52 protein-coding genes and 1 tRNA gene (2 of these 53 running past the window's edge) are annotated in these 57,247 nt (G+C 71.5%); 30 read left to right on the forward strand and 23 right to left on the reverse strand.

Annotated features, from left to right (window positions below; all coding sequences use genetic code 11):
* Nucleotides 1-2,573: the 5' portion of a S41 family peptidase gene (locus ACIQNG_RS16035; RefSeq protein WP_401485459.1), read on the reverse strand. Its footprint begins 694 nt before the window's first position; the window shows 2,573 of its 3,267 coding nt (coding positions 1-2,573); it begins with the start codon at nt 2,571-2,573; its stop codon lies off the left edge, out of view.
* Nucleotides 2,574-2,910: 337 nt separating this feature from the next.
* On the opposite strand from ACIQNG_RS16035, the gene ACIQNG_RS16040 reads away from it, so the two are divergent.
* Both ACIQNG_RS16040 and ACIQNG_RS16045 read left to right on the forward strand, forming a co-directional pair.
* Nucleotides 2,911-3,510: a TetR/AcrR family transcriptional regulator gene (locus ACIQNG_RS16040; RefSeq protein ID WP_401485461.1), complete on the forward strand. Its 600-nt coding sequence runs from the start codon at nt 2,911-2,913 to the stop codon at nt 3,508-3,510.
* A gap of 186 nt (nt 3,511-3,696) precedes the next feature.
* Complete coding sequence (locus ACIQNG_RS16045; RefSeq protein WP_401485463.1) at nt 3,697-5,934, forward strand: MMPL family transporter; 2,238 nt, start codon at nt 3,697-3,699, stop codon at nt 5,932-5,934.
* Nucleotides 5,935-6,114: 180 nt separating this feature from the next.
* On the opposite strand, the gene ACIQNG_RS16050 is transcribed toward ACIQNG_RS16045, so the two are convergent.
* On the reverse strand, nt 6,115-6,549 hold the full coding sequence (locus ACIQNG_RS16050) for an ATP-binding protein (protein WP_401485465.1): 435 nt from the start codon (nt 6,547-6,549) through the stop codon (nt 6,115-6,117).
* A 129-nt stretch (nt 6,550-6,678) separates the two neighbouring features.
* Here ACIQNG_RS16050 and ACIQNG_RS16055 point away from each other — a divergent pair, with 129 nt between their 5' ends.
* From ACIQNG_RS16055 to ACIQNG_RS16070, 4 genes are all read left to right on the forward strand, one after another.
* Complete coding sequence (locus ACIQNG_RS16055) at nt 6,679-7,512, forward strand: Scr1 family TA system antitoxin-like transcriptional regulator (protein ID WP_401485708.1); 834 nt, start codon at nt 6,679-6,681, stop codon at nt 7,510-7,512.
* Entirely contained in the window at nt 7,509-7,685 is a 177-nt protein-coding gene (locus tag ACIQNG_RS16060) for a DUF397 domain-containing protein (protein ID WP_401485467.1), read from the forward strand. Before ACIQNG_RS16055 ends, ACIQNG_RS16060 begins: the two co-directional genes overlap by 4 nt.
* Nucleotides 7,686-7,692: 7 nt before the next feature.
* The gene (locus tag ACIQNG_RS16065; RefSeq protein ID WP_401485469.1) at nt 7,693-7,884 is read left to right on the forward strand and encodes a DUF397 domain-containing protein; all 192 of its coding nucleotides are present in this window, start codon (nt 7,693-7,695) and stop codon (nt 7,882-7,884) included.
* A gap of 235 nt (nt 7,885-8,119) precedes the next feature.
* Nucleotides 8,120-8,311, forward strand: a complete 192-nt coding sequence (locus ACIQNG_RS16070; protein WP_401485471.1) for a hypothetical protein — start codon at nt 8,120-8,122, stop codon at nt 8,309-8,311.
* Between the two features lie 250 nt (nt 8,312-8,561).
* Here the strand turns inward: ACIQNG_RS16070 and ACIQNG_RS16075 are convergent, their stop codons facing one another.
* Nucleotides 8,562-8,870: an ArsR/SmtB family transcription factor gene (locus ACIQNG_RS16075; protein ID WP_401434148.1), complete on the reverse strand. Its 309-nt coding sequence runs from the start codon at nt 8,868-8,870 to the stop codon at nt 8,562-8,564.
* 61 nt (nt 8,871-8,931) lie between these two features.
* On the opposite strand from ACIQNG_RS16075, the gene ACIQNG_RS16080 reads away from it, so the two are divergent.
* A complete protein-coding gene (locus ACIQNG_RS16080) occupies nt 8,932-9,918 on the forward strand; it encodes a zinc-binding dehydrogenase (RefSeq protein ID WP_401485473.1) in 987 nt (328 codons plus the stop codon).
* Nucleotides 9,919-10,206: 288 nt separating this feature from the next.
* Here the strand turns inward: ACIQNG_RS16080 and ACIQNG_RS16085 are convergent, their stop codons facing one another.
* Entirely contained in the window at nt 10,207-10,710 is a 504-nt protein-coding gene (locus tag ACIQNG_RS16085) for a hypothetical protein (protein ID WP_401434158.1), read from the reverse strand.
* A 94-nt stretch (nt 10,711-10,804) separates the two neighbouring features.
* On the opposite strand from ACIQNG_RS16085, the gene ACIQNG_RS16090 reads away from it, so the two are divergent.
* From ACIQNG_RS16090 to ACIQNG_RS16105, 4 genes are all read left to right on the forward strand, one after another.
* Complete coding sequence (locus ACIQNG_RS16090) at nt 10,805-11,302, forward strand: YbaK/EbsC family protein (RefSeq protein WP_401485475.1); 498 nt, start codon at nt 10,805-10,807, stop codon at nt 11,300-11,302.
* Nucleotides 11,299-12,144, forward strand: coding sequence for an EamA family transporter (locus ACIQNG_RS16095; protein WP_401485477.1), 846 nt, complete (start codon nt 11,299-11,301; stop codon nt 12,142-12,144). Before ACIQNG_RS16090 ends, ACIQNG_RS16095 begins: the two co-directional genes overlap by 4 nt.
* A 179-nt stretch (nt 12,145-12,323) precedes the next feature.
* Nucleotides 12,324-13,013, forward strand: a complete 690-nt coding sequence (locus ACIQNG_RS16100; protein WP_401434165.1) for an alpha/beta hydrolase — start codon at nt 12,324-12,326, stop codon at nt 13,011-13,013.
* 79 nt (nt 13,014-13,092) lie between these two features.
* Nucleotides 13,093-13,368: a DUF1876 domain-containing protein gene (locus ACIQNG_RS16105; RefSeq protein ID WP_401434168.1), complete on the forward strand. Its 276-nt coding sequence runs from the start codon at nt 13,093-13,095 to the stop codon at nt 13,366-13,368.
* Between the two features lie 521 nt (nt 13,369-13,889).
* On the opposite strand, the gene ACIQNG_RS16110 is transcribed toward ACIQNG_RS16105, so the two are convergent.
* The 4 genes from ACIQNG_RS16110 to ACIQNG_RS16125 all read right to left on the reverse strand — a co-directional run bounded on the left by ACIQNG_RS16110 (nt 13,890) and on the right by ACIQNG_RS16125 (nt 17,765).
* On the reverse strand, nt 13,890-15,077 hold the full coding sequence (locus ACIQNG_RS16110) for a serine hydrolase domain-containing protein (protein WP_401485480.1): 1,188 nt from the start codon (nt 15,075-15,077) through the stop codon (nt 13,890-13,892).
* Nucleotides 15,078-15,173: 96 nt separating this feature from the next.
* Nucleotides 15,174-15,965: an energy-coupling factor ABC transporter ATP-binding protein gene (locus ACIQNG_RS16115; protein WP_401485710.1), complete on the reverse strand. Its 792-nt coding sequence runs from the start codon at nt 15,963-15,965 to the stop codon at nt 15,174-15,176.
* Nucleotides 15,941-16,702, reverse strand: a complete 762-nt coding sequence (gene cbiQ, locus ACIQNG_RS16120) for a cobalt ECF transporter T component CbiQ (RefSeq protein ID WP_401485482.1) — start codon at nt 16,700-16,702, stop codon at nt 15,941-15,943. The genes ACIQNG_RS16115 and cbiQ overlap by 25 nt, the downstream gene beginning before the upstream one ends.
* Nucleotides 16,703-16,706: 4 nt before the next feature.
* Nucleotides 16,707-17,765 (reverse strand): energy-coupling factor ABC transporter permease, encoded by a 1,059-nt coding sequence (locus tag ACIQNG_RS16125; protein WP_401434173.1) that lies wholly within the window; start codon nt 17,763-17,765, stop codon nt 16,707-16,709.
* Nucleotides 17,766-17,944: 179 nt separating this feature from the next.
* Here ACIQNG_RS16125 and ACIQNG_RS16130 point away from each other — a divergent pair, with 179 nt between their 5' ends.
* Nucleotides 17,945-18,313: an SsgA family sporulation/cell division regulator gene (locus ACIQNG_RS16130; protein WP_401485484.1), complete on the forward strand. Its 369-nt coding sequence runs from the start codon at nt 17,945-17,947 to the stop codon at nt 18,311-18,313.
* A gap of 112 nt (nt 18,314-18,425) precedes the next feature.
* On the opposite strand, the gene ACIQNG_RS16135 is transcribed toward ACIQNG_RS16130, so the two are convergent.
* The 4 genes from ACIQNG_RS16135 to ACIQNG_RS16150 all read right to left on the reverse strand — a co-directional run bounded on the left by ACIQNG_RS16135 (nt 18,426) and on the right by ACIQNG_RS16150 (nt 24,289).
* The gene (locus tag ACIQNG_RS16135) at nt 18,426-20,096 is read right to left on the reverse strand and encodes a penicillin-binding transpeptidase domain-containing protein (protein ID WP_401434179.1); all 1,671 of its coding nucleotides are present in this window, start codon (nt 20,094-20,096) and stop codon (nt 18,426-18,428) included.
* Between the two features lie 161 nt (nt 20,097-20,257).
* Nucleotides 20,258-21,862 (reverse strand): penicillin-binding transpeptidase domain-containing protein, encoded by a 1,605-nt coding sequence (locus ACIQNG_RS16140; RefSeq protein ID WP_401434181.1) that lies wholly within the window; start codon nt 21,860-21,862, stop codon nt 20,258-20,260.
* 320 nt (nt 21,863-22,182) lie between these two features.
* Nucleotides 22,183-22,407, reverse strand: coding sequence for a hypothetical protein (locus ACIQNG_RS16145; RefSeq protein ID WP_401485487.1), 225 nt, complete (start codon nt 22,405-22,407; stop codon nt 22,183-22,185).
* Between the two features lie 139 nt (nt 22,408-22,546).
* Nucleotides 22,547-24,289, reverse strand: coding sequence for a dolichyl-phosphate-mannose--protein mannosyltransferase (locus tag ACIQNG_RS16150; RefSeq protein ID WP_401485489.1), 1,743 nt, complete (start codon nt 24,287-24,289; stop codon nt 22,547-22,549).
* A gap of 184 nt (nt 24,290-24,473) precedes the next feature.
* On the opposite strand from ACIQNG_RS16150, the gene rsmI reads away from it, so the two are divergent.
* The 14 genes from rsmI to galK all read left to right on the forward strand — a co-directional run bounded on the left by rsmI (nt 24,474) and on the right by galK (nt 42,002).
* Nucleotides 24,474-25,319: a 16S rRNA (cytidine(1402)-2'-O)-methyltransferase gene (rsmI, locus tag ACIQNG_RS16155; RefSeq protein ID WP_401434190.1), complete on the forward strand. Its 846-nt coding sequence runs from the start codon at nt 24,474-24,476 to the stop codon at nt 25,317-25,319.
* Between the two features lie 233 nt (nt 25,320-25,552).
* Complete coding sequence (locus ACIQNG_RS16160) at nt 25,553-25,996, forward strand: hypothetical protein (protein ID WP_401485492.1); 444 nt, start codon at nt 25,553-25,555, stop codon at nt 25,994-25,996.
* 50 nt (nt 25,997-26,046) lie between these two features.
* Nucleotides 26,047-26,991, forward strand: coding sequence for a TatD family hydrolase (locus tag ACIQNG_RS16165; RefSeq protein ID WP_401485494.1), 945 nt, complete (start codon nt 26,047-26,049; stop codon nt 26,989-26,991).
* A 110-nt stretch (nt 26,992-27,101) separates the two neighbouring features.
* The gene (locus ACIQNG_RS16170; RefSeq protein ID WP_401485497.1) at nt 27,102-28,592 is read left to right on the forward strand and encodes a ubiquitin-like domain-containing protein; all 1,491 of its coding nucleotides are present in this window, start codon (nt 27,102-27,104) and stop codon (nt 28,590-28,592) included.
* Nucleotides 28,593-28,610: 18 nt separating this feature from the next.
* A complete protein-coding gene (gene rsmA, locus ACIQNG_RS16175) occupies nt 28,611-29,504 on the forward strand; it encodes a 16S rRNA (adenine(1518)-N(6)/adenine(1519)-N(6))-dimethyltransferase RsmA (RefSeq protein WP_401485499.1) in 894 nt (297 codons plus the stop codon).
* Nucleotides 29,505-29,618: 114 nt separating this feature from the next.
* Nucleotides 29,619-30,506 (forward strand): 4-(cytidine 5'-diphospho)-2-C-methyl-D-erythritol kinase, encoded by an 888-nt coding sequence (locus ACIQNG_RS16180; protein WP_401434205.1) that lies wholly within the window; start codon nt 29,619-29,621, stop codon nt 30,504-30,506.
* A 149-nt stretch (nt 30,507-30,655) separates the two neighbouring features.
* On the forward strand, nt 30,656-32,470 hold the full coding sequence (locus ACIQNG_RS16185; RefSeq protein WP_401485501.1) for an ABC-F family ATP-binding cassette domain-containing protein: 1,815 nt from the start codon (nt 30,656-30,658) through the stop codon (nt 32,468-32,470).
* A 256-nt stretch (nt 32,471-32,726) separates the two neighbouring features.
* The gene (locus ACIQNG_RS16190) at nt 32,727-34,661 is read left to right on the forward strand and encodes a PQQ-binding-like beta-propeller repeat protein (RefSeq protein ID WP_401485503.1); all 1,935 of its coding nucleotides are present in this window, start codon (nt 32,727-32,729) and stop codon (nt 34,659-34,661) included.
* A 79-nt stretch (nt 34,662-34,740) separates the two neighbouring features.
* Nucleotides 34,741-36,603, forward strand: a complete 1,863-nt coding sequence (locus ACIQNG_RS16195) for a PQQ-binding-like beta-propeller repeat protein (RefSeq protein ID WP_401485505.1) — start codon at nt 34,741-34,743, stop codon at nt 36,601-36,603.
* A gap of 339 nt (nt 36,604-36,942) precedes the next feature.
* Nucleotides 36,943-37,632 (forward strand): LuxR C-terminal-related transcriptional regulator, encoded by a 690-nt coding sequence (locus ACIQNG_RS16200; protein WP_401434215.1) that lies wholly within the window; start codon nt 36,943-36,945, stop codon nt 37,630-37,632.
* 58 nt (nt 37,633-37,690) lie between these two features.
* On the forward strand, nt 37,691-38,530 hold the full coding sequence (locus tag ACIQNG_RS16205) for a hypothetical protein (protein WP_401485507.1): 840 nt from the start codon (nt 37,691-37,693) through the stop codon (nt 38,528-38,530).
* Between the two features lie 212 nt (nt 38,531-38,742).
* Nucleotides 38,743-39,804 (forward strand): galactose-1-phosphate uridylyltransferase, encoded by a 1,062-nt coding sequence (gene galT / locus ACIQNG_RS16210; protein WP_401485509.1) that lies wholly within the window; start codon nt 38,743-38,745, stop codon nt 39,802-39,804.
* Nucleotides 39,801-40,829, forward strand: coding sequence for a UDP-glucose 4-epimerase GalE (gene galE, locus ACIQNG_RS16215; RefSeq protein WP_401485511.1), 1,029 nt, complete (start codon nt 39,801-39,803; stop codon nt 40,827-40,829). The genes galT and galE overlap by 4 nt, the downstream gene beginning before the upstream one ends.
* Nucleotides 40,830-42,002 (forward strand): galactokinase, encoded by a 1,173-nt coding sequence (gene galK, locus ACIQNG_RS16220; RefSeq protein WP_401485513.1) that lies wholly within the window; start codon nt 40,830-40,832, stop codon nt 42,000-42,002.
* A gap of 90 nt (nt 42,003-42,092) precedes the next feature.
* Here galK and ACIQNG_RS16225 read toward each other — a convergent pair whose 3' ends face one another.
* Nucleotides 42,093-42,548 (reverse strand): GNAT family N-acetyltransferase, encoded by a 456-nt coding sequence (locus ACIQNG_RS16225; RefSeq protein WP_401485515.1) that lies wholly within the window; start codon nt 42,546-42,548, stop codon nt 42,093-42,095.
* A gap of 257 nt (nt 42,549-42,805) precedes the next feature.
* On the opposite strand from ACIQNG_RS16225, the gene ACIQNG_RS16230 reads away from it, so the two are divergent.
* A complete protein-coding gene (locus tag ACIQNG_RS16230) occupies nt 42,806-43,573 on the forward strand; it encodes a LuxR C-terminal-related transcriptional regulator (protein WP_401434230.1) in 768 nt (255 codons plus the stop codon).
* On the opposite strand, the gene tamR is transcribed toward ACIQNG_RS16230, so the two are convergent.
* On the reverse strand, nt 43,532-44,029 hold the full coding sequence (tamR, locus tag ACIQNG_RS16235; protein WP_019753616.1) for a MarR family transcriptional regulator TamR: 498 nt from the start codon (nt 44,027-44,029) through the stop codon (nt 43,532-43,534). The two genes, ACIQNG_RS16230 and tamR, sit on opposite strands and share 42 nt — an antisense overlap.
* A gap of 125 nt (nt 44,030-44,154) precedes the next feature.
* On the opposite strand from tamR, the gene ACIQNG_RS16240 reads away from it, so the two are divergent.
* The gene (locus ACIQNG_RS16240; protein WP_401434232.1) at nt 44,155-44,955 is read left to right on the forward strand and encodes a trans-aconitate 2-methyltransferase; all 801 of its coding nucleotides are present in this window, start codon (nt 44,155-44,157) and stop codon (nt 44,953-44,955) included.
* A gap of 203 nt (nt 44,956-45,158) precedes the next feature.
* Here the strand turns inward: ACIQNG_RS16240 and ACIQNG_RS16245 are convergent, their stop codons facing one another.
* Nucleotides 45,159-45,833, reverse strand: coding sequence for a TetR family transcriptional regulator (locus ACIQNG_RS16245; RefSeq protein WP_401434235.1), 675 nt, complete (start codon nt 45,831-45,833; stop codon nt 45,159-45,161).
* Nucleotides 45,830-46,849, reverse strand: a complete 1,020-nt coding sequence (locus ACIQNG_RS16250; protein WP_401434237.1) for an acyl-CoA desaturase — start codon at nt 46,847-46,849, stop codon at nt 45,830-45,832. Before ACIQNG_RS16250 ends, ACIQNG_RS16245 begins: the two co-directional genes overlap by 4 nt.
* A 529-nt stretch (nt 46,850-47,378) precedes the next feature.
* Here ACIQNG_RS16250 and ppc point away from each other — a divergent pair.
* Nucleotides 47,379-50,111, forward strand: coding sequence for a phosphoenolpyruvate carboxylase (ppc, locus tag ACIQNG_RS16255; protein WP_401485518.1), 2,733 nt, complete (start codon nt 47,379-47,381; stop codon nt 50,109-50,111).
* Between the two features lie 27 nt (nt 50,112-50,138).
* Here the strand turns inward: ppc and ACIQNG_RS16260 are convergent, their stop codons facing one another.
* From ACIQNG_RS16260 to ACIQNG_RS16290, 7 genes are all read right to left on the reverse strand, one after another.
* Nucleotides 50,139-50,627 carry a hypothetical protein gene (locus tag ACIQNG_RS16260; protein ID WP_401434241.1) on the reverse strand — a complete coding sequence of 163 codons (489 nt, stop codon included), beginning with the start codon at nt 50,625-50,627 and terminating at the stop codon, nt 50,139-50,141.
* Between the two features lie 64 nt (nt 50,628-50,691).
* Nucleotides 50,692-51,294 (reverse strand): aminoacyl-tRNA hydrolase, encoded by a 603-nt coding sequence (gene pth / locus ACIQNG_RS16265; protein WP_401485520.1) that lies wholly within the window; start codon nt 51,292-51,294, stop codon nt 50,692-50,694.
* Nucleotides 51,295-51,427: 133 nt separating this feature from the next.
* Nucleotides 51,428-52,027, reverse strand: coding sequence for a 50S ribosomal protein L25/general stress protein Ctc (locus ACIQNG_RS16270; protein WP_401485522.1), 600 nt, complete (start codon nt 52,025-52,027; stop codon nt 51,428-51,430).
* A 299-nt stretch (nt 52,028-52,326) separates the two neighbouring features.
* Nucleotides 52,327-53,301 (reverse strand): ribose-phosphate diphosphokinase, encoded by a 975-nt coding sequence (locus ACIQNG_RS16275; protein WP_401434248.1) that lies wholly within the window; start codon nt 53,299-53,301, stop codon nt 52,327-52,329.
* A gap of 134 nt (nt 53,302-53,435) precedes the next feature.
* Nucleotides 53,436-54,884 (reverse strand): bifunctional UDP-N-acetylglucosamine diphosphorylase/glucosamine-1-phosphate N-acetyltransferase GlmU, encoded by a 1,449-nt coding sequence (gene glmU, locus ACIQNG_RS16280; protein ID WP_401485524.1) that lies wholly within the window; start codon nt 54,882-54,884, stop codon nt 53,436-53,438.
* 120 nt (nt 54,885-55,004) lie between these two features.
* Nucleotides 55,005-55,075: transfer RNA gene (locus ACIQNG_RS16285), tRNA-Gln, on the reverse strand.
* Between the two features lie 18 nt (nt 55,076-55,093).
* Nucleotides 55,094-55,954 (reverse strand): hypothetical protein, encoded by an 861-nt coding sequence (locus ACIQNG_RS16290; protein ID WP_401434251.1) that lies wholly within the window; start codon nt 55,952-55,954, stop codon nt 55,094-55,096.
* Between the two features lie 167 nt (nt 55,955-56,121).
* On the opposite strand from ACIQNG_RS16290, the gene ACIQNG_RS16295 reads away from it, so the two are divergent.
* Nucleotides 56,122-57,247: the 5' portion of a sensor histidine kinase gene (locus tag ACIQNG_RS16295; protein ID WP_401434253.1), read on the forward strand. The gene runs 242 nt beyond the window's last position; only the first 1,126 of its 1,368 coding nucleotides appear in the window; its start codon is at nt 56,122-56,124; the stop codon falls past the right edge of the window.

The raw sequence follows: 57,247 nt of genomic DNA on the forward strand, positions 1-57,247 counted from the left end.
TCGTCCAGGAGCGGGACGACAGCGACCCGGCGGGCGCGGCCCGCCTCGCCCTCCGCCGGGGTGAACGTCAGCTCCACGGTGGTGCCGCCGGCGCCCGCGAGGAGCGGGTACGGGCCGGTCAGCGGGTCGACCTCGCGGCCGTCGACGTGGGTGAGGACGGCGCCCTCGCGGATGCCGGTGCCCGCGAGGGGGGAGCGGGCCTTGGAGTCGGAGGAGTCGCCGGGGAGGATGCGCCGGACCACCCAGGTGCCGTCCCGGCACACCAGGTTGGCGCCGAGCAGGCCCTGGCGGCGCTGGTAGTGGGCGGGGCCCTCGTTGCGGCGGGCGGCGGTGACGTAGGCGTGGGAGGTGCCGAGTTCGCCGAGGACCTCGCGCAGCAGGTCGGCGAACTCGTCGGGGGAGGCGACCCGGTCGACCAGCGGACGGTACTGGTCGAGGACGGCGTCCCAGTCGATGCCGCACATCCCCGGGTCCCAGAAGAGGGCGCGGGTCAGCCGGCCCGCCTCCTCGTACGCCTGCCGCCACTCCGCGCCGGGGTCGACCACGTGCAGGACGCGGCGCAGGTCGATCCAGGTCGTGGAGTCGGAGTCGCCGGACTCGGTGGACGGGACGGCCCGTAGCTCGTCCTCGTCCATGACCACCAGGCGGGACCCGTCGCCGCTGACCGCGAACCAGTCGAGGTGCTGGACGAGTTCGGACCGTTTGGCCTTGCTGATGTTGAAGAACTCCAGGGTGGGGCGGCCGGTGGTGTCGTCCGGGTTGGCGAAGGTCTCGCCGAGGGCGCCGGAGATGGGCCAGCGCAGCCAGACCAGGCCGCCGCCCGCGACCGGGCAGAGCGCGGAGTACTTGGAGGCGGCGACCGGGAACGGGGTCACCCGGGCCTCCAGGCCCTCCACCTCGACAGTCACCGAGGCGTTCGGCGGGGCGGTCGGTCCGCCCGCCTCACCGGCGAGGGCGGGCTCCTCGTCCTCCACCGGGTCCAGGCCCCCGGCCGCCGGGCGTCCGTCCGGGGAGAGGGCGAAGGGGGAGGGCGTGGCGGAGGAGAGGGGGACCAGGTAGGGGCGGCAGCCGAGGGGGAAGGAGAGGTCGCCGGTGTGGACGTCGTAGACCGGGTCGAAGCCGCGCCAGGAGAGGAAGGCGAGGTAGCGGCCGTCCCGGGTGAAGACCGGGTTCTCGTCCTCGAAGCGACCGTTGGTGACATCGGCGACGAGCCGGTCCTTGATGCGGGCCAGTTTGATCTGCCGCAGGCTGCGGCCGATGCCGGGGTGGGACCAGGTCAGCCAGGCGCCGTCGGGGGAGAACGCGAGGTCGCGGACGGGGCCGTTCATGGACCGGATCAGCTCGGTGGCCTCGCCGTTGGAGTCCTCGCTCGCGTCGATCAGCAGGAGCCGTCCGTCGTGCGCGGCCAGCGCGAGGCGTTCGCCCTGCGGGTCGGCGACCAGTTCCAGGACCCGGCCGAGGCCGCCGGAGGCCAGCCGCCTCGGTGGCCGGTCGCCGCTCGCGCGCGGGAGGTAGGCGATCTCGACGGCGTCCTCGCCCTCCGCGTCCGTCACGTAGGCCACCTGGCCGCCCGAGCCGAGCATCTCCGGGAGCCGGATCCGGACGCCGGGGGTGTCGCTGAGGGTGCGGGCGGGGCCGTCGCGGTGGGTGAGCCAGTAGAGGCTGCCGCGCACCACGACCGCGCTGGCGCGCCCGGTCTCGTCCACGGACAGCCCGTCCACGTGCTGGGCGGCCGGCACCTGGTAGGGGCGGCGGCCCGCGCGGGGCCCGCTGAGCCGTACGTCGAGGCGGCGCGGCCCGGCGCCGGGGGCGAGGTCGTCCACGAGCCAGAGGTCGCCGGCGCACTGGTAGACCACGCGGGTGCCGTCGCTCGCCGCGTTGCGGGCGTAGAAGGCGTCGTGATCGGTGTGGCGCCGCAGGTCGGAGCCGTCGTAGGCGCAGGAGTACAGATTGCCGACGCCCTCGTGGTCGGAGAGGAAGGCGATCCGGTCGCCGACGAACACGGGGTCGGCGAGGTGGCCGCCGATGTCTTCGAGGAGACGGCGGCCGTGCAGCCAGAGCCGGCCCATGGCGCCGCCCCGGTAGCGCTTCCAGGAGGCGGGCTCGTGCGGTGGGGTGCCGGTGAGGAGCAGGGTCCGGCGTTCGCCGTCGAGGTCGGCGACCTGGATGTCGCTGACCGGGCCCCAGGGGAGTTTGCGGCCGGGGTCGCCGTCGGGGCGGAGCTTGTAGGCCCAGGTGAAGTACGAGAAGGGCTCGCCGTGGGAGGCGACGGCGAGGAGTTCGCCGTCCGGGGTCCAGCCGCGGGCGCGGGTGTCGGCGCTGCCCCAGTACGTCAGCCGCCGGGCCGGTCCGCCGTCCACCGGCACCAGATGCAGCTCCGGTGCCAGGCTGCGCCAGCTCGTGTACGCGAGGTGGCGGCCGTCGGGGGAGAAGCGGGGGTGTCCGGCCTTGGTGCGGTCGACGGTGAGCCGCCAGGCGCGGCCCCCGCCGTCGAGCGGGGCCAGCCAGAGGTCGTCCTCGGCGACGAAGGTGAGCAGGTCGGCGTGGAGGTGGGGCATCCGCAGGTACGTCACCTCCCCATGCTTTTCCCGTGGATGGGCCGCGGCAACTCGTACAGAAGGGCGGTGATCAACCGTCCGTACCCGTTTTCGTGTCTCTCTTCCTGTCTGTTCCGACTATGTGTTCCGACCGCCTGTTCCGGCTGCGTGTTCCGACTGCCTGTTCCGACTGTCTGTTCCGATACCGACCCGAGCTGCTCATGTGCCGATCCGACATCTGCTCTTATGCCGATCCGACAGAGGTGGTCCACGTCACGTACGAAACGGTTTCGTTTCGCAGGGCGGCTGCGCTACATTCTTCGTGTACGAAGTCGTACGCGGAGTCGTACGCGGAGAGAGGGAGGCGAGGGACATGGCTGATGTCGCAACGGCGCGTCGCAGTCGGCTCACGCCCGAGCGTGAGGCCGAGTTGTACGAGGCCGTGCTCGAACTCCTCCGGGAGGTCGGCTACGACGCCCTCACCATGGACGCCGTCGCCGCCCGTACCCGCTCCAGCAAGGCCACGCTCTACCGCCAGTGGGGCGGAAAGGCCGAGCTGGTGGTGAAGGCTCTGCGGCACAACAAGCGGATCCGGGTCGAGGACATCGACACCGGGTCGCTGCGCGGGGACCTGTACACGCTGATGACCCAGGACGACGACTGCACCATGCAGGCGAGCGCCGATCTGATGCGGGGGATCGCCATGGCGATCCACAACAACCCGGATCTGCGCGAGACGTTCCGGGCCCAGCTCGTGGAGCCCGAGATGAAGGAGTTCCAGAAGGTCGTCGACCGGGCGGTGCAGCGCGGCGAGGTCCGTGCCGACTGTCCGGCCCTGGAGTTCACGCTCCACATGATGATCGGCGGATTCGCCACCCGGACTCTGCTGGACGACCAGCCGCCCACCCAGGCGTTCCTCACCTCGTACATCGACGCTGTGATCCTCCCCGCCCTAGGCGTCACCACCCACTGAGTCACCCGAGTCACCCGAGTCACCCCGGGACGGCACCGAGTCACCCCCTCGGTCCGCGGCCCGGTCCCCACCCCTCTCCACCTGACGTCACCGCTCTCGTCGTCGGGCCGATCTCCCCTGCGCCGACGCCGGGTTGATCAACCCTGCCCCGATCCATCCCCACGACCTGACCGGGAGAACGCCCTCGTGGCAACTTTCCTCTACAAACTCGGACGCCTCGCCTTCAAGCGACGGCACTTCGTCGTCATCCTCTGGGTCGCCCTGCTGGCGGCCGTGGGTGTCGGCGCGGCCAGCGCCCCGCCCGCGGGGTCCAGCAACTTCTCCATCCCCGGCACCGAGGCCCAGCGCGCCTTCGACCTGCTGGAGGAGCGGTTCCCCGGCACCAGCGCCGACGGCGCCACCGCCCGGGTGGTCTTCAAGGCCCCCGACGGCGAGAAGGTGACCGCGGGCGACAACAAGGCGACCGTCGAGAAGGCGGTCAAGGACCTGTCCGGCGGCTCCGAGGTCGCCTCCGTCTCCGACCCGTTCACCGGAGGAGGCGTCAGCCAGGACGGCTCGATCGCCTACTCCTCCGTCAGCTACAAGGTCTCCAGCATGGAGCTGGAGGACGCCACCAAGGACGCCCTCGAAGGCACCGCCGAGAAGGCGCAGGACGCCGGGCTGACCGTCGAGATAGGCGGTGACGCGCTCACCGCGATGCCGCACACCGGCACCGCCGAGATCATCGGTATCGCCATCGCCGCGGTCGTCCTCGTCATCACCCTGGGCTCGCTGATCGCCGCAGGTCTGCCGCTGCTGACCGCGCTGATCGGGGTGGGCATCGGCATCTCCGCCATCACCGCCCTCGCCAAGCCGCTCGGCATGGACTCCACCACCTCCACGCTCGCCATGATGATCGGCCTCGCGGTCGGCATCGACTACGCCCTCTTCATCGTCTCCCGCTACCGGGCGGAACTGGCCGAGGGCCGCGAACGCCAGGAGGCGGTGGGACGGGCCGTGGGCACGGCGGGCTCCGCGGTGGTCTTCGCCGGACTGACCGTCGTCATCGCGCTGGTCGGACTCGCCGTCGTCAACATCCCGGTGCTCACCAAGATGGGCTTCGCGGCGGCCGGCACGGTCGTCATCGCGGTCCTCATCGCCCTGACCATGATCCCCGCCCTGCTCGGCTACGCGGGCCGCAAGGTCAAGCCGGCGGGCGCCAAGCGCGGGCGCGGCGCGAAGAAGGGCGAGCCCGAGCCCGCCCCGTCCACCGCCGAGCCCAAGGCCAACCTGGGCACCCGCTGGGCGCGCTTCGTCGTACGACGTCCCGTCGCCGTCCTCCTCATCGGCATCGTCGGCCTGGGCGCCGCCGCCATCCCCGTCGGCTCCATGGAGATGGGCCTGCCGGACGAGGGCTCCCAGTCCACCGACACCACCCAGCGCCGCGCCTACGACCTGCTCTCCGAGGGCTTCGGCCCCGGCTTCAACGGCCCCCTCATGGTGGTCACGGACGCCAAGTCCGCCGACGACCCCGAGGCCGTCGCCACCGATGTCGCCGACCGGATCAAGGGGCTCGACGGTGTCGTCACCGTGACCCCGCCGGTCCCGAACAAGGCCGGCGACACCTACACCATCACCGTCATCCCGGAGTCCAAGCCCTCGTCCACCCAGACCGAGGACCTGGTCCACTCCATCCGTGACACCGGGGCGGACGTCAAGGCCGACACCGACGCCGGCGTGCTGGTGACGGGTGCGACCGCGATGAACATCGACTTCTCGCAGAAGATGAACGACGCGCTGATCCCGTATCTCGCGCTGGTGGTCGGCCTCGCCTTCCTCCTCCTCATCGCCGTCTTCCGCTCGATCCTCGTCCCGCTCAAGGCCGCCCTCGGCTTCCTCCTCAGTGTGCTCGCCGCGCTCGGCGCCGTCGTCGCGGTCTTCCAGTGGGGCTGGCTCTCGGGCCTCATCGGGGTCGAGCAGACCGGCCCGATCATGTCGATGATGCCGATCTTCATGGTCGGTGTGGTCTTCGGTCTCGCCATGGACTACGAGGTGTTCCTCGTGACCCGGATGCGCGAGGCGTACGTCCACGGCGAGCGGCCCGGTCAGGCCGTGGTGACCGGGTTCAAGCACAGCGCCCGGGTGGTGTCGGCGGCGGCGGTCATCATGATGGCGGTCTTCGCGGGCTTCATCGGCTCCTCCGAGGCCATGATCAAGATGATCGGCTTCGGTCTCGCCGTCGCCGTCCTGTTCGACGCCTTCGTGGTCCGCATGGCCATCGTCCCCGCGGTCCTCGCCCTGCTGGGCGACCGCGCCTGGTGGCTCCCGAAGTGGCTCGACCGCGCCCTGCCCAACGTGGATGTGGAGGGCGAGGGCCTGAACGCCGCCGCGCAGGCCCATGCGGGGGCGGGCCCGGACGAGGAGAAGGAACTGGTCCGCGCGTGACGTTCTGACGCCGGACGCCGGGCGCCGGGCGCCGGGCGCCGGGCGCCGGGCGCCGGGCGCCGGGCGCCGGGCGCCGGGCGCCGGGCGCCGGACGCCGGACGCCGGACGCCGGACGTCTGAGGACTGACGTCCGGCGCCGCCAGACCAGCCGGTGAGGGTTCCGTGGGGACGGGGCTGCCCTCACCGGCTTCCTTCTGTCCGGACCTCGGCCCAGACGGTTTTCTTCGGATACGGGCCCGCGCTGACTCCCCACTTGTCCGCCAACGCGTCCACGAGGAACAGCCCGCGCCCCGACACATGGTCGAGCCGGGGATGCGTGAGGCGGGGATGCCGGTCCCCGAGGGTGTCGGTGACCTCGATCCGCAGGGTGTCGGAGACGACGTAGAGGGTGAGCCGGAAGTTCCGGTCCGGCACCCGCCCGTGCGTGGCGGCGTTGGCCGCCAGCTCACCCACGATGTGCTCCGCCGGGTCGCGGGGGAGGCCCCAGGAGAGGAGGTGCTCCCGGGCGAGGAGGCGGGCGTGTCGGGCTCCGCGGGGGGTTGGGGGGTGGAGGGAGCTGACGTTTCGGAAGTGGTCCGACAGGTGGGGGCGGGGAGGCGCGGAGTTCTGAGTCATGTCACCCAGCGTGGCGAGATGTGGTTGCCTTGAGGTGCGGATATGCCGGTGAGTATCGAAGCCGTCCCGCTTTTGTCTCGCGCTGTCTTGCCTGGTCTCGGAGGTGGGGTCTTGAAGAACGAGGACGCGGTGGAGACCGATGCTCCGGAACGGTCGGATGACACCGACTCGGTGGTGGCCGTCGTGGGACGCCTGGTGAGACTGGCCCGTCAGCGGGCCGGGACGAGCGTGGTCGACTTCGCGAAGACCATGGGATACGGCGAGGACATGATCCGCAAGATCGAACGCGGAGACCGCATCCCCCGACCGGAGTTCCTGGACCGGGCGGACGACCTCCTCCAGGCGAACGGATATCTGCGGGCGTTCAGGGAAGACATGAGGAAGGCCCGGTATCCCAAGAAGGATCGGCAGCTGAAAGAGCTGGAGGATCGGGCGACCGAGCTGACCCAGTACAGCAACCACAACCTCCAGGGGCTGTTGCAGACGCCCGAGCACATGAGGGCGCTGTTCGAGATGAGACTGCCCGTGTACTCGGCTGACATGGTGGAGTCGGGGATCCAGGCGCGCATGGCCCGGAAGGCCGTCTTCGAGCGGGACCCCGCTCCGGCGCTCACCTTCATCCAGGAACAGGTGACGCTGGAACGTCCCGTGGGCGGCAGGAAGGTGCTCCGGGCACAGCTTGAACACCTGCTGGAGGTGGGGAGGCTGCGGAACGTCACCCTTCAGGTCATGCCGACCGAGCGGGGGGAGCACGCGGGAATGCACGGTCTCATCGAGGTGCTGAAGTTCGCGGACGGAACCACCCTGGGGCGCCGGGGGTGGTCCCACAACGGCGACAGCCCCTTTGTCTCGGACCCCGCGGAACTCCGCATCCTTGAGCTGAGACTCGGCGCGATCCGCTCCCAGGCTCTTCCCCCGCAGGAATCACTGGCCTTCATCGAAAGCAGGTTGGGAACACTGTGAACTGGTTCAAGAGCAGCTACAGCAGCAGCAGTAACGGAAATGACTGCGTGGAGGTGGCGGTGGCCTCCGCCGCCATCCATGTCCGTGACTCCAAGGCGCCTGACGTGCCGCACTTCGTGGTCGCTCCTGATGCTTGGGTCGACTTCGTTTCGTTCGCCTCGTCTGGTGGCTAGGAGCGGGATGAGCACCGCCGCGTGCCACTGGCTCAAGAGCACCTACAGCGACAGCAGCAACGGGAACGACTGCGTGGAGGTGGCGGTGGTCTCCGCCACCGTCCACGTCCGTGACTCCAAGGTGCCCGACGCGCCGCACTTCGCCGTCGCTCGGGCGGCTTGGGCGGACTTCGTCTCGTACGCCGTGTCCGACGGCTGAGGCGCTGCTTCTGACGGCGGACCGGTGGCCGGTCTGTACCGGCGCCGTGTCTGCTGCGCGGCGCGACCGGCTACGTGGACGAGGCCGAGGATGAGGCCAAGCGCCAGGGCGGTGATCCAGACGAGTACTCCAACCCCGGTAGCGATTTGCGCATGCCGGCCGAGGCGTTGTGGACTGCGGGCATGACTCGTGTGCTCCGTCGGAGGCGGTGACCATGGGTGTTCCGGTTGTGGCGATGCCGTACTTCAACCGGGCGCAGGGTGCGCAGCCGGCGGTCGCGCGGTCGATCGCCTCATTGCGGGAGCAGGGCGTCGTCGTGCTCGACGGGTCGGACGGGTACATGTCGCATGCGCCGAAGCAGGGTGACCCGAAGGCGTATCCGTGGGCGCGGGCGCTGGCTGGTGTGCGGCGTCGGGTTGGCTCCTGACCGTGGCGGGCGGGTCCGTCGCCCGTGGCCGCACATGGTGAATCGCCGCGGCAGGCAGCCATGCAGGCCAGACCGATGATCTGCGCCCCGTGTGGACGGCGGGGAGGGAGCGGCCGGCGCGGACCTTCCCCCACCGTGCCTATGGCCGTCGGCCGCATCGGTCGACACGTGCTGCGCAACCTCCCGCCCGACGGGCGCATCCGCACCGCACCACGGGTGGTCGAACCCTGACTGAACAACGGTATTGGATCTAGAACACGTCGCGCAGGGTCTCCAGGAGGCGGGCGATGTTCGCCTCGTCGCGCCGGTAGTAGGTCCACTTGCCCCGGCGCGTGGCGACCACCAGCCCCGCTTGCCGCAGCATCGCGAGGTACTGCGAGGTGGTCGACTGCCCCAGCCCCGCACGCTGCTGGATGTCGGTCACGCAGACACCGATCTCGACGTCCTCGGGCTCCTGGCCTGGGAAACTCATCGGATCCTTGAGCCACACCAGCATCTGGCGGCGGGCCGGGTTGGACAGAGCCCGGAACACAGCCAGCAACTCCGCCTCCGAGAACATGCGGCGATCGTAACGCACGTACATATTGACGATTCGCGATATCACGATTTATGGTCGGGGTATGTCGACCTCGATGCGTGTGATGGAACTCGTCCGCTTCGGTGAGGCGGACACCGCGTTCGCCGCCCGGGAGCTGCCGAGACCCGCTCCCGGACCGGGCCAGGTGCTCGTGCGCGTGGAGGCCACGTCCGTGAACCCTCTCGACCTGCAGACCCGGCGCGGCGACTACCGCGATCAGGTGGCGCTGCCCGCGGTGATCGGCAACGACGTGTCCGGCGTGGTGGTCGGGACCGGCCCCGGGGCGGACGACTTCCGGCCGGGCGACGAGGTCTGGTACCTGGCGCCGATCTTCGCCGGACAGGGGACCTACGCCGAGTTCCACGTGGTCGACCAGGCCCTGGTCGCCCGTAAGCCCGAAGGGCTGTCGCACGTCGAGGCCGCCGGGCTCGCCCTCGTGGGCATGACGGCGTGGGAGGCGCTGGCCGAACGCGCCCGAGTACGGGCCGGGGAGCGCGTCCTGGTGCACGGCGGAGCGGGCGGGGTCGGCTCGGTCGCCGTCCAGGTCGCCAAGGCGCTGGGGGCCGAGGTGGTGACCACCGCGCGGGCGAGAGACCACGAGTTCGTCGCCGGACTGGGAGCCGACCGCGCGATCGACTTCTCGGCCGGTGACTACGTACCGCAGGTGCGCGCGCTGGGCGGGGTGGACGTCGTGCTCGACACGGTGGGCGGGGACACCCTCGCCCGCAGCCCGGAGGTCCTCGCCGACCGGGGCCGCGTGGTGTCCGTCGTGGACATCCCCGAACCGCAGAACCTGCTTGCCGCGTGGGGCGTCAACGCGACCTACCACTTCCTCTTCGTCAGCCCCGGCAGGGCGAAGCTCGCGGCCCTCGGCCGGCTGGTCGACCAGGGCGGACTCCGGCCGGTGATCGGCGCCGTGCTCCCGCTGGCCGACCTCGCGCAGGCGCACACCCTGCTGGAAGGCGGCTCCGCCACCGAGGGGCCCCGCCGACGCCCCCGCGGCAAGATCACCATCGCCGTGCACCCGTGAGGGTGCGGGGCGGTGCCGGTCCGGCTGCGTCAACGCCGGCGAGGATCCGCAGGTCCGCCCGTGTCTGCCCGCGCCTGGGCGGAGGAGATGTACGACGAAGCCGAGGAGGCCGGCCGCCCCCACCCGCCACCCAGCGCCCAGGAGAAATGGAGCACGGCGAAAGCGACCGCCCAGGCGCATGCCACGCGCCCCCACCCCACCGGTGCCGCCCTGTTCCGCCGAACCTCACGCATGGCGACGAGCATGCCCCCGGCCCCGTCCCTCAGACAGCCCGGACAACGCGCCCCGTCACGGGAAGTACAGCCGCGCCTTCTCCAGCACATGGCCCGTGAACATCCCGCCCCACTGCACCCGGCCCCGGTACATCGCCGTACGGGTCGCCTCCGGCGTCGTCTCCACCGTGATCGGGCGGCCCACCACCGACGTCTCCAGGATCCGGGCGTCCTGGGCCGCCCACTGCACCGCCGCCGGCTGCACGGCGTCGCCTATCAGCGCGGGCAGCACCATCGCCGCGTTGCGCGCACCGGGGATACCGCCCTGCCGCGACTTGGCGTGACTCAGCGCCCATCGCGTGAAATCCGCCAGCTCGGCCGGGCCCACGCTGGGCACGACAGCGGCGTAGACGAACAGTTGCGCCTTCGTGCCGAACCATCTCGCCTTGCGGTCCGACCGGCTGCCGGTCAGCACCTCGTACCCCGCCCACCGGGTGGTCGACACCGCGCAGCCGTCCGCTGTCAGGCGCCCGCGCAGCGCGTCCAAGTAGGTGGTGGCGGGGCTCTGTCGGTCAGTCATACGGCGATCATTCAGCACTCCCGCCAGGGGAGGAAGGCGTGCGCGCCACCTACTCGGTCGCGTGTGTCATACACGCGGCACTAGCGTGCCTCCCATGACCTCTTCTTCAGCCGCCGCCCACCCCCGTTTCGCCGAAGCCCTCGACGCGTTGGGGCTCGCCGAGGTGAACGGGCGGCTCCGCCGCTTCCCGGACGCCACCCGCACCGCCGCCGAGGCCGCCGCCGCCATCGGGTGCGAGCTGAGCCAGATCTGCAAGTCGCTGATCTTCGCCGCCGACGGGGTACCGGTACTGGTGCTGATGGACGGGGCCTCGCGGGTGGACGTGGAGCGGGTGCGCCAGGAACTCGGCGCCGCCGAGGTCACCCGCGCCAAGGCCGATGTCGTACGGGAGACCACGGGGTACGCCATCGGCGGCGTGCCGCCCTTCGGGCACCGGACCAGGACCCGGGTTCTCGCGGACCGCTCGCTGCTCGCGCACGACATCGTGTGGGCCGCCGCCGGAGATCCGCACACGGTGTTCCCCATGCCGCCCAAGGAACTCGTCGACCGGGCCGGGGCGACCCTCGTGGACGTGCGTGAGCAGGACGTGTGACGCCGCTGGTTGCCGCCGCCGTCCTCGCCGCGGCGGTCACCCACGCGGGCTGGAACGCCATAGCCCACCGCATCACCGACAAACTCGTCGGCTTCGTGCTGATCACCGGGGGCGGCCTCTTCATCGGGCTCGCCCTCGTGTCGTTCGCCCCCTCGCCGGCCGCGGGCGCCTGGCCCTGTCTGCTCGTCTCGGCGGTCATCCACATCGCCTACAACGCGCTGCTGATGAAGTCCTTCCGGCTGGGGGACTTCGGGCAGACCTACCCCATCGCGCGCGGCACCGCTCCGCTGCTGGTCACCGTCTTCGCCGCGGTCTTCGCGCACGAGGTGCCCGACCGGTGGGCGGCGGCCGGGATCGCCCTGTCCTGCGCCGGACTGACCGGCGTCGCCCTGTGGGGGCTGCGCGGGAAACACCCCAACTGGCCCGCCATCGGCGCCGCGTTGGCGACCGGGCTGACCATCGCCGCGTACACCGTCGTCGACGGGATCGGGGTCCGCGCCGCCGACTCCACGCTCGGCTACATCGGCTGGCTCCTGGTGCTCCAGGGGACCGTACTGCCCGCCTACGCCGTGTACCGGTGGCGCGGTGAGACCCTCGCCCGGCTCCGGCCCTTCGCGGTGCTCGGGCTGCTCGGCGCCGCCATGTCCGTGGCCGCGTACGCGCTCGTGCTGTGGGCCCAGACCCGGGCCGCGCTCGCACCGGTCGCCGCGCTGCGCGAGTCCTCCATCATCGTCGGCGCCGCCATCGGGGCCGTCCTCTTCAAGGAACGGTTCGGACTGGCCCGGGTCGCCGCGGCGGGCGTCCCGGTCGCGGGGATCGGGCTGATGCTGCGCTCGGGGTGAGGGGCAGGAGGGGGCACGATTCACGGGGCACGGCCCACGGCCCACGGGGCCCGGGGCCCCGGGCACGGGTCACCTGAACGGGCTGTTCCGTATGCGGTGGTCGGGGGCGCGCGGTGTGCTGAGTGACGTACGTCCGTTTCGGCTCGTACCTCCTCGACTCCCTCCGGAAGGGAACAGCCATGGCCGACAAACCCGCGATCGTCCTCGTGCACGGATTCTGGGGCGGTGCCGCCCACTGGGGCGGGGTCATCCCCGAACTCCGCCGCCGGGGCTTCACCTCGCTGCACGCGGTCGAGAACCCGCTCACCTCCCTCGCCGAGGACGCCGAGCGCACCCGCAAGATGGTCAAGCAGATCGACGGGCCCGTCGTCCTGGTCGGGCACTCCTACGGCGGCGCGGTCATCACCGAGGCCGGTGACCTGCCCAATGTCACCGGGCTCGTCTACGTCGCCGCCTTCGCGCCGGACGCCGGGGAGAGCCCCGGCGGGATCAGCCAGGAGAAGCCCCCGGCCGCGTTCGACAACCTCGCGCCCGACTCCGACGGCTACCTGTGGATCAAGCAGGACAAGTTCCACGAGAGCTTCGCCCAGGATCTGCCCGAGGAAGAAGCGCTGGTCATGGCGGTGACGCAGAAGGCGCCGCTGGCCTCCACCTTCGGTGACGCCATCAGCGCCCCGGCCTGGCGGACCAAGCCGACCTGGTACCAGGTCTCCTCCGAGGACCGCATGATCCACCCCGACAACGAGCGGCGCATGGCCGAGCGGATGAACCCCCGCAAGACCATCGAGCTGAATTCCAGCCACGCCTCCCTCGCCTCCCAGCCGATCCCGGTCACCGACCTGATCGAGGAGGCCGCCGGGGCGCTGTGACCCCGGCGGATCCCCGCATGGGTGCGGGTTCGGCCGTCGCGGGGCACTCTGGAAGAAGGTCTTCCGGAGGTGATCGGTCATGATGCACACCACTGTGGGATGGCATGTCGAGCTGGAATTCGTCGAGGACGACCAGCACACCAGAGCCGCCGCGCTGGTCCGGCTCCCCGACGGCACGGAGGTACGGGGCCACGGCCGGGCCAGCCGCCACCACGCCGACTCCAACCAGCCACGCGTCGGCGAGGAGATCGCCGGGGCCCGCGCCCTCAACGAGATCGCCATGAAACTGCTCGGCAAGGCGCACGGCGAGATCGACGCCGACTCCGGCCGCACATCGGCCCCGATACACGCCTGACCCCACCTCCCACCTCCCGACGCCCGCCCCAGGTCCCCTGACCACCGGGTCAGCCTTCGGGCTGCGTTCTCCCAGCTCCCGGGCCTCCCGACCCCATGCTCCCGGCCCTCCCGGCCTCATGCCGCTTGCCCCCGGTCCCCCCTGCCCCGGGCCTCTGTCTCGGGCTGCCGGCCCCCTGGCCTGGGCCCCTGGCCCCTGGCCCCCTGGCCCGGCCCCCGGCCTCCTGCCCCCGGCCCCCTGGCCTGGGCACCCGGCCCCCTGGCCTGGGCACCCGGCCCCCTGTCCCGGGTCTCCTGGCCCCGGCTTCTGGGCCCCTGGCCTCCGTCGCCCGGGCCCCGGGTGTCCCGGCTTCCGGCTTCGGGTCTCCGGGGCCGGCCTCCGCGCTTCCTGGCCTCCCGGCTACCGGGCCCCGGCCCCCGGCCCGCTACCGGGCCTAGCCTCGCCCCCGACCCCCCGACCCCCCGACCCCCCGACCCCCCGACCCCCCGACCCCCCGAGCCTCGCCCCCGGCCCCGCCCCCCTCAGCCCCCCGCCGCCCGTACCGCCCGTACCAGTGCCTGGGCTCTTGGGTCCGCTGTCACGCTTTTGCGGAAGCCGTTCGTCACGTAGCCGAACGCGATGCCCGTGTCCGGGTCGGCGAAGCCCAGGGCGCCGCCGCGGCCGGGGTGGCCGAAGGAGCCGGGGGACAGCAGGGGGGACGCGCTGCCGTCCAGCATGTAGCCGAGGCCGAAGCGGGTGCCGACCACCAGGACGCGGTCCGGGCCCGCCGACCGCTCCCCGCGTGCCAGCTCCACCGTCTCCGGGGTGAACAGCCGGACGCCGCCGTCCACCTCGCCGATCAGCGAGGCGTAGATCCGCGCCAGCCCCTCGGCGGTGGCGATGCCGTTGGAGGCGGGCAGGGCGGCGGCACGGTAGACGGCGTCGTTCTCGTCCGGCAGCGGAGTGATCGCGGCGAAGGCCCGGCGGGTCAGCGACCCCGGGTCGGCGTACGCGTCGGACACCGCCCGCTTGGGCCGGGTCCGCAGCCCGCCCGGACCCGTCTCCGGCGTCTGCCCCTTGCCGACCCGGCCCACCCGCGCCGCCTGCTCTCCCGGCAGCCCGAGCCAGAAATCGGCGCCCACCGGCCCCGCGATCTCCCGCGCGATCCACTCACCGATCGGCCGCCCGGTCACCCGGCGCACCAGCTCCGCCGTCAGCCAGCTGTACGTCTGCGCGTGATAGCCGTGGTCCGTCCCCGGCTCCCACGCCGGGGCCTGCGCCGCCACCGCCCGCGCCCCCCGCAGCGGATCCACCGCCTCCGCCGGGGTCAGCGGCCGGTCCAGCGCCGGGACGCCCGCCCGGTGCGCCAGCAGATGCCATACCGCCGTCCGCTCCTTGCCCGCCGCCTTGAACTCCGGCCACCACTCACCCACCGGCGCGTCCAGGTCCAGCTCACCGCGCTGGTGCAGCAGCAGCACAACGGCGGCGGCCACCCCCTTGGTCGCCGAGCGCACGATCTGCGCGGTGCCGGACTCCCACGGCGCGGTGCCGTCGATGTCCCGCGTACCGCCCCACAGATCGACGACCTTGCGGCCGTCCCGGTAGACGGCGACGGCCGCGCCCCGGTCCCCGAGCACCGCGAAGTTCCGGGCGAACGCGTCCCGGACCGGCTCGAAACCCTCCGCCACCGTGCCCCGTATGCCTGCGCCCGCGTCTGCGTCCGCGCTCACACCCGTACTCCGTTCCGTCACTCACCCACACCCCTGGGTGCTCACGCTCCACCCAACACCCGGGAACCGGCCCGGATTCCTCCGACGCCCGACGCCCTACGTCCCCGCCGCCACCGACCTCGGGTCGAAGCCGTACGGCAGCTCCAGCCGGTGCGCCCGCATCAGCGCCTCGTCGACGAGCAGCGCGCCGGTCCGGCCGTCCGCCGCGATCACCCCCTCGCTGAGGATCAGGGAGCGCGGGCACAGCTCCAGCGCGTACGGCAGATCATGCGTGACCATCAGGACCGTCACGTCCAACGAGCGCAGAATGTCGGCCAGTTCGCGCCGCGAGGCCGGGTCGAGGTTGGAGGACGGCTCGTCCAGGACGAGGATCTCCGGCTCCATCGCCAGCACGGTCGCCACCGCCACCCGCCGCCGCTGCCCGAAGGAGAGATGATGCGGCGGACGGTCCCTGAACTCCGCCATCCCCACCCGCTCCAGCGCCCGCTCCACCCGCGCCTCCAGCTCCGCGCCCCTCAGCCCGGCCGCCGCAGGACCGAACGCCACGTCCTCCCGCACACTCGGCATGAACAGCTGATCGTCCGGGTCCTGGAAGACGATCCCCACCCGCCGCCTGATCTCCGCCATGTGCTCCCGGCCCACCGCCAGCCCCGCCACCCGCACCGAGCCCGTCCCGCCGCCCAGGATGCCGTTGAGATGCAGCACCAGCGTGGTCTTGCCCGCGCCGTTCGGACCGAGCAGCGCGACCCGCTCCCCACGCCCGATCCGGAAGTCCACCCCGAACAGCGCCTGATGCCCGTCGGGATAGGCGAAGGCGAGACCGGTCACCTCCAGGGACGCCGGCACCGCATCGGTCACTTCGCTCACAGGGACCACCCCAGCAGACAGACGGCGAGTGCCGTGACGGGCAGGGCGAGCGCGTACGACCACTGCGCCCGCGAGGCGCTCACCTCGTCGATCACCGGCATCGACCCGGTGTACCCCCGGCTGATCATCGCCAGATGCACCCGCTCCCCGCGCTCGTAGGAACGGATGAACAACGCGCCCGCCGACTTCGCCAGCACCCCCCAGTGCCGCACGCCCCGCGCCTCGAACCCCCGGGACTCCCGGGCGATCCGCATCCGCCGCATCTCGTCGGTGACGACATCGCCGTACCGGATCATGAAGGAGGCGATCTGCACCAGCAGCGGGGGCAGCCGGAGCCGCTGGAGACCGAGCAGCAGCGCGCGCAACTCGGTCGTGGAGGCCAGCAGCACGGACGCGGCGACCCCCAGCGTCCCCTTGGCCAGCACATTGAACGCGCCCCACAGCCCGCTCACGCTCAGCGACATGCCCAGCACCGCCACCCGCTCGCCCTCCGCCACGAACGGCAGCAGGACGGCGAACGCCACGAACGGCACCTCGATCAGCAGCCGCCGGAGCAGGAACCCGGCCGGTACCCGCGCGAGGGCGGCGACCGCGGCCAGCAGCAGCGCGTACACCCCGAACGCCCACATCGCCTCGCGCGGGGTGGCCACCACGACCACCACGAACGCGAACACGGCCGTCAGCTTGGTGTGCGGCGGCAGCCGGTGCACGGGCGAGTGCCCGGACCGGTAGAGCCGGTGCGCGTGCCCCGCGCCCATGACGTCAGGGCTGTCCGGCGGGGCCGGCCGGCGTCGTGGACCCGTCCTCCGCCCTACGGCGCCTGCGCACCGCCCAGAAGATCCCGCTGCCCGCGACGACGGTCGCGCCCACGCCGATCACGCCCGCGAGCCCGCCGGAGAGCCGGGCGTCGGCCACGTCCCGGACGCCGTAGTCGGCGAGCGGCGAACCGGCGTTGGCGTGCTCCTCGGCGGAGTCCGCGAACCCCTTGTCCTCGGCGACCTTCTCCAGCCCGTCGGGACTGGCGGAGGCGTAGAAGCTGACACCGCCGGCCAGTACGAGCGACGTGACCAGTCCGCCGACCCAGAACGTGCGGCGGGAGGCGCGGGGGGCCGGGACCCGCGCCGCCGCCGGGGCGTCGACCAGTTCGCCGTCGACCCGCAGCTTCAGCGGCTGCCGCAGGTCACGGGCGCCGTGCACGAGATCCGGCCGTACGGCGACCACCGCGCCGACCGTCAGCGCGGTGATCACGGCCTCGCCGACGCCGATGAGGACATGGACGCCGCCCATCGCCGTGGTGACCTTGGCGAGGGAGACGTCCGTGGTGCCGCCGACCGCGTAGAAGCCGACGAAGGCCAGCGCCGCCGCCGGCACCGACACCAGCGCCGAGACGAACGCCGCGGCGGTCACCGAACGGCGTCCCCCCGGCAGCACCGCGGCCAGGACGCGGAAGACGACGTACGCCACCACGACCCCCACCACCGACATGTCCACGATGTTCACGCCGAGCGCGGTCAGCCCGCCGTCCGCGAACAGGACGGCCTGCATCAGCAGCACGACGGAGATACAGAGCACCCCGGTGTACGGGCCGACGAGGATCGCCGCCAGCGCACCGCCGAGCAGATGGCCGCTGGTGCCCGCGGCGACGGGGAAGTTCAGCATCTGTACGGCGAAGACGAACGCCGCGACCAGCCCGGCGAGCGGTGCGGTCCGCTCGTCCAGCTCCCGCCGGGCACCGCGCAGGCTCACCGCCACGGCGCCCGCGGCGACGACGCCGGCCACCGCGGAGGTGGGGGCGTCGATGAAACCGTCGGGTACGTGCACCGGTCGATGATGGGGCCAGTTGCAAACCCTGTGCAAGAGCGCGGGAGTGTCGGGGAGGTCTCCGCGCCACGGGCCGAGGGCGCCGCCGCCGAGGGGCGGAAACGGGAGAATGTGCGACATTGGGTAGGGGGTGGGACGTACCGGATCCATACAGGTCACGCTGGGTAAGGGGCCGTCCGATGTCCGCAGTCGAGCAGTACGCACGAGCCCACATCGTCACGGACGCCGAGATCCCGGACGAGACCGACGACATACCGGTCGTCCTGCGCTACGACCCCGATCTCGACCCGCGCTCCGTACGGATCGGCCTGCCCGGCTCCCACGCCCACGGCTCCCACGAGTGGACGTTCTCCCGCACCCTGCTGGAACAGGGGCTGCGGGCGCCCGTCGGCACCGAGGAGGTCAGGGTGTGGCCGTGCGGCCGGGTACAGGCCGTGGTCGAGTTCCACTCCGACCACGGGGTGTCCGTCGTGCAGTTCGACTCCAGGACGCTGATGCGCTTCCTGCGCCGTACGTACCTGGCGGCGGAAACCCCCGTCACCCAATAGACGGGGGGACCGGTCGGGACGGGTTCCCTGTCACCCGGTGGACGGGGAACGGGACCGGTCAGGACGGGTTCCCCGTCACCCAATGGACGGGGAGACCGGTCGGGCCGGTTGATCAGCCGCCCTGTTTCAGCAGCGCCGCCACCAGCGGGCCCGCCGTCTTGCCGCCGTGGCCGCCCTGGAGCACCACACCGGCCGCCGCGAGATCGCCCCGGTACGCCGTGAACCAGCCGTTGGGCTTCTTCTGGCCGTCGACCTCCGCCGAGCCGGTCTTCGCGCCGATGTCGCCGCCCACCCCGGCCATCGCCTCCGCCGCCGTACCGGCCGTCGCCGTGTACTGCATCAGCTCCCGCAGATCACCGGCCGTCCCGGTCGACATCGTGCGCGAGGCCGTGGCCAGCTTGCGGTCGTCGACCGACGGGGCCACCAGATAGGGCTGGTGGAAGACGCCCTCCTTCACGGTCGCCGCCACCGACGCCATGTTCAGCGGGTTCATCCGCACCCCGCCCTGACCGATCAGCGACGCCCCCATCTGCGCGTCGGACTGCACCGGCACCGCCCCGTCGAAGGTGGGCACGCCCACGGCCCAGTCGTTCCGCCCCAGACCGAACACCTGCTGGGTCTGCTTGGTCAGATCGTCGTCCTTCAGCTTCGGCGCCTGACTGATGAAGGCCGTGTTGCAGGACCGGGCGAAACTCGTCCTGAACGTGCCGTCCTTGATCTGGAACTTGTCGAGGTTCTGGAACTTCCAGTTGCCGTAGGTGAAGTACTTCGGGCACGGATGCTTCCGGTCCACCGCCGCCAGCCCCTTGTCCAGCAGCAGCGAGGCGGTGACGACCTTCATCGTGGAACCCGGGGCGAGACTGCCCTGGAACGCGGTGTTGAAGCCGGGGCTCTGATTGGCGAAGGCCAGGATCTCGCCGGTCGACGGCCGCAGGACGACGACGGAGGACCGCGCCTTCTTCGCCACCTGCTCCTCCGCGGCGGCCTGGAGCGCCGGGTCCAGCGTCGTCCGCACCGTGCCCGGAGAGCCCTCGCTCAGCTCCACCAGCGTCTTGTCGGAGACGTCCTTCTTCTTGGACTCCTTGCCCCGCACCACCCGCAACTCGACGCCCGCCGAGCCGCCGGCCTGCTTGCCGTACTTCTCCCGCAGCCCGTCCAGCACCGGCCCCAGCGACGGATACTCCTTCGCCGTCACCTTCTCGCCCTCCCGGTCCAGCGCCTCGACCGGCGGGGTGCCCGCCGCCCCCGTCACCAGGGTGTCGCCGTCCTTCAGCTCCGGGTGCACCACCGCCGAGTGCCAGTCGACCAGCGGCTCACCGTCGGAGGCCCGGCGGACGACCGTCAGTGAGCTGGTGTACGACACGGGCTCGGTCAGCTCGCCGTGGGCGATGGTGCCCTTCACGGTGAACGGCACCTTGTCGCCCTGGCGCGCGCCCGCGGTGAACGTGGCGTCCTTGATACGGGCGTCCTTGGTGTACGCGGTGAGCAGCGTCCTCGCGGCGGTCGCGTCGTTGGTGGCGGCGGCGGCCTGCGGTGCCCGGCCCTGCTGCCAGGCGGTCAGGAAGGACTGCGCGGCGGTGGTCACCTCGGTCGCGGACAGCGGGCCGGTCTTCACGGACTTGGCCTTCGTCCGCGCGCCCGACCCCGTGCCGTCCTCGGCCGCCGCACCGCCGTAGAGGGCGTAGACACCGAGGCCCGCGCCGCCCACGACCACGGCGATCATCCCGCCGACGACGGCCGGCCTCGTCTTGCGCCGCTCTCCGGCGCGCCTTCTGTTGCCCACGCTGTTCCTGACCTCCGGGCGTTGCCTGTGCGTGTGCCTGTGGCACGGTGCCGCGTTGTGTGTCGGCCTTGCTCTGCCAACGAGTCCACCACCTTAGAGTCCCGTGCTGTGCGGGTGACTTGGGTGGTCATTCGGGTGCGGGTGAGGAGGGGCGTGCCCTGTCAGCCCGCCTTCAGTACCGACGCCACGATCGGGCCCGCCGCCTCGCCACCCCGGCCGCCGGACTCGGACATCGCGGCTGCCGCCACATCGCCCCGGTAGCCGGTGAACCAGCTGTTGGCCGACTTCTGGCCGTCCACCTCCGCGGAGCCGGTCTTCGCCCCGATGTCGCCGGTCACCCCGGACATGGCCGTGGCGGCCGAGCCGGTGGTGGCGGTGCGGTTCATCATGGAGCGGAGCTGGCTGACGGTGCCGGCCGACAGGCCCTTCGCCTTGGCCAGTTCACGGTCGTCGAGGCTCGGGGAGACCAGGACGGGCTGGCGGAAGGTGCCGGTCGCCGCGGTCGCCGTCACCGACGCCATGTTCAGCGGGCTCATCTGGATCTTGCCCTGCCCGATCAGATTGGCGGCCTTGTCGGGGCCCTCGGTCGCCGGGATCGCGCCGTCGAAGGACGGGACGCCGACCTTCCAGTTGTCCTTGCCCAGGCCGAACCGGTCCTCCGCCTCCTTCGTGAGCGCGTCCGCCTTGATGTCGTCGGTGTACTTGATGAAACCGGTGTTGCAGGAACGGGAGAACGTGTCGGCCAGGTCCGCGCCCTCATCGGCCTTCAGCCCGGGGAGGTTCCCGAAGGTCTGGCCCTCCCACATCGCCGAGTCCGGACAGGGCGCAGGACCGGTCTCCGTCGTCACGCCGTTGTCGATGAGCATGGCCGCGGTCACGATCTTCATCGTGGAACCGGGCGCCACCCGGCCGAGGAACGCGGCGTTGAAGCCGTCCTTGCGGTTGTTGGCGACGGCCAGCACCTCGCCGCTGCTCGGCTGTACGGCGACGACGCTGGACTCGTCGTACTCCTTCACCGCCTTCTCGGCGGCGGCCTGCACCTTTGCTGACAGCGTTGTCGACAAGGTGCCCGGCTCGCCCTCGGAGAGCGCCAGCAGCGGGGTGTCGGGGGCGTCGCTCGTGGTGTGCCGGACGGAGAGTTCGACGCCGGGCCTGCCGCCCACCTTCTCGCCGTACTTGACGCGCAGTTCGTCCAGCATCGGGCCCAGCGACGGGTACTTCTTCTTGCTCAGGACCTTGCCGTTCCGGTCCACCGCCTCGATCTGCGGGGTCGCCGACTCCTCGGTGACCAGGGTGTCCCCCTCCTGCTTCAGTTCGGGGTGCACCACCGACGGCTTCCAGTCGACCAGCGCCTTGCCGCTGGTCTTGCCGCGTACGACGGTCAGGGTGCTGTCGTAGGCGAGCGGCTTGCTCTTCCCGCCGTGCGTCACCTTCGCCTTCACGGAGAAGGGCACGGTCGCGCCCTTCGCGGGGCCCGGCGTGATCCGCACGTCGGTGATCTTCGCGTCCCGCCCGTAGCTCGTGAGGACGGGCGCGGCCACCGGCTCGTTGTCGGTGTGGCCGGCGGCCTTCGCGCCGTCGCCCTGCTCCCAGGCGGTGAAGAACTCCGTCGACGTGTCCTTGACCTCGTCCGCGCTGGGTGGCCCGGTCTTCACGGGATCGTCGCCACCCAGCCCGGGCACCAGGTGATAGGCCCCGTACCCGGCGGCGCCCACCATTCCGGCGAACACCGTCCCGACGACGGCCCCTTTGACTCCCTTGCGCATGACGCGGAACCTCCCCGTTCCCCATGTCCCCGTTCACTGGAGAACCGCCCTCCCCGCGTCAGCTGAACGCGTTCAGAAAGGCGGCCCTGCCGAAACTCTAGGTGCGGGGGGAGGGAGTTGTGACGGCTGTTTCCGGATGGTGGCAGAACAGAGACACGGAACCGGCGCATAGAGCATCTTTCCGGCGGGCGGCGCGGAGTGAGGGCCGGTCAGCGGCGTACGGGGCCGGTCGGCGGCGTACGGGGCCGGTCGGCGGCGTACGGGGCCGGTCGGCGGGGTGAGGGCCCCTCAGCGGGTCGGTCAGGCGGGGTGAGGGTCGGTCAGTCCGCGTCCGGCAGCGGCTTCCACGTCGACGGGCCCGGCGTCCGCCCCGCGGGCGGATAGTCGCAGTCGATGCTCCCGATCTCCCGGTCCCCGTCGCCCGCGTCGACCACCGCCACCCCCGTGCACACCCGGCCGTGCTCATCGGTCCAGGTCACCGCCTCGGTCCGGTCCGCGCACCCCGCCAGTGCCAGCACCCCCACGACCACCGCTCCCACGGTCACAGCCCTACGACGTACCCTCATCGCCACCCCCGTCGGCCCGGCCCCGTATCCGGAGCATCCAAGCACCTTGATACCGCCGGGAGTCGAACGTCCGGCCACGGGGCGGTCACAGCCCTGTCCGCATCCGGACGGGCCGGGCTCACACCCAGGTGTCCAGCCACATCCGGGCTCTCCAGTCGTCGATGGGGATCGCCTGACCGGTGTAGATCGGCCAGAAGTAGATGAAGTTCCAGACGACGAGCAGGACGAGGACCCCCGTGCCCGTCGCCCCCGCCACCCGCCGGGTGTCCGAGGAGCCCGGTGGGCCGGTCAGGGCCCCGATCAGCATCGCCACCGCGAGGCAGACGAAGGGGATGAAGACGACGGCGTAGAAGAGGAAGATCGTCCGCTCCTGGTACATGAACCAGGGCACATAGCCGGCCGCGACGGCGCAGGCGATCGCGCCCGCGCGCCAGTCCCGGCGGAAGAGCCAGCGCCACAGCACATACGCCAGGGCGAAGCAGCCCACCCACCACAGCATCGGCGTGCCGAGCGCCAGCACCTCGCGGGCGCACTTCTGGCCCGCGTCCGCCGCGCAGCCGTCCACACCGCGCTCGGGGGACTCGTAGAAGTACGAGACCGGACGCCCGAGGACCATCCAGCTCCACGGGTTCGACTGGTAGGTGTGCGGGGAGTCCAGGCCGACGTGGAACTCGTAGACCTGGGACTCGTAGTGCCACAGGCTGCGCGCCCAGTCCGGGAACAGCCAGGACCACGAACTGCCCTTGCCGTCGGTGGCGGCCCAGTTGCGGTAGTAGCCGCCGGTGCCGTCCGTCGGGGAGAGGATCCACGGGATCCAGGAGGCGACATAGGTGACGATCATCACCGGGAGGGTGGCGACGAAGGCGAGCCCGAGGTCGTACTTGACGACCGCCCGGTAGGGGTGACGGGCGCCCGCCACCTTGCGCGAACCCACGTCCCACAGGACCGTCATCAGACCGAACGCGGCGGCCACGTACAGACCGTTCCACTTGGTGCCGACCGCCAGGCCCAGCATCAGCCCCGCCGTCCACCGCCACGGCCGCAGCCCCAGCCGGAGGGTGTCGGCGACGTGCGCGTCCGGCCGGACCCGGCCGTCCGCGTCCGCCGACAGCGCGGCGGCCAGCCGCTCGCGTGCCCTGTCCCGGTCGACCACCAGACACCCGAAGGCCGCGACGACGAAGAACATCAGCACACCGTCCAGCAGCGCCGTACGGCTCATCACGAAGTGCAGCCCGTCCACCGCGAGCAGCGCGCCCGCCAGACAGCCGAGGAACGTGGAGCGCAGCAGACGGCGGCCGATCCGGCAGATCAGCAGGACGGACAGCGTGCCCAGCAGCGCCGTCATGAACCGCCAGCCGAACGGATCGAACCCGAAGACCAGCTCACCGAGGCCGATGAGGTACTTCCCGACCGGCGGATGGACCACATAGGCCGCGTCCGTCGGGATCGGCACGTCCCCGCCGGTCTTCAGGATCAGCTCATTGACGTTCTTGTCCCAGTTGACCTCGAAGCCCCGGTGGACGAGCGCCCACGCGTCCTTCGCGTAGTACGTCTCGTCGAATATCACGTCCTTCGGATTGCCGAGGTTCCAGAACCGCAGCACCCCCGCGAACGCCGTGACCAGCAGCGGGCCGATCCAGCCCAGCCGGCGCGTGATCCGCGCGGCCGTGTCGTGGGGCACACCCATCGCCGCCCACAGCCGCGGGCTGGGCTCCGCGTACGGCGGCACCAGCCGCTCCCGGACATCGCCGCGCGGGCCGGCCGTGTGGCCGAACCGGCGCAGCCGCTGCTGCCACGCCGGCCGCTGGTCGGGCGGGGCCTGGTCATGCCGGGTGTCCGTGGAGGACGCGGTACTGGTCACCGCGCCATCGTAGGGAACAGCTCTGTGGGAGTCCCGCGCATGGGTGGATTGTCGGTTCCGCGGGGCGTGCCGGGGCGTACCGGGGCGGGCGCGGGGCGAGCCCGCGGCGTGCCGAGGCGGGGACCGGGGGACGGGGGACCGGGGGACGGGGACCGGGGCCCCGGTGGGCTGGGAGGATGGGGGGGTGACTGGAACCCTTGTCTTGGCGGGCACCCCGATCGGCGACATCGCGGACGCGCCGCCCCGGCTCGTCTCCGAGCTGACCGACGCCGATGTGATCGCCGCCGAGGACACCCGGCGGCTGCGCCGGCTGACCCAGGCGCTCGGGGTGACACCCCGGGGGCGCGTGGTGTCGTACTTCGAGGGCAACGAGGCGGCGCGCACGCCGGAGCTGGTCGAGGAGCTGACCGGGGGCGCGCGGGTGCTGCTGGTCACCGACGCCGGGATGCCGTCCGTGTCCGACCCGGGATACCGGCTGGTCGCCGCGGCCGTCGAACGGGACGTCCGGGTGACCGCGGTGCCGGGGCCGTCCGCCGTGCTCACCGCGCTCGCGCTGTCCGGGCTGCCGGTGGACCGCTTCTGCTTCGAGGGGTTCCTGCCGCGCAAGAGCGGCGAGCGGCTGTCCCGGCTGCGGGAGGTCGCCGACGAACGGCGCACCCTCGTCTACTTCGAGGCCCCGCACCGGCTGGACGCCACCCTGACGGCGATGGCCGAGGTGTTCGGCGCCGAGCGCCGGGCCGCGGTGTGCCGGGAGCTGACCAAGACGTACGAGGAAGTCCGGCGGGGTCCGCTGGACGAGCTGGCGCGCTGGGCCGCGGAGGGCGTGCGCGGGGAGATCACCGTGGTGGTCGAGGGCGCCCCCGAGCGGGTCGAGGAGGTCGACGCGGCGGAGCTGGTGCGCAGGGTGCGGGTGCGGGAGGAGGCGGGGGAGCGGCGCAAGGAGGCGATCGCCTCGGTGGCGGTGGAGGTGGGGGTGCCCAAGCGGGTGGTGTTCGACGCGGTGGTCGCCGCGAAGCGGGAGGCTCCGTAGCAGGGGCAGGCTTCGTAGCAGCGGGAGGTTTGGGAGGCTCCTTAGGGGGCTGTCCGCGGTCCTGTCTCCAACGTTCGGTAAAGCGGAGGGCTCGGTTCCGGGGGGTTTGGCAAGGGCCGCCCAAGTCGGGGCCAACTCTGTACAGGACGCGTGCGCGCGGGCTCTCGGAGGCGTTCTCTGGAGGGGCTGGGGGATGAACCGTCCCACTGTCCAGCGGACCTTCAGGAGCTGGCATGAGCGAGATCGCAGGGCACACCGGCCTCCGCGGCGCGGCGGGCGCCGTCGTCCACGAGTCCTACTCCTTCGCCTGCATGAGATGCGGGGACGGCTGGGAGCAGTCGTACGAGATAGAGCACCACACGGACGCCAACGGCCGCGAGTTCGTGCTGTACGTCGCACAGGGCCGCGTCGTGCCGTCCCCGCTGAGCCGGCCGTCCTGCGCGAACTGCGGCGCGCACATCGTGCGGATCATGGCGGCCGGCCGGGTGTCGGGCGTCCGTGACGCCGCCCGGCGCGGCAGCACCCGCGACCGTGCCCGTGACCGTGCCGGTGACAGCGCCGCACCGCTGCCCGGTACGGCCGACGCGGCAGCCGAGGCCGCGGTCACACCTCGGCGCGGGCACCATCACTGGCACCTCTCCGACCTGCTCCACCCCTTCCAGCGCCGGGCCAGCTGAGGGCCCGACACCAGAGCGGGGCGCGGAAGGCGTTTCCGTAGGATCGAGGCATGTCCTCGAACGACTCAGGGTCCACCGGCTCCCGTTCCACCGGCTCGGGCGCCGGCGCCTCCGGGGCCTCCGGCGCCTCCGGCAAGAACGCCGCTCCGCCGCTGCCCGAGCCCCTGCGGGTGCCGGTCGCCGACTCGCACACCCATCTCGACATGCAGTCCGGCACCGTGCCGGAGGCCCTCGCCAAGGCCGCGTCCGTCGGCGTCACCACCGTCGTCCAGGTCGGCTGCGACGTGAACGGCTCCCGCTGGGCGGCCCGGACCGCCGCGGAGTACGACGCCGTCCACGCGGCCGTCGCCCTCCACCCGAACGAGGCGCCGCGCATCGTCCACGGCGACCCCGACGGCTGGTCCCGGCAGGGCGCCCGGCACCCCGGCGGGGACGCGGCACTGGACGACGCGCTCGCCGAGATCGACCGGCTGGCCGCGCTGCCGCAGGTCAAGGCGGTCGGCGAGACCGGCCTCGACCACTACCGCACCGGACCCGGGGGCAAGGCCGCCCAGGAGCGCTCGTTCCGCGCGCACATCGAGATCGCCAAACGGCACGGCAAGGCCCTCGTCATCCACGACCGCGACGCCCACGCCGATGTGCTGCGGGTGCTGAAGGAGGAGGGCGCCCCCGAGCGGACCGTCTTCCACTGCTACTCCGGCGACGCCGAGATGGCCGGGATCTGCGCCCGCGCGGGCTACCACCTGTCCTTCGCGGGCAACGTCACCTTCAAGAACGCCCAGCACCTGCGGGACGCGCTCGCCGTGACCCCGCTGGAGCTGGTCCTGGTCGAGACCGACGCGCCTTTCCTCACCCCGGCGCCCTTCCGCGGCCGGCCCAACGCGCCCTACCTCGTCCCGGTCACCGTGCGCGCGATGGCCGCCGTACGGGGTATCGACGAGGACACCCTGGCCACCGCCCTCGCCGCCAACACCGCACGCGCCTTCGACTACTGACGCCCACCGAGCGTAGTCGCGTCGCTTTGGAGAGTGACGGACGCTCCGCTAGGTTTTTGGGGCCCGATCCGGAGCACCTCTGGACCCCCTGGCCCCTGGAGCGTGTCGGCGTGAGCAGCCCTCAGTACGCGACGACGCCGTACGACGAGCACGAGACGATCCCGTACGGGTACCAGCCCTACGGATACCAGCCGTACCAGCCGTACCAGCCCTACGGACATCAGCCCTACGGGTACCAGCCGTACCAGCCGTACCAGCCGTACGCGCACCCGGCGTACGAGTCCCAGCCCTACCCGACCCAGCCGTACCCGACCCAGCCCTACCCCTACGCGTACGAGGCATACGAGGCGTACGGCTTCGACGCGTCGCCCGCCTCGGACGGGACCACGGTCGTGCTGCCCCGGCAGACGGCGGAGGACGAGGCCGGGGCCGGGGCCGGGGCTCCCGAGGAGGAGCAGGGCCTCGCCGAAGGGGCACGGGGGCGTCGGGCGCACGGCGGCGAGCGGGTCGACGGCGCCGTACGGCGGCTGCTGCCGAGGGCGCTGATCGTGGCGTTCCTGGCCGGCGGCACCACCGCGTTCGTCGCCCAGGACAAGGCCGTGGAACTGACCGTCGACGGCCGGCCGCGCACCCTGCACACCTTCGCCGACGACGTGACCGGACTGCTCGCCGACGAAGGGGTGGCGGTGGGCGCCCACGACGTCGTGTCCCCCGCGCCCGGCACCGAGCTGACCAGCGGCGACGAGATCGAGGTGCGGTACGGGCGCCCCCTGCGGCTCACCCTCGACGGCGACCCGCGCGAGGTGTGGACGACCGCCAGGACCGTGGACGAGGCGCTGCGGCAACTCGGCGTACGCGTGGAGGGCGCCTATCTGTCCACCGCGGGCTCCCGCCCCATCGGGCGGGCGGGGCTCCCCCTGGAGGTACGCACCGAACGCTCCCTCACGGTCATGGCCGACGGCCGCGCCCGCACCGTCCGCACCAACGCGGCGACCGTCCGCGAGGCCCTCGCCGCCGCCGGGGTCACCCTGCGCGGCGAGGACACCACCTCCGTCGCGCCCGGCAGCTTCCCGAGGGACGGGCAGACGGTCACCGTGCTGCGTATCACCGGCTCCCGGGAGACCCACGAGGAGGCGATCCCCTTCGCGGTGCGGCGCGTCGAGGACCCGGCGCTGTTCAAGGGCACCGAGGTCATCGAGGACGCCGGGGCGCCGGGGCTGCGGCGGATCACGTACGCCCTGCGCAGCGTCAACGGGGTCGCGCAGCGACCGCGGCGGATCGACGCCGAGGTGGTGCGCCGGCCGCGGACCCGGGTGGTGCGGGTGGGGACCCGGCCGATGCCGGTCTCCGTGCGCGGCGCCGACCGGCTGAACTGGCAGGGCCTCGCCCTGTGCGAGTCCGGCGGCCGGGCCGACGCCACCGACCCCTCCGGCACGTACGGCGGCCTCTACCAGTTCGACACCCGCACCTGGCAGAGCCTCGGCGGCACCGGCCGCCCCCAGGAGGCCCCCGCCGCCGAACAGACCCTCCGCGCGAAGAAGCTGTACGTGCAGCGGGGGGCGAGCCCCTGGCCGCACTGCGGGGCACGGCTGCGCGGCTGAGGCCCGTACCCTGGTGCGGTGAGCAGCACCACCCCCGAAACCCCCGACGCCCTGCTGGGCCCCGCCGACGTCCGTGAACTGGCGGCGGCGCTCGGCGTACGGCCCACCAAGCAGCGCGGCCAGAACTTCGTGATCGACGCGAACACGGTCCGCCGTATCGTCCGCACCGCCGAGGTCCGGCCCGAGGACGTGGTCGTGGAGGTGGGGCCGGGCCTCGGCTCGCTGACGCTCGCGCTCCTCGAAGTGGCCGAGCGGGTCACGGCCGTCGAGATCGACGACGTGCTCGCCGCCGCGCTGCCCGCCACCGTGGCGGCCCGGATGCCGCAGCGGGCGGACCGGTTCACGCTGGTGCACTCCGACGCGATGCGGGTCACCGAACTGCCGGGACCCGCGCCCACGGCACTGGTCGCGAACCTCCCCTACAACGTCGCCGTGCCCGTACTGCTGCACATGCTCGACACCTTCCCCGGCATCGAGCGCACGCTCGTCATGGTGCAGGCCGAGGTCGCCGACCGGCTGGCGGCGCCCCCGGGCTCCAAGGTGTACGGGGTGCCCTCGGTGAAGGCGAACTGGTACGCCGACGTCAAGCGGGCCGGCTCGATCGGCCGCACCGTCTTCTGGCCCGCGCCGAACGTCGACAGCGGACTGGTCTCCCTGACCCGGCGCACCGAGCCGGTCGCGACGACGGCCACGAAGGCCGAGGTGTTCGCGGTCGTGGACGCGGCGTTCGCCCAGCGCCGCAAGACCCTGCGGGCCGCGCTGTCCGGCTGGGCCGGGTCCGCCCCGGCGGCCGAGGCGGCACTGGTCGCGGCCGGGGTCTCACCGCAGGCCCGCGGGGAGGCGCTGACGGTGGAGGAGTTCGCGCGGATCGCCGAGCACAAGCGGGTCGCCGAGCACACGAAGCCCAGGTAGTCCCTGGCCCCGAACACGGGCCCAAGGTCCCCCGAAGACGGGCCGAAGTCCCCGAACACGGGCCGAAGTCCCCGAACACGGGCCGAACAGGAAGACCACGAGGAGTCCAGCCCAGTGAGTGTGACGGTACGCGTCCCCGCCAAGGTCAATGTGCAGCTCGGCGTGGGCGCCGCCCGCCCCGACGGCTTCCACGACCTGGCCAATGTCTTCCTCGCCGTCGGCCTCCACGACGAGATCACCGTCACCCCGGCCGACGCCCTGCGGGTGACCTGCGAGGGCCCGGACGCCGACCAGGTCCCCCTGGACCGTACGAACCTCGCCGCGCGGGCGGCGATCGCGCTGGCCGAGCGCTACGGCCGTACGCCCGACGTCCATGTCCACATCGCCAAGGACATCCCGGTCGCCGGGGGCATGGCGGGCGGCAGCGCGGACGGCGCGGGCGCGCTGCTCGCCTGCGACGCGCTGTGGGGGACCGGCGCCTCACGGGCGGAACTCCTCGACATCTGCGCCGAGCTGGGCAGCGACGTACCGTTCAGCCTCGTCGGCGAGGCCGCGCTCGGCACCGGCCGGGGCGAGAAGCTGACCCCCCTGGAGGTCGGCGGCACCTTCCACTGGGTCTTCGCGATGGCCGACCGGGGGCTGTCCACCCCGGCCGTCTTCCGCGAGTTCGACCGCCTCGCCGAGGGCCGCGACCTTCCCGAGCCGGTGGCCTCCCGGCCCCTCCTCGACGCCCTGGCCAAGGGCGACCCGGACGCGCTCGCCGCCACCGTCACCAACGACCTCCAGCCCGCCGCGCTCTCCCTCTTCCCGGAACTGGCCGACACCCTCGCCGCGGGCCGCGCCGCCGGCGCCCTGACCGCCCTGGTCTCCGGCTCCGGCCCCACCACGGCCTTCCTGGTCCGCGACCCCGGGTCCGCGGCGAAGGTGGCCCGGGCCCTGCCGGGAACCTGCCGCACCGTCCGCACGACGACAGCACCGGCGCGGGGGGCGACGGTGCTGTGAGCCCGGGGTCACCAAGAGCACCCCGTCACCAAGAGCGCACCGTCACCAAGAGCGCACCGTCACAAAGAGTGATCACCGCCTCGCGCGCCGCGCCCCGCGCCCCAGGGCCTACGCTTGAAGGCTGACCGTCCCCGCGCAGCAGGAGAGTAATGGCCGTCAACCTGGTCAATGTCGAGAACGCCACCAAGGTGTACGGCACCCGTGCCCTGCTGGACGGGGTCTCGCTCGGTGTGTCCGAGGGGGACCGGATCGGGGTCGTCGGGCGGAACGGGGACGGCAAGACGACACTCGTCCGCCTGCTGGCCAAGCTGGAGGAGGCCGACTCCGGCCGGGTCACCCACTCCGGCGGGCTGCGGCTCGGCGTGCTCACCCAGCACGACTCGCTCGACCCGTCCGCCACCGTGCGCCACGAGGTCATCGGCGACATGGCCGACCACGAGTGGGCGGGCGACGCCAAGGTGCGGGACGTGCTCACGGGCCTGTTCGGGGGGCTCGACCTGCCCGGCTTCCCCAAGGGGCTGGACACCGTCATCGGACCGCTCTCCGGCGGCGAGCGCCGGCGCATCGCCCTGGCCAAGCTGCTCATCGAGGAACAGGACCTGATCGTCCTGGACGAGCCGACCAACCACCTCGACGTCGAGGGCATCGCCTGGCTCGCCGCCCATCTGCGCGAGCGCCGCTCCGCGCTGGTCTGCGTCACCCACGACCGCTGGTTCCTCGACCAGGTCTGCACCCGCATGTGGGACGTCCAGCGCGGCACGGTCCACGAGTACGAGGGCGGCTACTCCGACTACGTCTTCGCCCGCGCCGAGCGCGAGCGCATCGCCGCCACCGAGGAGGTCAAGCGGCAGAACCTGGTCCGCAAGGAACTCGCCTGGCTGCGCCGGGGCGCCCCGGCCCGCACCTCCAAGCCGCGCTTCCGCGTGGAGGCCGCCAACGAGCTGATCAAGGACGTACCGCCGCCGCGCGACAGCAGCGAGCTGATGCGGTTCGCCTCCTCACGGCTCGGCAAGACCGTCTTCGACCTGGAGGACATCACCGTCCAGGCCGGACCCAAGGTGCTGCTCAAGCACGTCACCTGGCAGCTCGGCCCCGGCGACCGCATCGGCCTGGTCGGGGTGAACGGCGCGGGCAAGACCTCCCTGCTGCGCGCCCTCGCCGACGCCGCCCGCAGCGAGGGCGAGACCCAGCCCGCCGCCGGACGCATCGCCGTCGGCAGGACCGTCAAGCTGGCCTACCTCTCCCAGGAGGTCGCCGAACTCGACCCCGCCCTGCGGGTCCTGGAGGCCGTGCAGCAGGTGCGCGAGCGCGTCGACCTCGGCAAGGGCCGCGAGATGACCGCCGGACAGCTCTGCGAGACCTTCGGCTTCAGCAAGGAGAAGCAGTGGACGCCCCTGGGCGACCTCAGCGGCGGTGAGCGCCGCCGCCTCCAACTGCTGCGGCTGCTCATGGACGAACCCAATGTGCTCTTCCTGGACGAGCCCACCAACGACCTCGACATCGAGACGCTGACCCAGCTGGAGGATGTCCTCGACGGCTGGCCCGGCTCGATGATCGTGATCTCGCACGACCGGTTCTTCGTCGAGCGCACCACCGACCGGGTCTTCGCCCTCCTCGGTGACGGCACCCTGCGGATGCTGCCGCGCGGTATCGACGAGTACCTGGAGCGGCGCCGGCGCATGGAGGAGACCGCCGCTGCCGCCACCCCGGCCGCGCCCGCCCGCCCCGCCTCGGACAAGCCCGAGAAGAGCGCCGCCGACCAGCGCGCCGCCAAGAAGGAACTCCAGAAGATCGAGCGGCAGCTCGACAAGGTCTCCGAGAAGGAGACCGGGCTCCACGACCGGATCGCCGCGAACGCGACCGACTTCGCGAAGGTGGCCGAACTCGACGCCGAGCTGCGCGCGTTGGCCGGTGAGCGGGAGGAGCTGGAGATGCGGTGGCTGGAGCTGGCCGAGGACGCGTAGGGGTCGGGCGAAAGAATCACGCCGCGTCGGCAGGCTCCGTGAAGGGGGCGTGAAGGCGCGTAACGGGGCTATCACGGCCCGGTGCTCCCTTGGGAACAGGGGCGGTCCCGGGCCGTTGTGCTGCCCTGTCCGGGTGATAGAAAGAGCCGTCTGAGAACCGTCTGAGACAGTCTGAGAGCGCAACTGGGTCCTGCGGACACCCGACGGACACCCAGGGGGCGTGGCTAAAAATCAGTGAACTAGGGGGATCACGCTGATGGCTCAGCCGCCCGATCAGTCACCGCCGCAGGGCGGGTTCGGAGCACCGCAGGACCAGCCGCCGCAGGGTCAACAGCCGCAGCCGCAGCCGCAGGGACCGCCAGGACAGCAGCAGCCGCCGCCGCAGAGCGGAGGTTTCGGCCCGCCCCAGCCGCCCGCCGGGCCGCCGCAGGCCCCGCCGCCGCCCCAGACCCCGCCGGGAGGGTCGCCTGCACCGTCGGGACCGCCGCCGAGCGGCCCGTACGGCACCCCGCCCGCGACCGGCCCGTACGCCGCGCCGCCCGCCCAGGGACAGCCCGGCCCGTACGGCCCACCGCAGCAGCCCGGCCCGTACGGCGCCCAGCCCGGTCACGGCTATGGCTACGGCTACCCGCAGCAGGCCCCCTACCCCGGGCAGCCCGGCGCCCCCGGCCACCCCGCCGCCCCCGGCCACCCCGCCGCTCCCGGCTACCCCGGTTACCCCGGCGCGCCCGTCCCGCCCCCCGGCGGCTCCGGTTCGCGCAGCCCTTTCAAGGGCAAGCCCGCGGTGATCATCGGCGCGGCGGTGGCCGTGCTGCTGGTCGTCGGCGGCACCGTCTTCGCCGTCACCCGCGGCGACGAGGGCAAGGACAGGAAGCCGGTCGCGGAGAAGACCGACGACGCCAAGCCGTCCGCGTCCGGCACCCCGGTCAACCCGGGTGACGGCAGCGGTGACGGCGGCGCCGACCCGGACGACCTCAACGAGGGCCGCCGGCCGGGCGAGTCCCGGGTGCTCTGGTACAAGGAGGCGCCCGACGCCCCCGCCGACGGCGCCGACGCCCCGGGCATGTGGATCACCGACAAGACGGCGGTGAAGGCGGCGTACAAGCAGGTCTTCGCCTACGGCGTCGGTGACGGCACCCCCGCCTGGGACCCGATCTCCTTCCCGAACCCGATCTGCGCGACCACCCCCGAGCAGTCCGAGGCGGGCAAGATCGTCGTCGCGTACATGAGCGGCACCAGCGACCGCGCCAAGTGCAACCAGCTCCAGCAGATCGACCTGGCCACCGGCGAGCGCGGCTGGAAGGCCGAACTGGGCGAGGGCGCCCTCTTCGACAGCACCCTCACCGCCGAGCTGTCCGTCGCCGGAGACACCCTGATGGTGGGCCGCTCGCAGTCCGGCACGGCGTACGACATCAACACCGGCAAGAAGCTGTTCGACAAGAAGAAGTACGACGACTCCTGCTTCCCGGCCGCCTTCGCGGGCGGCGGCGGACGGCTGATCCAGGTGGCCTCCTGCGGCGCGGCCACGGACGACGAGCACGAGGAGATGCAGGAGCTGGACCCGCGCACCGGCAAGGTCCGGTGGACGCAGAAGTACGAGAAGGGCTGGCGGGTCACCCGCGCCTACTCCCTGAACCCGCTGGTCGTCTACAGCACCAACGAGGACAAGAAGCAGTGGGACATCGCGATGATGGCCGACAACGGGGAGCTGAGCGCCCGGGTCGCCTTCGACGAGGACTTCGCGCCCGAGTGCGGCTGGGGAGTGCTCCAGCGTGATCTGACGGGCTGCCACGGCGTCGCCGCCGACACGGACACCCTCTACCTGCCGACCGAGGCGACCTCCGGGGCCAACGAGGTCGTCGCGATCAACCTCTCCGACGGCAAGGAGAAGTGGCGCGTCAAGTCCCCGGCGGACGAGGCGATGCTGCCGCTGCGCGTCGAGGACGGCAAGCTGATCGCCTACGTCCAGGCGTCGTACGACGCGGGCGGCCGGGTCGTCTCCGTCCCGACCTCGGGCACCGACCCGAAGCCGACCACGCTGCTCCAGAACCCGCAAGGCGCGGCGAGTGTCGAGGACGGGTTCTTCTCCCGTGACCTCGCCTGGGTGGACGGCCGGCTGTATCTCTCCACGACCCGGCTCACCGGCAACGACGAGGCCAAGGAGAAGCTGATGCTGGCCTACGGCAAGTAGCCCCGGCCCGCCCCGGACCCGACCCGCCGCCTTCCTCCCGTTCCGTCCCTGGACGTCCGATGCACCGAGGTTCTCCGTCATGACCCAGCCGCCGCCTCCGCCGCCCCACCAGCCCCCGCAGGGGGGAGGGTTCGGGCCACCCGCCGACCAGCCGCAGCAGCCCCAGCCCGCACAGGCACCCCAGCCCCCGGCCCAGGCACCCCACACACCCCAGCCGCCCCCGGGCTACGGCTACCCGCAGGCGGGCCCGCCGCCGCAGCCGCCGCAGCAGCCGGCCGGCTACGGATATCCGGCCCAGCCGCCGAACCCGTACGCCCAGCAGCAGCCGGGCGCCCACCCGCAGCCGAACAACCCGTACGGCGCCGCCCCGCAGAACCCTTACGGCGCCGCCCCGCAGAACCCGTACGGCGCCCAGCAGCCGCCGCCCGGTTACGGCTATCCGCAGGCCACCGTGCCGATGCAGGCGCAGGCTGGTGGGGGCTCCGGCGGGAAGAAGATCAACGCGCAGGTGGCGATCATCGTCTCCGCGGTGGTCGCGATCGCTCTGATCGTCGGCGGCGGTGTCTGGTACGCCTCCTCCGACGACGGCGCGAAGGACGACACCGCCACCTCCGGCGACAAGAACGGCGGTGACAAGGACAAGAACGGCGGGGACGGCGCGCAGGGCGACGAGGGCGCCGCCCCGAAGGGCAGCGAGCGGGTGCCCGCCGACACCGCGGCCGGGGTGCTGTTCCAGATCCCGGCGCCGCCGGTCAAGGACGAGCAGATCCACAGCGTGGCCGGCTCCTGGCTGACCGACTCGGTCTACGCCAAGAGCGGCGTCAACCAGGTCACCGGCTACGACCCCGACACCGGCGGCACGAAGTGGACGCTGCCGCTCACCGGCCAGACCTGCGGCTACGCCCGTCAGATCACCGGGGACGGCACCACGGTGGTGCTGTCGGAGGCCGCCAAGCGCAACGCGAAGGGCGAGCACGAGCCCTGCACGCAGATCACCGCGTTCAACGTCGACAGCGGCAAGAAGCTGTGGAGCAAGAGCGTCACCGTCAGCGACGCCGAGGTGGCGTTCGCCGAGGCCACCATCTCCGGCGGCACGGTCGCGGTCGGTGGCGGCTACTCGGGCGGCGCGGCCTTCGACGTGACCACCGGCAAGGTGCTCTGGCAGCCCAAGGTCAGCAATTGCACGGATGTCGGCTACGCGGGCGGCGCGCGGCTCGTCGCCGTCCACAAGTGCGGTGACTACGGCAACGAGAAGTACGAGGTCCAGCTGATCGACCCGAAGACCGGGTCGGTGAAGTGGGGCTACAAGGTGCCCGACGGGCTGGAGAACATCAAGGTGATCTCCACCCAGCCGGTGGTCTTCGGTGTGGACTCCGCGGACATCACCGCCTCGGGCGCCTCGGACGTCTTCTCCCTCGACGACAGCGGCAAGCTGCTGTACAAGATCCCGCTGGAGGACGGCGAGTACAACCACCGCTGCGAGATCGCCCGTACCGACGGCTGCGGCGGGATCGTGGTCGGCAACGGCAAGCTGTACGTGCCGACCAAGGAGCACGACGGCGGCGCGGACTCCAGGATGACCAACGAGATCGTCGCGTTCTCGCTGGAGACCGGGAAGTCCACCGGCGACCGCATCGACGCAGGTGACCGGTACACGGTCTTCCCGCTGCGGATGGACGGCGGCGACCTCGTCGCGTACAAGGAGGGGCCGTACGACAAGGGCGATCAGATCGTCTCCGTGAACGGCGGCTCGCTGAAGCAGACCACCCTGCTGGAGACACCGGGCACCCGGGATGTGCGGGACGCGATCAGCAGGATGGTGCCGCGTTCGGCGGAGGCGCTGTACACCGACGGGCGGCTGTTCCTCGGCAAGAACCTGGTCAGCAAGCCGTACACCAAGGGGGAAGAGGTGTACACGGCGCTGGGATTCGGGGCGAAGTAGCGGCGTGCGGGGGGCCGTCGGCGGCGCGCGGCCGGCGTACGGCCCCCGTGCGTGCCCCAAGACACCGCCGCCCGTACGGCACCGCGCCCGCGGCCCCGTCCCTGTTCAGGGCGGGGCCGCGGGCGCGGTGGCGCCACCCCCCTCGAACTCGGGGGATTTCGGCGATCCGGGGGCGGATCTCTCCGGTTGGGGGCGCGCGATGTCGAACAAGCGTGTAGCTTCCGGGGGCATGAGGAGCGGGGGTGCCGGAGGCCCGAGGGAACGGGTTCTCGCCGCGGGGAGCGATGCTGACCCGTAGTGGGCATCCATGGGGGGACTGGGGGGACTGGGGGGTTCTCGATGGGAGTGCGGCTGATGGTGGTCGATGACCACCGACTGCTGGCCGAGGCGCTGGCCTCGGCGTTGAAGCTGCGCGGGCACCGGGTGCTCGCGGCGGCGGCGCCGACGGCGGGCGTGGCGGAACTGGTGATCGCGCGGGCGCCGGAGGTGTGTCTGCTGGGCACGGCGACGCCTGCCGAACCGGGCGCGTTCGACCCGGTGGCGAGGATCAAGCGGGAGCGTCCGCAGGTCGCGGTGCTGGTGCTGGGGCCGGTGCCGAGTCCGCGCGGGATCGCGGCGGCGTTCGCGGCCGGCGCGTCCGGCTATGTCCGGCACGACGAACGGATAGAGGGCGTCGAGCGCGCCATCATCAAGGCCCGCGCGGGCGAGGTGGCCATCGCGCCGGGCCTTCTCCAGGGCGCGTTCAGCGATCTCCTCAACCCGGCCGCCCAGCCCGACGACGAGGGCCAGCGGCTGCTGCGGATGCTCACCCCGCGCGAGGTCGAGGTCCTGGTCCGGGTCGCCGACGGCGAGGACACCCGCGTCATCGCCGCCGGCATGGGCATCGCCCCCTCCACCGCCCGCACCCACGTCCAGCGCGTCCTCATGAAACTGAGCGTCGGCTCCCGCCTGGAAGCAGCCGCCCTCGCGGCCCGGACGGGCCTCCTGGACCGAGCGGGTCCGATCCGGCCCGGCCCGGGCCACGGATAACCTTGGCTGACACCAGGTCAGTCAGCCTGTCCGGCGAAGAAAGTGAACCGCGCAGAACGTGAACAGTTCCGGCATACGCCACTCCCGTCCCCACTCCCGTCCCCGGCCCCGTCGCCACCCCCGTCTCCGTGCCGTCACCCCCGCGGTCGCCGCCCTCGTCTCCCTGGCCCTGCTCACCGCCTGCGGTGGGTCCGGCGACGGGAACGACGGGAACGACGGGAAGGGCGGGAAGGAAGGGAAGGCGGACGGGGGCTCGCAGGGTTCCGGGGCCGCCGCCGAGGGTGTGCAGCCGCTCACCGCGGCCGAGCTGGAGAAGGCGGCCCTGAAGGCGGCGGACCTGCCCGGGTACCAAGTGGCGGAGGCGCCCGACTCCGACATCTCCGCGGCCGAGGCGGCGAAGGTCGACGAGAAGGACTGCCTGCAACTGGGGCGCGCGGTGGCCGGGACGACGGCGGGGGCCGCCGACGCGGCCGTGCACCGCCGGGTCACGGGCGGCGCGGGCGGCGGCGAGGGCTCCGAGGAAGCCTCGACGGACATCAACACCGGCATGGTCACCCTCGCCTCCTACCAGAGCGCGGACGACGCCGCCGAGACGCTGAAGTCCCTCGGCGACGCGGTCACCGCGTGCAAGGGCGGCTTCGAGTGGACGGTGGGCGGCGAGAAGCTGACCGCCAGCAAGGTCACCGAGGACACCGCGCCCAAGGGCGGCGAGGACGCGGTGGCGTTCACCGCCTTCACCAAGATCGAGGGCGCCGAGGCCCCCTGGAAGGCGGTCGTGTTCCGCCAGGGCGCGACCCTCGCCCACTTCACGCTGGTCAACGCGGCGGCCATCGAGTCCGGCAAGGACTTCCCCTTCCCCGCCGACCTCGTCACCGCCCAGGCGGACAAGCTGACCTGACCCACCCACCCGGTCACCACCCACCCGGTCATTTCCTGCCCGTTCATCGGTCGCCCGGTCATCGGCCGGCCGTTCATCGCCCCCCGCCCCGGAGGAAGCACCTTCTCCGGGGCGGGGGTGTCTCCGGTGCAGACAAGCCATGGTGGGTTGTGTTTTGATGTGTTGAGTTCTGTTGATGGATGTGCCGTGGTGGGCCGAAGGGGAGTCCGTACGTGAAGAAGACCTCGACCCGGCTGGCCGACGGTCGTGAACTGATCTACTACGACCTGAGCGACGCGACCGTCCGCACCGCCGCCGACCACCGGCCGCTGGAGCCCACGGTCACCTCCTCCGAGATCCGGCACGACCCCCTGCTCGGCGACACCGTCGCCATCGCCTCGCACCGGCAGAGCCGCACCTACCATCCCCCCGCCGACCAGTGCCCGCTCTGCCCGACCCGCGACGACCGGCTCAGCGAGATCCCCGACTCCTCCTACGACGTCGTGGTCTTCGAGAACCGCTTCCCCTCCCTCGCCGGCGACTCCGGCCGCTGCGAGGTCGTCTGCTTCACCCCCGACCACGACGCGTCCTTCGCCGACCTCGGCGAGGAACACACCCGACTGGTCCTCGACGCCTGGACCGACCGCACCGCCGAACTGTCCCATCTGCCCTCCGTACAGCAGGTGTTCTGCTTCGAGAACCGGGGCCGCGAGATCGGCGTCACCCTCCAGCACCCCCACGGCCAGATCTACGGCTACCCCTTCACCACCCCCCGCACCGCACTGATGCTCCGCCAGGCCGCCGCGCACAAGAGGGCCACCGGCGGCGGCAACCTCTTCGACGCCGTCCTGGAACGGGAACTCGCCGACAGTCGGGTCATCCTCACGGGTGAACACTGGGCCGCCTTCGTCCCGTACACCGCGCACTGGCCCTACGAGGTCCACCTGTACCCACGCCGCCGGGTGCCCGATCTGCTCGCCCTCGACGAGGCCGCGCGCGCCGAATTCCCGCGGATCTATCTGGAACTCTTGAAGCGCTTCGACCGGATCTTCGGCGAACAGGAGCCGCCGACGCCGTACATCGCGGCCTGGCACCAGGCCCCGTTCGGGCGACCGGACGGGTTCGAGGGCGTCGACCGCGACGACTTCGCGCTGCACCTGGAGCTTTTCACCACCCGTCGGACCTCCGGCAAGCTGAAGTTCCTCGCGGGTTCCGAGTCCGGTATGAGCGTGTTCATCAACGACGTGCCGCCGGAGCGCGCGGCCGAGCGACTGCGAGAGGTAGCGAGTTCATGAAGTACCTGGTGACGGGCGGAGCAGGGTACGTCGGCAGCGTGGTCGCCCAGCATCTGCTGGAGGCGGGCCACGAGGTCACCGTCCTCGACAACCTCTCCACCGGCTTCCGCGCGGGCGTCCCCGCCGGCGCCGCCTTCATCGAGGGCGACATCCGCGACGCCGCCAAGTGGCTCGACCCCTCCTACGCGGCGGTCCTCCACTTCGCCGCGTCCTCCCAGGTCGGCGAGTCCGTCGTGCGACCCGAGAAGTACTGGGACAACAACGTCGGCGGCACCATGGCCCTGCTCGCCGCGATGCGGGACGCGGGCGTACGCACCCTCGTCTTCTCCTCCACCGCCGCCACCTACGGCGAACCCGACCGGGTCCCCATCCCCGAGAGCGCCCCGACCCACCCCACCAACCCCTACGGCGCCTCCAAGCTCGCCGTCGACCACATGATCGGCGGCGAGGCCCGCGCCCACGGCCTCGCCGCGGTCTCCCTGCGCTACTTCAACGTCGCCGGCGCCTACGGCACCCACGGCGAACGCCACGACCCGGAGTCCCACCTCATCCCCCTCGTCCTCCAGGTCGCCCAGGGCCGCCGCGAGAGCATCTCCGTCTACGGCGACGACTACCCCACCCCCGACGGCACCTGCGTCCGCGACTACATCCATGTCGCCGACCTCGCCGAAGCCCACCTCCTGGCCCTGAACGCGGCCCGCCCCGGCGAGCACCTCATCTGCAACCTCGGCAACGGCAGCGGCTTCTCCGTCCGCGAGGTCATCGAGACCGTCCGCCGGGTCACCGGCCACCCCGTCCCCGAGACCGCCGCCCCCCGCCGCGGTGGCGACCCGGCCGTCCTGGTCGCCGCCGCCGACACCGCCCACGAGAAACTGGGCTGGACCCCGTCCCGCTCCGACCTCACCGCGATCGTCGCGGACGCCTGGCACTTCGCCCAGAACATCCAGGACACCCAGAACACCCAGAACGCCCAGGACACCCAGGACATCCAGGACGTCGAGAACGCCGGCACAGGAGAGCGATAAGTGAGCGCCCCGATCAGCGAAGCCTTCACCGCGCTCTACGGCAGAGCCCCCGACGGCGTCTGGGCGGCCCCCGGCCGCGTCAACCTCATCGGTGAACACACCGACTACAACGACGGCTTCGTGATGCCCTTCGCGCTGCCGCACACCACCGTCGCCGCCGTCTCCCGGCGCACCGACGGCCTGCTGCGCCTCCACTCCGCCGACGCCTCCGCCGACGGCACCGCGGGCACCGAGGGCGTCGTGGAACTGCGCGTCGACGCCCTCGCCCCCGGCACCGACCCGCACTGGACGGCGTACCCCGCCGGGGTCGTCTGGGCGCTGCGCGAGGCCGGGCACCCCGTCACCGGCGCCGACCTGCACCTCGCCTCCACCGTCCCGGTCGGCGCGGGCCTGTCCTCCTCGGCGGCCCTGGAGGTCGTCGTCGCCCTCGCGCTCAACGACCTGTACGCGCTCGACCTGCCCCGCTGGAAACTCGCCCGGCTCTGCCAGCGCGCCGAGAACGTCTACGTCGGCGCCCCCACCGGGATCATGGACCAGACCGCGTCCGCCTGCTGCACCGCCGGACACGCCCTGTTCCTCGACACCCGCGACCTGTCCGTACGGCAGATCCCCTTCGACCTCGCCGCCGAGGGGATGCGGCTGCTCGTGGTCGACACCCGCGTCCGGCACGCCCACAGCGACGGCGAGTACGGCAAACGCCGCGCGGGCTGCGAGAAGGGCGCCGCCCTGCTGGGCGTGGACGCCCTGCGGGACGTGCCCTACGACGGCCTGGACACGGCGCTCGCCGGGCTCGGCGACGAGGACGAGGTGCGCCGGCTGGTCCGGCACATCGTCACCGAGAACCAGCGCGTCGAACGGGTCGCCGCACTGCTGGAGGCGGGCCGCACCCGGGAGATCGGACCGCTGCTCACCGAGGGCCACGCCTCCCTGCGCGACGACTTCCGCATCTCCTGCCCCGAGTTGGACACCGCGGTCGACTCCGCCCTCGCGGCCGGTGCTCTCGGCGCCCGGATGACCGGCGGCGGCTTCGGCGGCTCGGCGATCGTCCTGGCGGAGACGGGGGACGTGGAGACGATCACCAAGGCGGTGGCGGCGGCGTTCGCGGCGGCCGGACACACACCCCCGAGGACGTTCGAGGCGGTCCCGTCGGCCGGGGCCGCACGACTCGCCTGAACCGCACGACAGGGCACAGCGCGGCACGACACGGCGCGGTACGCCCCCCGGGCCGGCCCCGCCCGGCCCGGCCGACCCGGCCGACCGCGCTCAGCCGAGTCGCTTGGTCAGCGTGTACTCGGTGATCCCCGGCGGATAGTCGGGGATCACGCACACCACGTCGTACCCCTGCTTCCGGTAGAAGTCCGGCGCCTGGAAGTCCCAGGTCTCCAGGCGCACGGCCCGGCAGCCCCGCTCCGCGCGCGCGATCCGCTCGGCCTCCGCGAGCAGCGCCGCGCCCAGCCCGCCGCCGCGCCGGTGTTCGTCCACCCACAGATACGTCACATGCAGCCAGCCGCCCCAGGTGTACCCGACCAGCCCGCCGTGGAACGCGTCGGAGGCGTCCAGCATCCAGAGCTGCAACGGCACTTCGCGCTCGTGCGGGGTGTCGCGCAGGGCGCGCAGTCTGGGGGAGGCCGCCGTGTTGGCGGCCCGCAGCCGGGCCCGTAGGAGATCGCACCGGGATCTGTCGACTTCCGCAACGAGACGAAACATGCGGCTCACCATAAACGCGGTCGGCCGGTCAGTTCCGCGAATCACCTTCCACCGCCCGCTCCCGGCCGTACTCTGATGAACAGTGCCGGTGGGGGCCGGCACGGTTCAGGGGGCGAGACCAAGTCGGGTACGACATCGGTACGACAGTCGGGTACGACGCCCGATCGGGGGGTAGCAGTCTCTGCACGGCGGCGGCCGAGCGGCTCTGGCATCCTCCGGGCGTCCTGCCCGCACCGGTCGTCGTACCTCCGGACCAGTGGGGGTTGTCAGTGGTTCGCATCCGAGTCCTGGTCGTGGACGACCATCGTATTTTCGCCGAGTCCCTCGCCGCCGCACTGGCGGCCGAGCCGGACGTCGACGTGTCCGCGGCCGGCAGCGGCCCGGCCGCGCTGCGCAGCCTGGAGCGCGCCGCGGCCGAGGGCCGCCGCTACGACGTGCTGCTCGTGGACGCGGACCTCGGCTGCACCGCGCCGGGCGTCCGGGCGGCGGTACCGGTGACGGAGGTCGGTGAGGACGGGCTGGTCGACGGGATATCACTGGTCGCGGGCGTGCGGACGGCACAGCCCGCGATCCGGGCCGTCGTCCTCGCCGAGAAGGACGACCCGCGGCGGGCGGCGCTCGCCATCCAGGCCGGCGCGTCCGGCTGGGTCGCGAAGGACTGCTCGCTGTCCCGGCTGCTGACGGTGATACGGGGCGTGCTGCGGGACGAGACCCATCTGCCGCCCGCCCTGCTGACCGGGGTCCTGCGGGAGCTGACGGCCGCGCGCAAGCACCGCACCGAGAGCGAACGGCTGGTGGAGTCACTCACCCCGCGGGAGCGAGAGGTACTGCGCTGCATGGTGGCGGGGCTGGGCCGCAAGGCGGTCGCGGAACGGCTGTTCCTCTCCCCGCACACGGTCCGCACCCATATGCAGAACGTGCTGGGCAAGCTCGGGGTGCACTCCACGCTGGCCGCGGTGGCGCTCGCCCGCCGGGCCGGGGTCGGTCCGGTGGACCTAACCGGGGATGTTGTCGAACGGGGCGGTCAGCTGGCGTAGCAGCGCGGCGAGTTCACCGCGCTGGGCGCGGGACAGCTCGGCGAGGATCGCCCGCTCCTGGTCGAGGAGCCCGGCGAGCGCCTGGTCGGCGCGGTCCCGCCCCTCGTCGGTGAGACGGACCAGCACCCCACGCCGGTCGCTGGGGTCGGGCAACCGCTCGACCAGGCCCTTCTTCGCGAGCCGGTCGATACGGTTGGTCATGGTGCCGGATGTGACCAGGGTCTGGGTGAGCAACTGACCGGGGGAGAGCTGGTACGGGGTGCCCGCGCGGCGCAGCGCCGTGAGCACATCGAACTCCCAGGGCTCCAGACTGTGCTCGGAGAACGCCAGCCGACGCGCGCGGTCCAGATGCCGGGCCAGTCTGCTGACCCGGCTGAGCACTTCGAGCGGCTCCACGTCGAGGTCCGGGCGCTCCCGGCGCCACGCTGCGACCAGCCGATCGACCTCGTCCTCCATGACGATCAGTGTAGTGGTTGTGTCGACATGAAGTCTCTTGACATCAAGATATATGGCGGGGCAGGCTGGACATACCTAGAGTCCCGCGACCTTCTCGTCGTGCCCGCCCTCAAGGAGACCCCGCCATGCCCACCCCCGTCTGGGACCCCGCCCAGTACCTGCGTCACGCCGGGCACCGGGCCCGGCCCTTCACCGACCTGCTCGCCCGGGTCCCCGACCTGCCCGCCGAGCGGCCCCGGATCGCCGACCTCGGCTGCGGCCCCGGCACCGTCACCACCGTGCTCGCCGCCCGCTGGCCCGCCGCGCACATCACCGGCTACGACAACTCCCCGCAGATGCTCGCCGACGCCCACGCCCACGCCGGGCCCACGCCGGGCGGCGGCAGCCTCGACTTCACCGAGGCCGACGCGCTCACCTGGACGCCGGACGAGACCCACGACCTGATCATCAGCAACGCCCTGCTGCAATGGGTCCCCGGCCATGTGGACCGCTTCTCCGACTGGATCGCCGCGCTGGCCCCCGGCGGCACGTTCGCCTTCCAGGTCCCCGGCAACTTCGACGCCCCCAGCCACCGTCTGATGCGCACCCTGGCCGCCCAGGATCCCCGCCTCGACGGAGTGCTCCGCCATGACGACGCCGTCCTGACCCCGTCCGCCTACCTGTCCGTCCTCACCGGCCTGGGCTGCGAGGCCGACGTGTGGGAGACGACGTACGTCCATCTCCTCCAGGGCCCCGACCCGGTCCTCGACTGGGTCAAGGGCACCGGCCTGCGCCCGATCCTCACGGCCCTGGCCGACGACGAGGAGGCGAAGGACGCCTTCCTGACCCAATACCGCACCCACCTGCGCGGGGCCTACCCCCAAACCCCCCAGGGCACCCCGTTCCCCTTCCGAAGAATCTTCGCAGTAGCCCAAAAACAGCCCTGACCCCACCCCCGACAGACAGCCGAAGTCAAACCCCAGCCCACCCCCACCAGGGGCGCGAGGAACTGCGCAAACCCACCCCCGGCGCAAACCCAAAGTCACACCCCAGCCCACCCCCACCAGGGGCGCGGGGAACTGCGCAAAACCCACCCCCGGCGGACAGCCGAAGTCACACCCCAGCCCACCCCGCACCGCAGGCACCCCACTCAACTCTTCCGGTGCCCGATCAACCCCGGCTTCGGCTCCAACCCGTTCAACCCGTGCCACGCCAGATTCACCAGATGCGCCGCCACCTCCGACTTCTTGGGCCTGCGCACCTCCAGCCACCACTGCCCGGTCAGCGCGACCATGCCCACCAGCGCCTGGGCGTACAGCGGCGCCAGCTTGGGGTCGAAGCCGCGGCTCTTGAACTCCTTGCCGAGGATGTCCTCCACCTGCGTCGCGATGTCCGAGATCAGCGACGCGAAGGACCCCGTCGACTGCGGGATGGGCGAGTCACGGACCAGGATGCGGAACCCGTCCGTGTTGTCCTCGATGTAGTCCAGCAGCGCGAACGCCGCCTGTTCCAGCAGCTCCCGCGGATGCCCCGCGGTCAGCGACCCCGTCACACCCTCCAGCAGACGCCGCATCTCGCGGTCGACGACCACCGCGTACAGCCCTTCCTTGCCACCGAAGTGTTCGTACACCACCGGCTTGGACACCCCGGCCTTCGCCGCGATCTCCTCCACCGACGTCCCCTCGAACCCCTTCGCCGCGAACAGCGTGCGCCCGATGGTCAGCAACTGCTGACGTCGCTCCGCACCGGTCATCCGGGTGCGGCGGGTACGCCGCGGCTTGTCGTTGCTGGGGGTGCTGGAGTCGGTGGCCACACCGTCAATCATGCCGCCTCGGCCGTCTCCTTCCGCTGCCGGGCGCCGTCCTCCCCGTCACTGCGGCGGGAATCGATACGCGAGCGTGACGGCCAGCGCACGTCGGACGCCCATCCGGCCAGCTCGAACCAGCGGATCAGCCGCGCCGAGGAGTCCAGCTGCCAGCGCTCCACACCGTGCCGCGCGGAGGTCGGGTCGGCATGGTGCAGGTTGTGCCAGGACTCACCGCAGGACAGGATCGCCAGCCACCACACATTGCCCGAGCGGTCCCGTGAACGGAACGGCCGCTTGCCCACCGCGTGGCAGATCGAGTTGATCGACCACGTCACATGATGCAGCAACGCCACCCGGACGAGTGACCCCCAGAAGAACGCGGTGAACGCGCCCCACCAGGACATCGTCACCAGGCCGCCGATCAGCGCGGGCAGCGCCAGCGACACCACGGTCCACAGCAGGAACTGCCGGGAGATGGCCCGCAGCGTCCGGTCCTTGATCAGATCCGGCGCGTACTTCTCCTGCGGAGTCCGCTCCGTATCGAACATCCATCCGATATGGGCCCACCACAGGCCCTTCATCAGAGCCGGCACGGTCTCGCCGTACCGCCACGGCGAATGCGGGTCGCCCTCGGCGTCGGAGAACCGGTGGTGCTTGCGATGGTCGGCCACCCAGCGCACCAGCGGCCCCTCCACCGCCAGCGACCCCGCGATCGCCAGCGCGATCTTCAACGGCCGGTTCGCCTTGAAGGAACTGTGCGTGAAGTGCCGGTGGAAACCGATCGTGATGCCGTGGCAGCCGAGGTAGTAGAAGAACACCAGCAGACCGAGGTCCAGCCAGCTCACCCCCCAGCCCCACGCCAGCGGCACCGCCGCGAGCAGCGCGACGAACGGTACGACGATGAACAGCAGCAAGGTGATCTGCTCAAGAGAACCCTTGTGGTCACCGCCCAGCGTGGCGGGAGGCGACGGCTCGCCGGACGTCGGTGACGCCGGCTGCTCGGCCTCGTCGATCACATCGGAACTCGTGGTCATGGGTGTCCCCTGGGGGGTCGTGGGTCTGGACTGGCGGGATGCGGCGGAACGCGGCGGAACAGGGAAGGGCGGAAACAGGGCGAACGGGGGAGCGGCTGAGCGGGGGGAACGTCGGGGGAAACATCGGAGGGAACTCGGAGGGAACAGGGAAACGGGGGAGCCGGGGAAACAGCTCCGCGGAACCATCCCTACGCTTCCGTAACCTACGGCGTCGTAAGTATGTCAGCGCGCCGCCCTGCGGCAAGAGCCCGACCGCCTGCGCGTGCCGCCCGCCACCTATCCTTGATGTCGGTCGGACAGCGCGGTCCGCTCTGGATCCATTCCTCTCACCATCCCCTTCCCCGGAAGTCCACGGAAGTCCACGGAAGTCCCCGGAAATCCCCGGAAATCCCCGGAAGACCTTCTTCCCCGGACGCCCGGCCCGTCATGCGGACCCGCCGCGCGACGGTCACCGGGTACCCGCATGTACGAGCTTCAGACGAGCCCCGAACTCATCAGCCGAGCCTCCACACTGCAAGGAGCCGCACCTGTGAGCAGTGCCGACGACCACACCACGACGACCAGCACCGAGCTGCGCGCCGACATCCGCCGGCTGGGCGACCTCCTCGGCGAGACCCTCGTCCGCCAGGAAGGCCCCGAACTGCTGGAACTCGTCGAAAAGGTACGCCGCCTCACCCGAGAGGACGGCGAGGCCGCCGCCGAGCTGCTGCGCGGAACCGAACTGGAGACCGCCGCCAAGCTGGTCCGCGCCTTCTCCACCTACTTCCACCTCGCCAACGTCACCGAACAGGTGCACCGTGGCCGCGAACTGCGCGCCAAGCGCGCCGCCGAAGGCGGACTGCTCACCCGCACCGCCGACCGCCTCAAGGACGCCGACCCCGAACACCTGCGCCAGACCGTCCGCCACCTCAGCGTCCGCCCGGTCTTCACCGCCCACCCCACCGAAGCCGCCCGCCGCTCCGTCCTCAACAAGCTCCGCCGCATCGCCGCCCTCCTCGACACCCCGGTCATCGAATCCGACCGCCGCCGCCACGACACCCGGCTCGCCGAGAACATCGACCTCGTCTGGCAGACCGACGAACTGCGCGTCGTACGCCCCGAGCCCGCCGACGAGGCCCGCAACGCCATCTACTACCTCGACGAACTCCACGCCAACGCCGTAGGCGACGTCCTGGAGGACCTCACCGCCGAGCTGGAACGCGTCGGCGTCGAACTCCCCGCCGACGTCCGCCCCCTCACCTTCGGCACCTGGATCGGCGGCGACCGCGACGGCAACCCCAACGTCACCCCCCAGGTCACCTGGGACGTCCTCATCCTCCAGCACGAACACGGCATCAACGACGCCCTGGAGATGATCGACGAACTCCGCGGCTTCCTCTCCAACTCCATCCGCTACACCGGCGCCACCGAAGAACTCCTCACCTCCCTCCAGAGCGACCTCGAACGCCTCCCCGAGATCAGCCCCCGCTACAAGCGGCTCAACGCCGAAGAGCCCTACCGGCTCAAGGCCACCTGCATCCGCCAGAAGCTCGTCAACACCAAGCAGCGCCTCGCCAAGGGCACCCCCCACCAGCCCGGCCGCGACTACCTCGGCACCACCGAGCTGCTCCAGGACCTCACCCTCATCCAGACCTCGCTCAGGGACCACCGCGGCGCCCTCTTCGCCGACGGCCGGATGAACCGCACCATCCGCACCCTCGCCGCCTTCGGCCTCCAGCTCGCCACTATGGACGTCCGCGAACACGCCGACGCCCACCACCACGCCCTCGGCCAGCTCTTCGACCGCGTCGGCGAGGAATCCTGGCGCTACACCGACATGCCCCGCGACTACCGCACCAAGCTGCTGGCCAAGGAACTGCGCTCCCGCCGCCCCCTCGCCCCCACCCCGGCCCCCGTCGACGCCGCCGGAGCCAAGACCCTCGGCGTGTTCCAGACCGTCAAGCGAGCCCTGGAAGTCTTCGGCCCCGAAGTCGTCGAGTCGTACATCATCTCCATGTGCCAGGGCGCCGACGACGTCTTCGCCGCCGCCGTCCTCGCCCGCGAGGCCGGCCTCATCGACCTGCACGCCGGATGGGCCAAGGTCGGCATCGTCCCGCTCCTCGAAACCACCGACGAACTCAAGGCCGCCGACTCCATCCTCGAAGACATGCTCGCCGACCCCTCCTACCGACGCCTCGTCGCCCTGCGCGGCGACGTCCAGGAGGTCATGCTCGGCTACAGCGACTCCTCCAAGTTCGGCGGCATCACCACCAGCCAGTGGGAGATCCACCGCGCCCAGCGCCGCCTGCGCGACGTCGCCCACCGCTACGGCGTACGCCTGCGCCTCTTCCACGGCCGCGGCGGCACCGTCGGCCGCGGCGGCGGCCCCACCCACGACGCGATCCTCGCCCAGCCCTGGGGCACCCTCGAAGGCGAGATCAAGGTCACCGAACAGGGCGAGGTCATCTCCGACAAGTACCTCATCCCGTCCCTCGCCAGGGAAAACCTCGAACTCACCGTCGCCGCCACCCTCCAGGCATCCGCCCTGCACACCGCGCCCCGCCAGTCCGACGAAGCACTCGCCCGCTGGGACGCCGCCATGGACGTCGTCAGCGACGCCGCCCACACCGTCTACCGCCGGCTCGTCGACGACCCCGACCTGCCCGCCTACTTCTTCGCCTCCACCCCCGTCGACCAACTCGCCGACCTCCACCTCGGCTCCCGCCCCAGCCGCCGACCCGACTCCGGCGCCGGACTCGACGGACTCCGCGCCATCCCCTGGGTCTTCGGCTGGACCCAGTCCCGGCAGATCGTCCCCGGCTGGTTCGGCGTCGGCTCCGGCCTCAAGGCCCTGCGCGAAGCCGGCCTCGACACCGTCCTGGACGAGATGTACGGACAGTGGCACTTCTTCCGCAACTTCGTCTCCAACGTCGAGATGACCCTCGCCAAGACCGACCTGCGGATCGCCGGCCACTACGTCGACACCCTCGTCCCCGACCACCTCAAGCACGTCTTCGACACCATCCGCACCGAACACGAACGCACCACCGCCGAAGTACTCAAGATCACCGGCGGCACCGAACTCCTCGACGCCCAACCCGTCCTCAAGCAGACCTTCACCATCCGCGACGCCTACCTCGACCCCATCTCCTACCTCCAGGTCGCCCTCCTCAAGCGCCAGCGCGACGCCACCGAAGCAGGCACCGACCCCGACCCCGTCCTCAGCCGCGCCCTGCTGCTGACCGTCAACGGAGTCGCCGCCGGCCTGCGCAACACCGGCTGACCCACCCCCGGCCCGGGTCCGGCACGGTCAGACGGCCAAGAACGCCGCCGTCACCAACACCGCACCGGACCCGGCCATCACCCACGCCACCCGCGTCCACCGCAACCCACCCGCCACCACCACCGACGCCAGCAACAACGCCCCACCCCACGGCACCCACGCGTACACCACCCCACCCGGCCCCGACCGCACCGCCACATCCCGGCCCGGCTTCATCACCACCGCGTACGTACGCCCCTTCTCGACCCCGACCGAACCGTCCAGCACCACCGACTCCCGCGCCCTGCCCCCCACCGACGACGGAACGAACCGCCCACCGCACCCCTCGTCACCGCACCGCGCCACCTCGACCGTGCCCCGCTCACGCCCCTTGGTCAGCATCACGTACTGCGCCGAACCCCACGAAGCCCACACCCCGGCGATCAGGATCAGCACGGCGACCGTCCCCATCGCCACACGACGCCCGAACCGCAGCGCGACACCCGCACCCTGACTGGACCCCACCGCAGAACGCATGGCCCGGATCCTTGGCCATCACCGCACACCCGGTCAACTCAGCCAGGTCGGCCGCCACAAGCCGTCACGTGTTGTACGTACTCTGCGCCCGCTCAAGCCCCTCCGCCAGCAGCGCCTCCACGGAGTCCGCCGCCCGGTCCACGAACCAGTCCAGCTCCTTGCGCTCCGTGGACGAGAAATCCTTCAGCACGAAATCGGCGACCTGCATCCGCCCCGGCGGCCGGCCGATCCCGCACCGCACCCGGTGATAGTCCGCACCCATCACCTTCGTCATCGACTTCAACCCGTTGTGGCCGTTGTCCCCACCACCCAGCTTCAGCCGCAGCGTCCCGTAATCGATGTCCAACTCGTCATGGACGGCCACCACCCGATCCACCGGCACCTTGTAGAAATCCCGCAGCGCGTTCACCGGACCACCCGACAGATTCATGAACGACATCGGCTTCACCAGCACCACCCGCCGGCTCCCCGGACCCGGCGCACCGATCCGCCCCTCCACCACCTGCGCCTGCGCCTTGCCCGCCCGCTTGAACTTCCCGCCGATCCGCCCGGCCAGCAGATCGGCCACCATGAACCCCACGTTGTGCCGGTTCATCGCGTACTCGGGCCCAGGATTGCCCAGCCCCACGATCAGCCAGGGGGCACCCGCGTCGGTCGTCACGTCCATGACTCCTTCATCGTCACCTGCATACGCGACCTCATCATCGGCCCCATCATCACGCCCCCACAGACGCGACCAGCCGCCGCCCCCAGGACAGGGACGACGGCTGGTCGCGGGAAATCTGACGTCACCGCGGCTCTCAGACCTCGGCGACAGCCTCGTCGCCCTCGGCGGCCTCGCCCTCCGGGGCCTCCTCCGCCTGCGCGGCCAGCACCTGGAGCACGACCGTGTCGCCCTCGACGGCCAGCGTGGAGCCCTTCGGCAGGGAGATGTCCTTGGCCAGGATGGACGCACCGGCCTCCAGACCCTCCACGGAGACCGTCACGGCCTCGGGGATGTGCGTGGCCTCGGCCTCGACCGGCAGCGTGTTGAGCACATGCTCCAGCAGGTTGCCACCCGCCGCCAGCTCACCCTCGGCGTGCACCGGGATCTCGACCGTGACCTTCTCGCCACGCTTGACCAGCAGCAGGTCGACGTGCTCCAGGAAACCCTTCAGCGGGTCACGCTGCACGGACTTCGGAATGGCCAGCTCATTGCGCTTGCCGTCGATCTCCAGGGCGATCAGCACGTTCGGCGTACGCAGCGCCAGCAGCAGCTCGTGGCCCGGCAGGGTCAGGTGGATCGGGTCCACACCGTGGCCGTACAGCACCACGGGGACCTTGCTGTCACGACGGATACGACGCGCGGCACCCTTGCCGAACTCATTGCGCGTCTCGGCGGCGAGCTTCACCTCGGACATATGGATCACTCCTCGTAGAAAACAGAAACGGACGTGGTCACCCGGCCACGAACGGCCTGCTACGAAGAGCGCGTCGATAACGGACGCCGACCGCTCCACCGGACTCACCGGAAGCGGCACGGCCTCCCTCGCCGAGCAACTGCACCAGAGTACTCGGCGGGGGAGGCCACAGAAAAATCGATCAACACGACCACGCGATCAGAACCACGCGACCAGAACCCGAACGGTCGGGTTCCGACCGATCAGAACCACGCGATCAGAACCCGACCGATCAGAACCGCATCATCAAGACCGGCCGCTCACTGCTCGTCGAACAGGCTGGTGACCGACCCGTCCTCGAACACCTCACGCACCGCGCTCGCGATCGTCGGCGCGATCGACAACACCGTGATCTTGTCCAGGTCCAGCTCACCCGGCGTCGGCAGCGTGTCCGTGAACACGAACTCACTCACCTTCGAACTCTTCAGCCGATCCCCCGCCGGACCCGACAGCACCCCGTGCGTCGCCGTCACGATCACATCCTCCGCACCGTGCGCGAAGAGCGCCTCCGCGGCGGCACAGATCGTCCCACCGGTGTCGATCATGTCGTCCACCAGCACACAGACCCGGCCCTCGACCTCACCCACGACCTCATGGACGGTCACCTGATTGGCCACATCCTTGTCCCGGCGCTTGTGCACGATCGCCAGCGGAGCACCCAACCGGTCGCACCAGCGATCGGCCACCCGCACCCGACCCGCGTCCGGCGACACGACCGTCAGCTTCGAACGGTCCACCTTCTTGCCCACATAGTCCGCCAGCAGCGGCAACGCGAACAGATGATCCACCGGCCCGTCGAAGAAGCCCTGGATCTGGTCGGTGTGCAGATCCACGGTCAGGATGCGGTCCGCACCCGCCGTCTTCATCATGTCGGCGATCAACCGCGCCGAGATCGGTTCACGGCCCCGGTGCTTCTTGTCCTGCCGGGCGTAACCGTAGAACGGCACGATCACCGTGATGGAACGGGCCGACGCCCGCTTCAACGCATCGATCATGATCAACTGCTCCATGATCCACTTATTGATCGGAGCCGTGTGGCTCTGGATCAAAAAGCAGTCCGCACCGCGCGCCGACTCCTGATAACGCACATAGATCTCTCCATTGGCGAAATCGAAGGCCTTCGTCGGGACAACCCCGACACCCAGCTGGTGGGCGACCTCCTCGGCAAGCTCGGGGTGGGCGCGGCCGGAGAAGAACATCAACTTCTTCTCGCCGGTCGTCTTGATCCCGGTCACAGCACTGTCTCCTCAGAGGTGTCTCAACTGGGTGTGGGCACGACGGCTCAGCTGGGCGCCAGACGTCGTCTCAGCTGGTGGGGTGCGAGTGGGCACTTATCACGGTACGCCGTGTTCGGACCGTCGGTTTCCGGTCAGCCCGCGCCACCTGGCTCCCGAGCAGCCGCCTCAGCCGCCTTCGCGGCAGCGCTCCCAGGACGCTTACGAGCCACCCAACCCTCGATATTCCGCTGCTGACCACGGGCCACAGCCAGCGAACCGGGCGGTACGTCCTTCGTGATCACAGACCCGGCAGCGGTGTACACACCGTCCCCGACCGTGACAGGCGCCACAAACATGTTGTCCGAACCCGTACGGCAATGAGAGCCGATCGTCGTGTGGTGCTTGTGCTCCCCGTCATAGTTCACAAACACACTGGCAGCACCGATGTTGGTGAACTCACCGATCGTCGCGTCCCCGACATACGACAGATGCGGAACCTTCGACCCCTCCCCGACCACCGCGTTCTTCGTCTCCACATACGTACCGACCTTCGCCTTCAACCCCAGCCGCGTCCCCGGCCGCAGATAGGCGTACGGCCCCACGCTCGCCGACTCACCCACCTCCGCCCCCTCCGAGACCGTGTTGTCCACCCGCGCCCCCGCCCCGACCCGGGTGTCCCGCAGCCGGCTGTTCGGACCCACCTCCGCCCCCTGGCCCAGATGCGTCGCCCCCTGCAACAAGGTGTTCGGATGCACCAGCACGTCCTGCTCGTACGTGACCGTCACATCCAGCCAGGTCGACGCCGGATCCACCACCGTCACCCCCGCCAGCATGGCCTCCCTCAGCAACCGCCCGTTCAGAGCCCGGCGAGCCTCGGAGAGCTGGATCCGGTTGTTGATCCCGGCGATCTCATGGTGATCCCCCGCGACCGACGCCCCCACCCGGTGCCCCGCCTCACGCAGAATGCCCAGCACATCCGTCAGATACTCCTCGCCCTGACTGTTGTCCGTCCGGACCTTCCCCAGCGCCTCCGCCAGCAACGGCCCGTCGAACGCGAACACCCCGGAATTGATCTCCCGGATCGCCCGCTGCGCATCCGAGGCGTCCTTGTGCTCCACGATCGCCGTCACCGCCCCCGACGCCGCGTCCCGCACGATCCGCCCGTACCCCGTCGCGTCCGGCACCTCCGCCGTCAGCACCGTCACCGCGTTGCCGTCCTCGGTGTGCGTCCGCGCCAGCGCCCGCAGCGTCCCGCCGGTCAGCAGCGGCGTGTCACCGCAGACCACCACCACCGTGCCGTCCAGGACCCCGCCCAGCTCCTCCAGACCGATCCGCACCGCGTGCCCGGTCCCGTTCCGCCGCGCCTGCACGGCGGTACGGGCCTGCGGGGCGACCTCGGCGAGATGCGCGGTGACCTGCTCCCGGGCGTGGCCCACGACCACCACGAGCTGTTCCGGTCCCAATTCATCCGCGGCGGCCAGCACATGACCGACGAGACTGCGACCGCACAGCTCGTGCAGGACCTTGGGTGTGGCCGACTTCATACGGGTGCCCTCACCCGCTGCGAGGACGACGACGGCTGCCGGGCGAATGACGCTCACGGGATGCCCTTCGGCTGTGGAGGGGGTGTGGACATCCGCAGGATACCGGGGGTGACGGGATCGAACATGAGAGTGGGCCCTGACGGTGCTGTCACCGTCAGGGCCCATAACAGGCAGATGCTCCCGGGGGAGGACTCGAACCCCCATGATCAGAGCCAAAATCTGACGTCTTGCCCTTAGACGACCCGGGATTTCCGCTATGTCCGATTCTATTGATCGGCTCGGCGTGCGGACTCCACTATGCCGTACCAAGACCCTTCAATGCGACGGTACAAGTCGGCCCCCTGAAGGACATTGATCACGAGGCAGCCCCGGTAGGTGTCGCCCACGTTCTTGCGGACCGTCTTGGGGTTGTGCTTCTTGAGCGTCGTCTTGTTGAACGCCGGGCGATCGGCTCCGACGAGGTCGGCCCAGTACCGCTCGGCACCCTCCTGGTCGCCCGTGGCGTGGATCATGACCCGGTACCGCAAGCGCCCGGGCTCCACCCCGAGGAGAGCGAGCCAGGCCAGGTAGATCCGAATCACGTCGGGGTCGCTGTTGACGAACTGCACGCACTCCCGCCTGGCGTGTGGCTTGTCCTTCGTCCCTTCGGCCCAGTAGAGGGCCACACCGGTCATGAACAGCTCCCGGGGGGTCAGGGAGCCGATCTCGGCGGCGGCAGCGGCCTTGGTCCGTCGCCGCTGTTCGTCCCGCACCGCCAGCTCGTGCTCCCATCGCTTGCGCGCGGCCAGCTTCGCCTGCTCCGTGGGGTCGCGCCGCTCCGGCTTCGGCAGATCGCGCACCCACAGCGAGATCGAGCCCTTGGAGCACCCCAGCTCCGCCTCGATCCGGTCGTACGTCCAGCCCTGGAGGCGTAGCTCCCGGGCCCGCTCGCGGAGGTCGTCCTTGGCGTTCGGGCGCTTCGTCCACTCCGGGGGCGGCTCGCCCTTCACCAGCTTGTGGAGGAGGTCGTTGTTGTAGACCTTCAGCTCGTCCCGGATCTGTCGAAGGCTGTGGCCGGCCCGTCGTAACGCCACCGCCCGCTCGCGCAGCTCTTCGAAGTTCGTGTACCTGCTCGGTGCGTGTGCCATGGGCATACCCTCCGGCGGAATGTCCCGTTCCGGGGTGGGGTCGCCGTTGGTTCAGCAGTTCGAGGGATTCCGGCCGTTTTCGTTGTGGTTCGGTCACGGAGTGTGGTGTGAGCGGAGTCGTGGAAACTCGCCGGAAAAGCGGGCGGCGGCGCCCTTAGGCTGGAGCCATGACCACGACGGGGGAGAGCCACACCGCAGGCCCGGCAGGGTCCGCAGGGTTGTGGTGGTGGTCGCGGCGGCGCAGCGCGGTGCTCGATGGGAGCCTCGCCTTCGTCTCCGCGATCGAGTGTGCGCTGGAGGGGATCCCGTTCGCGGGTGACGCTGGGATTCCTACGGGGGCGGGGGTCGTCTTCGGGCTGGTGGCCGGATCCACTCTGTTGGTGCGGCGCCGCTGGCCGCTCCTGGTGGTGCTGGTGTCGATGGCGATCACCCCGGCCCAGATGGGCTATCTGCTGGGTCTGGTCGGGCTGTACACGCTGGCCGCCTCCGAGTTGCCGCGCCGGATCATCGGGGCGCTGGCGGGGATGTGTCTGGCGGCCGGGACGATCGTCGCGTACGTGAACATCAACCAGGACGCGCGGAACGCGACGGTGGAGCTGGCGGACTGGTTCGTGCCGTTCGCGTCGATCATGACCGCGCTGGGGCTGACGGCGCCGCCTGTGCTGCTCGGGATGTATGTGGGTGCGCGGCGTCGGCTGATGGAGAGTCTGCGGGAGCGGGCCGACAGTCTGGAGCGGGAGTTGCAGCTGCTCGCGGAGCGGGCGGAGGAGCGGGCCGAGTGGGCGCGTGGTGAGGAGCGGACGCGGATCGCGCGGGAGATGCACGATGTGGTCGCGCATCGGGTGAGTCTGATGGTGGTGCATGCCGCGGCGCTTCAGGCGGTGGCCCGTAAGGATCCCGAGAAGGCGGTGAAGAACGCGGCGCTGGTGGGTGACATGGGTCGTCAGGCGCTGACGGAGCTGCGGGAGATGCTGGGGGTGCTGCGCAGTGCCGAGGGGGCGGCCGGGGGGTCCGGGGTCTCCGGGGGCAGGGTGGCGGGTTCCGGGGGTTCCAGGGGGGCGGAGGTGCCGTTGGCGGCGGTGGGGGAGGCCGCGGCGGCGGCTGCTTCACGGGCGGCGCGGGAGCGGGCCTGGATGTCCGAGGGGCCGTGTCTGGACGAGCTGGAGGAGTTGATCGGGCAGTCCGCGGCGGCCGGCATGGTGGTGGCGCTGTCGGTCGAGGGGGAGTTGCGGGCGTATGCGCGCGAGATCGAGCAGACGGCGTACCGGGTGGTGCAGGAGGCGTTGACCAACG

This window comes from Streptomyces sp. NPDC091377, assembly GCF_044757045.1.
Taxonomy (GTDB): Bacteria; Actinomycetota; Actinomycetes; order Streptomycetales; family Streptomycetaceae; genus Streptomyces.

Excerpts from the sequence above, each read along its gene's own strand:
- ACIQNG_RS16040 (WP_401485461.1), top strand. The coding sequence starts at position 2,911 with ATGGCTGATGTCGCAACGGCGCGTCGCAGTCGGCTCACGCCCGAGCGT.
- ACIQNG_RS16050 (WP_401485465.1), bottom strand. The coding sequence starts at position 6,549 with ATGACTCAGAACTCCGCGCCTCCCCGCCCCCACCTGTCGGACCACTTC.
- ACIQNG_RS16065 (WP_401485469.1), top strand. The coding sequence starts at position 7,693 with ATGAGCACCGCCGCGTGCCACTGGCTCAAGAGCACCTACAGCGACAGC.
- ACIQNG_RS16070 (WP_401485471.1), top strand. The coding sequence starts at position 8,120 with ATGCCGTACTTCAACCGGGCGCAGGGTGCGCAGCCGGCGGTCGCGCGG.
- ACIQNG_RS16075 (WP_401434148.1), bottom strand. The coding sequence starts at position 8,870 with ATGTTCTCGGAGGCGGAGTTGCTGGCTGTGTTCCGGGCTCTGTCCAAC.
- ACIQNG_RS16080 (WP_401485473.1), top strand. The coding sequence starts at position 8,932 with ATGTCGACCTCGATGCGTGTGATGGAACTCGTCCGCTTCGGTGAGGCG.
- ACIQNG_RS16085 (WP_401434158.1), bottom strand. The coding sequence starts at position 10,710 with ATGACTGACCGACAGAGCCCCGCCACCACCTACTTGGACGCGCTGCGC.
- ACIQNG_RS16090 (WP_401485475.1), top strand. The coding sequence starts at position 10,805 with ATGACCTCTTCTTCAGCCGCCGCCCACCCCCGTTTCGCCGAAGCCCTC.
- ACIQNG_RS16100 (WP_401434165.1), top strand. The coding sequence starts at position 12,324 with ATGGCCGACAAACCCGCGATCGTCCTCGTGCACGGATTCTGGGGCGGT.
- ACIQNG_RS16105 (WP_401434168.1), top strand. The coding sequence starts at position 13,093 with ATGATGCACACCACTGTGGGATGGCATGTCGAGCTGGAATTCGTCGAG.
- cbiQ (WP_401485482.1), bottom strand. The coding sequence starts at position 16,702 with ATGGGCGCGGGGCACGCGCACCGGCTCTACCGGTCCGGGCACTCGCCC.
- ACIQNG_RS16130 (WP_401485484.1), top strand. The coding sequence starts at position 17,945 with ATGTCCGCAGTCGAGCAGTACGCACGAGCCCACATCGTCACGGACGCC.
- ACIQNG_RS16140 (WP_401434181.1), bottom strand. The coding sequence starts at position 21,862 with ATGCGCAAGGGAGTCAAAGGGGCCGTCGTCGGGACGGTGTTCGCCGGA.
- ACIQNG_RS16160 (WP_401485492.1), top strand. The coding sequence starts at position 25,553 with ATGAGCGAGATCGCAGGGCACACCGGCCTCCGCGGCGCGGCGGGCGCC.
- ACIQNG_RS16165 (WP_401485494.1), top strand. The coding sequence starts at position 26,047 with ATGTCCTCGAACGACTCAGGGTCCACCGGCTCCCGTTCCACCGGCTCG.
- ACIQNG_RS16185 (WP_401485501.1), top strand. The coding sequence starts at position 30,656 with ATGGCCGTCAACCTGGTCAATGTCGAGAACGCCACCAAGGTGTACGGC.
- ACIQNG_RS16190 (WP_401485503.1), top strand. The coding sequence starts at position 32,727 with ATGGCTCAGCCGCCCGATCAGTCACCGCCGCAGGGCGGGTTCGGAGCA.
- ACIQNG_RS16195 (WP_401485505.1), top strand. The coding sequence starts at position 34,741 with ATGACCCAGCCGCCGCCTCCGCCGCCCCACCAGCCCCCGCAGGGGGGA.
- ACIQNG_RS16200 (WP_401434215.1), top strand. The coding sequence starts at position 36,943 with ATGGGAGTGCGGCTGATGGTGGTCGATGACCACCGACTGCTGGCCGAG.
- galE (WP_401485511.1), top strand. The coding sequence starts at position 39,801 with ATGAAGTACCTGGTGACGGGCGGAGCAGGGTACGTCGGCAGCGTGGTC.
- ACIQNG_RS16225 (WP_401485515.1), bottom strand. The coding sequence starts at position 42,548 with ATGGTGAGCCGCATGTTTCGTCTCGTTGCGGAAGTCGACAGATCCCGG.
- tamR (WP_019753616.1), bottom strand. The coding sequence starts at position 44,029 with ATGGAGGACGAGGTCGATCGGCTGGTCGCAGCGTGGCGCCGGGAGCGC.
- ACIQNG_RS16240 (WP_401434232.1), top strand. The coding sequence starts at position 44,155 with ATGCCCACCCCCGTCTGGGACCCCGCCCAGTACCTGCGTCACGCCGGG.
- ACIQNG_RS16245 (WP_401434235.1), bottom strand. The coding sequence starts at position 45,833 with ATGATTGACGGTGTGGCCACCGACTCCAGCACCCCCAGCAACGACAAG.
- ACIQNG_RS16250 (WP_401434237.1), bottom strand. The coding sequence starts at position 46,849 with ATGACCACGAGTTCCGATGTGATCGACGAGGCCGAGCAGCCGGCGTCA.
- ACIQNG_RS16260 (WP_401434241.1), bottom strand. The coding sequence starts at position 50,627 with ATGCGTTCTGCGGTGGGGTCCAGTCAGGGTGCGGGTGTCGCGCTGCGG.
- pth (WP_401485520.1), bottom strand. The coding sequence starts at position 51,294 with ATGGACGTGACGACCGACGCGGGTGCCCCCTGGCTGATCGTGGGGCTG.
- ACIQNG_RS16270 (WP_401485522.1), bottom strand. The coding sequence starts at position 52,027 with ATGTCCGAGGTGAAGCTCGCCGCCGAGACGCGCAATGAGTTCGGCAAG.
- ACIQNG_RS16290 (WP_401434251.1), bottom strand. The coding sequence starts at position 55,954 with ATGGCACACGCACCGAGCAGGTACACGAACTTCGAAGAGCTGCGCGAG.